The organism is Jhaorihella thermophila (assembly GCF_900108275.1).
Taxonomy (GTDB): domain Bacteria; phylum Pseudomonadota; class Alphaproteobacteria; order Rhodobacterales; family Rhodobacteraceae; genus Jhaorihella; species Jhaorihella thermophila.
The window spans coordinates 224518-271066 of sequence record NZ_FNVD01000003.1; the positions used below are offsets into that span (position 1 = coordinate 224518).

Below are 46549 nucleotides of genomic sequence, written 5' to 3' on the forward strand. Positions count from 1 at the left end.
GCGCCGGACTATTGGGACGCGACAGCTATTGCCGGGAACCGCCCCGGCGCGATGCTGGCCGTTCTGGCCAGCTTTGCCTTTGTCACGCTCGGGGTCGGCATGGCCGCGCGCGCGCTGCACGACCGATCCCTGCTCAGCCTGATCGGCCCCGTTCCCGAGGCGCTTTTGCAGTTCTGGCGGGTGTTTCGGCTGCTGCTGGCCTTGGGCGTTCTGGTCCTGCTTTTGCCACCCTATGACATGGGGGCGCCGATGCAGCCGAACCTGCCGTTGTCGCGCTGGCTGCTGCTTCTTCCCGCATCCCTGCTGGTGGTCCTGATCCAGACCAGCGCTGAGGAAATCCTTTTTCGCGGCTATCTCCAGCAGCAGCTGGCGGCGCGGTTCCGCTCGCCGCTGATCTGGGCCGTGGTGCCGTCGGTCCTGTTCGCCGCTGGCCACTATGTGCCGGCCGAGGCCGGCCCGAACGCGCCGCTGGTCGCCGCCTGGGCGGGACTATTCGGGCTGCTCATGGCGGATCTGACGGCGCGGGCCGGCACGCTTGGCCCCGCCATTGCGGTTCACATGTTCAACAACATCACCTCGCTGCTGCTGTTTTCGACGCCCGGCCAGTTGAACGGGCTGGCGCTGTATCTGCTGCCCTATGATCTGAGCGACAGCGAAGGTATTCTTCCCTGGCTGGCCGTGGACTTCGTGTCGATTATCCTGACATGGCTGGCCGCACGCGTGGCGATCCGGCGCTGATTGCATTTGCCGCCGCGCGGGCTTATCTGATGCGCACCACCACGCCAGAGGGCACAAGACAGCATGAACTGGATCACGAACTACGTCCGGCCCCGGATCAACTCGATCTTCTCGCGCCGCGAGACGCCCGAGAACCTTTGGCAGAAATGCGATGAATGCGGCACCATGCTGTTTCACCGCGAGCTGAAGGACAACCTCAACGTCTGCACCAGCTGCGGCCATCACATGCAGATCACGCCGCGTGCGCGGTTCAAGGCCCTGTTCGACGGTGGCGTGTTCAACGAGGTCGAAGTGCCCGAACCGATCGCCGATCCGCTGAACTTCAAGGACCAGAAGAAATATCCCGATCGCATGAAGGCCGCGCAGAAGGTCACGGGCGAGAAAGAGGCGATGCTGGTCGCCACCGGGGAAATCGGGCGCACGCCGATCGTCGCGGCGGCACAGGACTTTTCCTTCATGGGCGGGTCGATGGGCATGTATGTGGGCAATGCCATCATCGCGGCCGCCGAAAAGGCGGTGGAGCTGAAGCGCCCGCTGATCCTGTTTTCGGCGGCGGGCGGCGCGCGGATGCAGGAAGGCATCCTGTCGCTGATGCAGATGCCGCGCACCACCGTCGCCGTGCAGATGCTGAAGGAGGCGGGGCTGCCCTATATCGTCGTCCTGACCCACCCCACCACGGGCGGCGTGACCGCGTCCTATGCGATGCTGGGCGACGTGCAGATCGCCGAACCCAACGCCCTGATCTGCTTTGCCGGGCCGCGCGTGATCGAACAGACCATCCGCGAAACCCTGCCCGAAGGGTTCCAGCGCGCGGAATACCTGCTGGACCACGGGATGCTGGACCGCGTGGTGAAACGCACCGAGATGCGGGACGAGCTGATACGCATCACCCGCATGCTGCTGGGCCTGCCGCCTGCCGTGCAGGGCGATCTGCCCGCGCCCGCCGAGGGGGCGAAATCGCAGGAAGGCGAACCGCCGGCCAAGTCCGGCACCGCGAAATGAACCCGCGAAATTCGGACGTCATCCTGGGACGGATGATGGCGCTGCACCCGAAAGTCATCGACCTGACGCTGGATCGGGTCTGGCGGCTTCTGGACGCGCTGGACCACCCCGAACGCCGCCTGCCGCCGGTGATCCATGTTGCGGGCACCAATGGCAAGGGCTCCACGCTGGCCATGATCCGCGCCGGGATCGAGGGCGCGGGACAGGTGGTCCATGCCTACACGTCGCCGCACCTGGCGCGGTTTCACGAACGCATCCGGCTGGCGGGCGAGCTGATTTCCGAACCCGATCTGACGGCGGTTCTGGATGAATGCTACACCGCCAACGGCAGTGACCCGATCACCTATTTCGAAATCACCACCTGCGCTGCGCTTCTGGCCTTTTCCCGCGTGCGGGCGGACTACACGCTGCTCGAGGTGGGGCTGGGCGGACGGCTGGACGCGACCAATGTGGTCGAATCCCCGCGGCTGACCGTGATCACCCCGATCTCGATCGATCACACGCAGTTCCTGGGCGAAACCCTGGCGGAAATCGCCGCCGAAAAGGCCGGCATCCTGAAGCGCGGCGTGCCCTGCGTGGTCGGACCGCAGCCAGACGAGGCGCTTGAGGTCATCGAGGCCTGCGCCGAACGGCTGGGCGCGCCTCTGGCGGTCCACGGTCAGCACTGGCACGTCCGGGAAGAGCGCGGTCGGCTGGTCTATCAGGACGAGTTGGGACTGCTGGATCTGCCGCTGCCAGCTTTGCAGGGGCGCCATCAGATCGTCAACGCGGGGGCGGCGCTGGCAGCTCTGCGACAGCTCGGGTTCGACGAGACGGCCTGCGAGGCGGCGGTGACGTGCGCGGTCTGGCCGGCCCGCATGCAGCGGCTGCGGCGCGGCCCGCTGGTGGAGGCGGCGCCCCGCGCGGAACTGTGGCTGGACGGCGGGCACAATCCGGCGGCGGGCGAGGCGCTGGCCGGATTGCTGGCGGAGTTGCCGAAGCGGCCGACCCATCTGATCTGCGGGATGCTGAACACCAAGGACGTGGCCGGGTATCTGCGTCCCCTGGCCGGGGTGGCCGACAGTCTGACCGCGATTTCCATTCCGGGCGAGGCCAATACCCTGAGCGCGGCAGAAACGGCGGCTGCCGCGAAGGAGGTGGGATTGCCGGCGCGGACGGCCGCGAACCTGTCGGACGCGCTGGCCTCCATCGCGGGCGTCGAGCCGGAGGCTCGTGTCCTGATTTGCGGATCGCTCTATCTTGCCGGAAACGTCTTGCGCGAGAACGGCTGAGGTCGGGGGGCGCTGCCCCCGTCCGCCCGTGCCGGGCGGACTCCCCCGGGGTATTTGGCACCAGAAAGAAGCCCGAGCGATCCGGCCCCTGCCGCCTGCCGTAACGCTCAGGCCGGGGCCTGCTCGGCCTCGCGTTCGGCCAGCAGCCGGGTCAGCCAGTCCGGGTCCATCTCGGGCACCGAGGAGAGCAGAAGCCGGGTGTATTCGGGATAGGGCGGCGAGAGCACTTCGCTTTTCATGCCCTGTTCGACCACCCGGCCCTGATACATCACCACGATCTCGTCCGAGATCGCCTTGACCGTTGCAATGTCGTGGGTGATGAACATGTAGGTGATCCCGAATTCCTTTTGCAGGCGCAGGAGCAGCTTGAGGATGCCTTCCTGCACGATCTGGTCGAGCGCCGAGGTGACCTCGTCGCAGATGATGAATTCGGGCTCGGCGGCAAGCGCGCGGGCGATGCAGATTCGCTGTTTCTGGCCGCCCGACAGCTCGGACGGGAAGCGGTCGATGAAGCTTTCGTCGAGCTCGATCATCTCCAGCAGCTCGATCACGCGCTTTTCGCGCGCACGGCCCTTGAGGCCGAGGTAGAATTCCAGCGGCCGACCGATGATTTCCCCGACCGTCTGGCGCGGGTTCATCGCGGTATCGGCCATCTGGTAGATCATCTGGATGCGCTGGAGCTGTTCCTTGCTGCGGTCCTGCAGCCGGGGCGGAAGAACCTCGCCGTTGAAGCGCACGACCCCCTTGGTTTGCGGCAGCAGACCGGTGATGACGCGGGCCGTGGTGGACTTGCCCGAGCCGGATTCGCCCACGATGGCGACGGTCTTGCCGCGCGGAATCGAGATGGTCACGTCATGCAGCACCTTGGCCGAACCGTAGGCGGCATCCACACCTTCGATCGACAGGTGGACGTCGTCGCCTTTCTCCTCGCGCTTCTGCAGGGCGCGCACCGACCAGAGCGATCGGGTATAAGGCTTTTCGGGATGCGTCAGCATCTGCCGGGTTTCGGCCTCTTCGACCTCTTCGCCATAGCGCAGAACCTTGATGACATCGGCCATCTGAGCCACCACCGCAAGGTCATGCGTGATGTAGATCGCGGCCGTATGGTGCTCTTCGACGATCTTGCGCATGGCCGCCAGAACCTCGACCTGGGTGGTCACGTCCAGCGCCGTGGTGGGTTCGTCGAAGATGATGAGGTCGGGCCGCGGCGACATCGCCATCGCCGTCATCACCCGCTGGAGCTGGCCGCCCGAAACCTGGTGGGGGTAACGCTCGCCGATATGCTCGGGGTCGGGCAGTTGCAGGTCGCGGTAGAGTTCGATCGCGTCCCGGCGCGCCTCGGCCTCGGGCAAGATGTTCATGCGCGTGGTGGCCTCGATCGTCTGGTCGAGTAGCCGGTGGGCGGGATTGAACGAAGCCGCCGCCGACTGCGCGACATAGGCGATGCGCGTGCCCCAGAGCCGGCGCTTTTCCGCCTCGGACGCGGCGACGAGGTCGATTCCGTCGAACTCGATCGACCCGCCGGTGATGCGGACGCCGGGCTGGGTATAGCCCATCGCGGCCAGACCCAGCGTGGATTTTCCCGCGCCGGATTCGCCGATCAGGCCCATCACCTCGCCCCGGTGCAGGGTCAGGTCCACGCCCTTGATGATCCTGTGCCATTGCTCGTCCGAGAAGCCCTCGATCCGCACATCGCGCATCTTGAGGAGAACGTCGCCCTTTTCGGGCGTCTTTGTTTCAGTGGTCATCGCGCAAACCGCTCGTCTTGTGCAGGAACCAATCGACGATGAAATTCACCGCCACGGTCAGAAGGGCGATCGCCGCCGCGGGCAACAGCGGGGTCAGCCCGGCCTTGAGGTCATATTTGGCGAACTGGATCAGCGAGGCGTTGTCGCGCACCATCGACCCCCAGTCCGCCGTGGGCGGCTGGATGCCGACGCCAAGGAAGCTGAGCGCCGCGATCGTCAGGAACACGAAACAGAACCGCAGCCCGAATTCCGCCACCAGCGGCGGCATGATGTTGGGCAGGATCTCGCGCCGCATGATCCAAACCAGACCTTCGCCGCGCAGCCGGGCGGCTTCGACATAGTCCATCACCACCACGTTCACCGCAACCGACCTGGTCAGACGGAACACGCGGGTGCTGTCCAGCACGGCGATGATGAGAATGAGGCTCATGACGGTCGAGCCGAAGATCGACAGCAGCATGAGCGCGAAGATCAGGCTGGGGATCGCCATCAGCACATCCACCGCGCGCGACAGGAACTGGTCCAGCCAGGAGCGGTTGATCGCCGCGATCAGGCCCAGCCCGCCGCCGATCAGGAAGGCCAGGAACGTCGTCACAAGCGCGATGCCCATGGTGTTGCGCGCGCCGTAGATCATGCGCGACAGGATGTCCCGCCCGATCTGGTCGGTGCCAAAGACGTGCTCGGCGCTCCAGGGGGCGTAGGGTTCGAGAAAGATCTCGGCCTCGCCATAGGGAGCAAGCCAGGGCGCGAAAATCGCGGTAAAGCAATAGAGCGCCACGACGATCATGCCGAACCAGGCGGTGGGCGGTGCCTTCTTCAGCGCCAGCCGGATACGCTCCCACCGGGTGCGGCGCTTGCGGACGGCGCCGACCTCGGCCGCCGCCGAATAGGTCTCGGGGTTGTCTTGGGTGTCGGTCATCGCGGATGCAGAAGCCTCGGGTTGGTGACGATGCCGATGATGTCGGCGATCAGGTTCAGGATGACGTAGGTCGCGGCAAAGATCAGCGCACAGGCCTGCACCACGGGGATGTCGCGGGTGGTCACCGCGTCCACCATGAGCTGGCCGATGCCGGGATAGACGAACACCACTTCGACCACGACCACGCCGACCACCAGATAGGCCAGGTTGAAGGCGATCACCGTGGCGATCGGCGCCCAGGCGTTGGGCAGCGCGTGCTTGAGGATCACCTCGGTTTGCGAGGCGCCCTTGAGCCGGGCCATCTGGATATAGGGCGAGGCCAGAAGGTTGATGATCGCCGCCCGCGTCATCCGCATCATGTGCGCCATGATCACCAGCGTCAGCGTCATCGCCGGCAGAGAGACCTTGTAGAGCCGATCCCAGAACGGCGTGCTGGCATCGACATTGGCCAGCGACGGGAACACTGGCCAGAGCGACGCGAACAGCAGGATCAGGATATAGGCCACGAAGAATTCCGGCGTGGCGATGGTGGTCAACGTCACCGCGTTCACCACCCTGTCATAGAGGGTATTTCGGTAAAGCGCCGCCGTCAGACCGAGTATCAGCGCCAACGGCACGGCGATGATGGCCGTCACGCCGGCCAGAAACAGCGTGTTCCACAATCGCGGCGCCACCAGTTCGGCGACCGGACGCGATCGGTCCTGACCCGACGAGGCGCGGCCCGAAAAGGACGTGCCCAGATCGCCCTGGACCACGTTGCCGAGCCATTCGAAATACCGGACCACCGCCGGTTTATCGAGCCCCAGCTCCTTGCGAAAGGCGGCCACGGTTTCCTCGGTCGCGGCCTGACCCAGAACGGCCTGACCGAAATCACCCGGCAAGAGCGAGATCGAACTGAAGATGATCGCCGACACGATGACGAGCGTGACGACGCCCAGGCCCAATCGCTTGAGCACGGTCAATAGAACGGGATGCAACTGCGATTCCCCCCTGAACTTGTCTTACTTGGCCTCCGGTTTCTCAGCCCGGATGAAGGCGTAGTCGCATTATAGGGGACAAAGCGCCGCCTCTGTAAACCGTCGCGGGCCAGAAAATCCGCCAAGGCCCCGGAAAGGGCGGCATTCAGGTGTCAATTGGAAACCATTGTTCACAATTCCCTTTTCGCCAAGGAAATACTGGACAGTGCCGACAGAATATTATGCACTGACCGGGCACCGGAACCCAGAAGGCTCTGGCGGGATTGCGCAATCGCCGTTGCGCATTCGGCGGGCCGACCGAACATGAAAGAGAACCAAGGGAGGACTCCGTGAAGAAGAAACTATTTCTCAAGCAACAGGCTGACCGGCTGACCAACGGCCAGATCGACCGCCGCCAGTTCATCATGTCGGCGATGGCCGCGGGCGTCGTGCTGCCCACGGCGATGTCGATGGCCGACAAGGCCATGGCCGCCACCCCGAAGAAGGGCGGCACGTTGCGCATCGGCTCCGGCCACGGCTCGACCACCGACTCGATGGATCCGGGCACCTACGAAAACGGCTTCAGCCTCGGCATGGGCTTCATGTATGGCAACTGCCTGACCGAAGTGTCGAATACCGGCGAGTTGATCCCGGAACTGGCCGAAAGCTTTGAATCGGCCGATGCCAAGACCTGGGTGTTCAAGCTGCGCAAGGGCGTGGAGTTCCACAACGGCAAGACGCTGACCGCCGAAGACGTGATCGCCACCTATGCCCATCACCGTGGCGAGGAGTCCAAATCGGCCGCCAAGGGTCTGTTGACAGCGGTCACCGACATCCGCGCGGATGGCGACGACACCGTGGTGTTCGAACTGAGCGCCCCGAACGCCGATTTCCCCTATATCGTCAGCGACTATCACCTGATCATTCTGCCGTCGAAGGATGGCAAGGTCGATCCGCTGGCCGGCATCGGCACGGGCGGATATGTCATCCAAACCTTCGAGCCCGGCGTGAAAGTGATCGGCACGCGCAACCCGAACTACTGGAAGGAAGGCCGGGCGCATTTCGACGAGGTGCAGATCCTGTCCATCGTCGATGTCACCGCGCGCCAGAACGCTCTCATGGGCGGGGACGTGGACCTGATCGACCGGGTCGACCCGAAAACGGTGAACCTGTTGGGCCGCAACCCCGCGATCGACATTCTCGAGACCACCGGCACGCTGCACTACACCTTCCCGATGCGGCTCGACGTGCCGCCCTTTGACAACTACGACCTGCGGATGGCGCTGAAACTGGCGGTGAAGCGGCAGGAGCTGGTGGACAAGATCCTGCTGGGCCACGGTGCGCTGGGCAACGACCACCCGATCTCGCCCGCGACCAGCTTCTACGCCCCTGACATCCCGCAGCGCGAGTTCGACAGGGACAAGGCGATGCACCACTACAAGAAGTCGGGGCATTCCGGGAAGATCCAGCTTTCGACCTCCGACGCGGCCTTTGCGGGCGCGGTGGACGCGGCCCAGCTGATCGCCGCCTCGGCGGCCGAATGCGGCATCGAGATCGAAGTCGTGCGCGAACCCAAGGACGGCTACTGGTCCAACGTCTGGAACAAAAAGGGCTGGTGCGCCTGCTACTGGGGCGGCCGTCCGACCGCGGATTGGATGTTCTCGGCGGCCTATGTGGCTGATACCGAGTGGAACGACACCGCCTGGAAGGATACGCCGGCGGCCAAGGAGTTCAACGATCTGGTCGTCAAGGCCCGCGCCGAGCTGGACAACGCAAAGCGTGCGGCGATGTACAAGCGCTGCCAGGAGCTGATCCGCGACGACGGCGGCGCGCTGGTGCCGATGTTCGCCAACTACATCATGGGCGTCAGCAAGAAGCTCATGCATGACGACGCCGTGGCGGCCAACTGGGAACTGGACGGCGGCAAGGCGCACGAGCGCTGGTGGTTCGGCTGATCCGGCATTTCACCGGGAAATCGAATGGCGGCAGGATTTCCTGCCGCCATTTTTCGTTGTTCAGACTGTTGGCCGGGCGTCAGCCCCCGCGCAGGCGCTGCATCAGGTAGATCTCGCTGTCCGGCCGGACCGGTTCGTTCAGCGCGCTGGCGATGACGCGCCCGTCCACGGCGACGGACACGCCGGCCTCGATCGGCTCCTTCAGCGCCGGATAGGCCGCAACCAGCGCGTCCAGGAGCTCGCCCACGGTGCGGCCTTCGACCTCGACGACCTCGCGACCGCCAGCCAGCGCCCGCAGGCCGGACCACAGATGGACCTCAGGCATCGCCCTGCTGTTTCTCCAGTTCTTCCAGGATCCGCGAAGGCCGCATCGGCAGATCGCGCAGCCGCACGCCGGCCGCGTTCGACACCGCGTTGGCGATCGCCGCCAGCGGCGGGCAGATCGAGGTTTCGCCCACGCCGCGCACCCCGTAGGGGTGGCCCGGATTGGGCACTTCGACGATCACCGTGTCGATCATCGGCAGGTCCGAGGCGACGGGGATCCGGTAATCGAGGAAGCCGGGGTTCTGCAGCCGCCCGTCAGGGCCATAGATGTATTCCTCGTTCAGCGCCCAGCCGATGCCCTGCGCCGCACCGCCCTGGAACTGACCTTCGACATAGGTGGGGTGGATCGCCTTGCCCGCGTCCTGCACCACGGTATAGCGCACGACCCGCGTGCTGCCGGTTTCCCGGTCCACCTCGGCATCGACGATATGGGTGGCGAAGCTCACCCCGGCGCCTTCGGGCGTGGCCTCATAGTGGCCGCTGATCGGACCGCCGGTGGCGCCCATGTTCTTCGTGATCTCGGCCAGCGGCAGCGGATCGAAATCGCCCGCATTCGGCCCCGATGGCACGGCGCAGCCATCGACCCAATCGACCGCCTCGACGTCTATGCCCCATTTGTCGGCAGCCCGCTGGCGCAGCTTGCGCACCGCGTCCTGCGCCGCCTTGATGGTGGCCAGACCGCTGGCATAGGTCACGCGGCTGCCGTGGCTGATCTCGTTGTAGCCCAGCGAGCCGGTATCGGCGATGGTCACGCGGATCTTTTCAAAGGGGATGCCCAGCACCTCGGCCGCCATGAGCGCCATGGACGCGCGCGAGCCGCCGATATCCGGCGTGCCCACCATCACCTGCGCCGAGCCGTCCTCCGAAAGCGCCAGCGACACGCTGGTTTCGCCGCCATGGTTGAACCAGAAGCCGCAGGAGATCCCCCGCCCCTGCCCCGGTTTCAACGGCGCGGAGTAATGCGGATGGGCCTTGGCGGCCTCCAGCGTCTCGACCAGACCGATGCGCGGGAAGGTCGGACCATAGCTGGCCTTGGTGCCCTCGCGCGCGGCATTCTTCAGCCGCACCTCGATCGGATCCAGCCCCAGCCGGTTGCACAGCTCGTCGATCACCGATTCCACCGCGAACGCCGCCATGGGCGAGCCCGGCGCGCGATAGGCCGCCTGTTTGGGGCGGTTGGTCATCACGTCATAGCCCACCTGATGCACGTTTTTCAGGTTGTAGCAGGCAAAGGCGCACATGGCGGTGAATTCCATCGGCGCACCGGGAAAGGCCCCGCCCTGCAGGCGGAATTCGCCCTTTGCGGCGGTGATGGTGCCGTCCTTCTTCATGCCGATCTTGATGTCCATCGACGCCGAAGCCGTGGGGCCGGTGGCGCGGAACACCTCCGACCGGCTCATCACCAGCTTGACCGGGCGGTTCGCCTTGCGGCTCAGCGCCAGCGCCACGGGTTCGATGAACACCGTCGTCTTGCCGCCGAAGCCGCCGCCGATCTCTGAGGCTGTCACCCGCAGGTTCGCGGTCTCCAGATCCAGAAGCGCGGCGCAGACCTTCTGCACATACCAGTGCCCCTGGGTGCAGCACCAGAGTTCCCCCTTGCCGTCCGACCCCAGCGTGGCCAGACAGGCATGCGGCTCGATATATCCTTGATGGGTGGCCTCGGTGGTGAAATGGTCCTCGATCACCAGATCGGCCTCGGCAAAGCCGGCCTCGACATCGCCGTGGCCGCTTTCGTGGTAGCGCACCACGTTGGGGTGCATCCCCTCGGGCACCGACTTGTCGGCCGCGCCTTCGCGGATCACCGGGGCGTCGGGCTTCATCGCCTCGTCCACGTCCGTCACATGCGGCAGGATCTCGTATTCCACCTCGATCGCCTTGAGCGCGTCGCGCGCGATCAGCGGCGTCGTGGCGGCGACCGCGGCGACGGCGTGGCCGTCATAGAGCACCTTTTCGCCGGCCATGACGTTTTCGAGGATGTTCCAGAACTCGCCCGCCATGCCGGGGGCGAAGGGGACGTTCTTCGAAAAATCCGCCCGCGTGACCACGGCCTTGACTCCCTCCATCGCCTCGGCCTTCGACGTGTCGATCCTGACGATCCGGGCATGCGCATGGGGGCTGCGCAGGATCGCTGCGTGCAGCATCCCCGGCGCATACATGTCGGCGCCGAACCTGGCGCGACCCGTCACCTTGTCGAAGCCGTCGGGCCGGTCGGGCCGGGTGCCGACATATTTGAACTGGTGATCAGTTTCGAGTTCCGATCCGCCCTTTTGCGGTTTGTATTCGTCCAGAGCCATTATGATGCCTCCCGCATTTCCGCGGCCGTATCCAGAACGGCGCGGATAATCTTGTCATAGCCGGTGCAGCGGCACAGGTTGCCGGCCAGCCAATAGCGCACCTCTTCCTCGGTCGGGTCGGGGTTGCGCTCCAGCAGGTTCTTGGCCGCGACCAGGATGCCCGGCGTGCAGATGCCGCACTGAAGGGCGGCATATTCGATGAACTTCTTCTGCAGCGGGTGCAGCTCTTCGCCATCGGCGATGCCCTCGACGGTGCCGATCTCGTGGCCTTCGGCCTCCACCCCCAGCATCAGGCAGGAGCAGGTCAGCCGGCCATCGACGGTGACCGAACAGGCCCCACAGTCGCCGGTGCCGCAGCCTTCCTTGGCGCCGGTGAGCCCCAGCCGGTCGCGCAGCACGTCCAGCAGGGTTTCGCGCGGGTCGCAGAGAAATTCGACCGTGTCGCCGTTGATCTTGGTTGTGACATGGATCTTCTTCATTGGGCTGCCCTCGCGCGCTCATAGGCGATTTTCGCCACCCGGCGGGCATAGACCCCGGCCAGATGGGTGCGGAATTTCACGGTCCCGCGCTTGTCGTCGATCGGGTTGCAGGCGGCCTGCGCCAGATCGGCCAGCGCATCCAGCGCCGAATCTTCGAGCTTGGTGCCGACCAGCGCATCGGCCGCGCCGCGCACCCGTTCGACCGTCGGCGCGACCGCGCCCAGTGCCATGCGGGCCTCGGTGATGACCTGGCCCGACACGCGCAGGTTCACGCCGCAGCCGACCACGGCGATGTCCATCTCGGTGCGGGGAATGAAGCGCTGGTAGGCGTCGCCGCCGCCCTTGCCCCGCGGCGGCAGGTGCAGCGCGGTGATGATCTCGCCCTTTTGCAGGCTGGTCCTGCCGGGGCCGGTGGGGATGTCCTCGACGGCCACGCGACGGGGGCCGTTCGGGCCCTGCACGGTCACCTCGGCGCCGGCGGCGACCAGAGCGGGCACGCTGTCGGCGGCGGGCGAGGCGTTGCACAGGTTGCCCACGGGCGTTGCCCGCCCCTGCACCTGGGTCGAGCCGATCAGGCCGATCGCCTCGACCACGCCGGGCCATTCGCGCGGCAGGTCGGGATGTTCGCTGATTTCGGCGCCGCAGACGGCCACGCCGATGGTCCAGCCGCCATCTTCGGCGCGGGTGATGTCCTTAACGCCGTCGATCGCCTTGATGTCGATCAGCGTGTCCGGCGTCACGATGTCCGAACGCATCTGCACCAGCACGTCGGTGCCGCCGGCGAGAATACGGGTGATGCCTTCGGCCCCCGACGCGATGGCGATCGCCTCGTCGAAGGTGGCCGGTTTGTAATAGTTCATGCCTTCACCTCGAAAACGGATTTCCCTTGAATGGGGTATCGGGGAGAGTGGTAGAGCAAGCCCGCGCCCGCGTCCATCCATCCGCGACCTTTCCGTTTCGGTTTGAGACGCGGGCAGGAAATGGGGGCGCTGCCCCCGTCGCGGCAAGCCGCGACTCCCCCGGGGTATTTGCGACCAGAAAGAAGCAGGAGGGTCAGAGCGCTCCGCGCACCCGCCAGAGTTCGGGAAAGAGTTCGACTTCGAGCATCTTGCGCAGGTAGGGCACGCCGCTGGTGCCGCCGCTGCCGCGTTTGAAGCCGATCACGCGTTCCACCGTGGTGACGTGGTTGAAGCGCCAGCGGCGGAAATAGTCCTCGAGATCCACGAGTTTCTCGGCCAGTTCGTAGAGATCCCAGTGGGTGCGCGGGTCGCGGTAGACCTGTTCCCATGCCCGTTCGACCTCTGCAACGGGCTGGTGCGGCGCGCGCAGGCGGCGGGTTCGGGCAGGGAAAGCCGTGCCGGTGCGGCGTTCCAGAAGGTCGAGCGCGACGTGGTAGAGCGAGGGGCGGTCGAGTTCGGCCCGTAGCATCGAGTGCAGGTCCGGGCGGTGTTCGTGCACCTTCATCAGGTTGGTGTTGCGGTTGCCCAGCGCGTATTCGATCAGACGATACTGGTGCGACTGGAACCCCGAGGAATGGCCCAGCGATTCGCGGAAGGTGGTGTAGTCGCTGGGGGTCATGGTGCGCAGGACGTCCCAGGCGGAGTTGAGCTGATCGAAGATCCGCGCCACCCGCGTCAGCATCTTGAAGGCGGGGCGGAAATCGTCGTGGCACAGGAGTTCACGCGCCGCGGTGAGTTCGTGCAGGGCGAGTTTCATCCAGAGTTCGCTGGTCTGGTGCTGGATGATAAACAGCATCTCGTCATGGGCGTCGGTCAGCGGGTGCTGGGCGGTCAGCACGGCGTCGAGATGGAGGTAGTCGCCATAGCTCATGTCGCGAGCAAAGGACATCTGCGCCCCTTCGCGGCCGGGATCATAGGCGTCGGTCATGTCGTCACTCCAGAAGCTCTGCCACCAGCGGGCTAGCCGGGTCGGTCAGTCCCTCGACCACGCTGAAATGGTTCTTGCCCGGTTCGTATATGTCGCGGATGCCCGCGCCGGCCCACGCTTCGGCGATCAGGCGGGTCTGGCGCAGGAATTCGGGGCGTTCGGCGGCGCCGACCCAGAGGGTCACGGGCGTCGCGCCCTTGCGGGCGTGCAGCGCAGGGCTTTCGGTGCGGGCCTCGGTCTCGTCAAGGTGCAGCTGGTCGTTCATTTTCGTCTGCAGCAGCGGGCGCAAGTCGTGCACGCCGCTGATCGGCACCACGCGGGCAAGGCGGGAGAGAACGAGCGGCGGCAGCGGGCTGTCGTCGCAGACCATGCGGGCGACGAGATGTCCGCCGGCGGAGTGGCCGGTGAGCCGGATGGGGCCTTCGACCAGAGAGGCGGCGTGGGCGATGGCCTGCCCGATTTCCCGCGTGATCCGTGCGATGCGCGCCTCGGGCGCGAGCGTGTAGCTGGGCACCGCCACCGCCCAGCCATGCGCCAGAGGACCGCGCGCCAGATGCGACCAGAAGGATTTGTCGAACTTGTGCCAGTAGCCACCGTGGACGAAGACCACGAGGCCCCGCGACGTGCCCTCGGGCCGGAACAGGTCCAGCCGGTTGCGGGGGCCGGGCCCATAGGCGACGTCCAGCTCGGGCCTGGCCGAGGCGCGGAACGCCGCGGCCTCGCGCGCCCAGATGTCAGGTAGGTCCGCCGAGCCGGGCACATGGCCCGAATTGTCGAACGCGTCGTCCCAGTCGATCATCTCCGCCTCCTTTCCATTTTGCGTTTCGGCAGCGCCTGCCTGCGCAGATGTCCACGGACGGCGGTCGAGCGCAAGACGGAAAGGGTCCGCTCTTGGCCGCCGGGCGGAGGCGGGATAGATGAAGGCGATGACCGCGCTTCCGCAGATGTTTCACGACTGGTTCGCCGCGCAAGGTTGGCAGGTCCATCCGCATCAACAGGCAATGGCGGACCGCGCCGGCGCACCGGCCACGCTGCTGATCGCGCCAACGGGGGGCGGCAAGACCATGGCCGGGTTCCTGCCGACCCTGGCGGAACTGGCCACGGATCCCCGGCCGAGGTTGCACACGCTTTATGTCTCGCCGCTCAAGGCGCTGGCGGCGGACATAAGGCGCAACCTGACCCGGCCCGTGCAGGAGTTGGGCCTGCCGATCCGCATCGAGGATCGCACCGGCGACACGCCCGCCAGCCGCAAGAGGCGCCAGCGCGCCGACCCGCCGCATATCCTGCTGACCACGCCGGAAAGCCTTGCGCTGCTGCTGTCCTACGAGGACGCGCCGCGCGTCTTTGCCGGGCTGCAACGGGTGGTGGTGGACGAAATCCACGCGCTGGCCGAATCGAAACGCGGCGATCAGCTGATGCTTGCGCTGGCGCGGTTGCAGACCCTGGCGCCGGGACTGCGCCGGGTGGGTCTGTCGGCGACGGTGGAGGATCCGCAGGCCATCGCCCGGCTGCTGGCCCGCCACCCCGACCCCTGCGAGATCCTGCAGGCCGATCCCGGCCCCGCGCCCGACATCGCGATGCTGGAGACCGAGGAACTGCCGCCCTGGTCGGGCGGCGGCGCGGGCCATGCCATCCCCGCAGTTCTGCGCGAAATCCGACGGCACCGGACCACGTTGATCTTTCACAACACCCGCGCGCAGGCCGAGATCTTCTTTCACAAGCTCTGGCAGGCCAATGACGACGGGCTGCCCATCGCCATCCACCACGGCAGTCTGGACCGCGAGCGCCGCGAGCGGGTCGAGGCGGCGATGCTGCGCGGCGAATTGCGCGCGATCGTGTGCACCGGAACGCTGGATCTGGGGCTGGACTGGGGCGACGTGGACCTGATCATTCAGGTGGGCGCGCCGAAGAACGTGAAACGGCTGGTGCAGCGGATCGGGCGGGCGAACCATCGCTACAATGCACCGTCCAAGGCGCTCCTGGTGCCGGCGAACCGGTTCGAGGTGGTGGAATGCGTGGCCGCGCTCGAGGCCGTGCGGGCCAACGCGCTGGACGGAGAGCCGCGCGGGCCCGGGCCGCTGGACGTGCTGTGCCAGCACATCCTGATCGCCGCCTGTTCCGGGCCGTTCGATGCCGATGCGCTCTACCGCGAAGTCATAACCGCCGGCCCCTATGCCGACCTGCCCCGCACCGATTTCGACGCGTGCCTCGATTTCTGCGCAACCGGCGGCTATGCGCTGCGTGCCTATGACCGCTGGCAGCGCCTTCAGCGACGCGCGGACGGGCGCTGGCAGCTGCGCGACCCGCGCGCGGTGCAACGTATCCGCATGAATATCGGCACGATCCAGGACAGCGACCGGCTCAAGGTCCGGATGCGGCGCAACCGGGGCGGCAAGCCGCTGGGCGAGGTCGAGGAATACTTCGCCGCCTCGCTGACCCCCGGCGACACCTTCCTGATCGGCGGGCAGGTGGTCCGATACGAGAGCCTGCGCGAGATGACGGTCGAAGTCACTCGCGATCCGGGGCGCAAACCCCGCATCGCCACCTTCATGGGCACCAAATTCGCCACCTCGACACAATTGTCAGAGCGGATCCTCGACCTGCTAGCGCAACCCGACTGGCCGCAACTGCCGCGCCACACGGCCGAGTGGCTGGCGCTCCAGCGCGAGATGTCGCGCCTGCCCGAACGCGGCCGGCTGCTGATCGAAAGTTTCCCGCATGAGAGGCGCGAACACCTTTGCGTCTATGGTTTCGCCGGGCGCAACGCGCAACAGACGCTGGGGCTGTTGCTGACAAAGCGGCTCGAGGAAATCGGCGCCGCGCCGCTGGGTTTTGTCGCGACCGACTATGCCACGCTGATCTGGGGGCTCGAGGCGGTGACCGATCCCGCGCCGCTCTTCGAACTGACCGCCCTGCGCGCGGGGCTGGACGGCTGGCTGGCTGGCAACGCCGTGATGAAGCGCACGTTCCGCAGTGCTGCAACCATCGCCGGGCTGATCGAACGCAACCTGCCGGGCAACCGCAAGACCGGGCGGCAGGCGACGTTCTCGTCCGACATCCTTTACGACACGCTGCAGAAATACGACCCCGGCCACCTGATGCTGCGCATCACGCGGGAGGAGGCGATGCGGGGCCTCGTGGATTTCGGCCGGATCGAGGACATGCTGGCCCGGGTGGGCGGTCGGATCGATCTGGTGCGCACCGGGCGCGTCACGCCCTTCGCCGCGCCGCTGTTTCTCGAGGTCGGAAAGGTGCCGGTGGCGGGTGCGGCCGAAGAACGCCTGCTGGCGGAAGAAGCCAGCCGCCTGATGGCGGCAGCGGGGCTGCATGACGCTCCTTAAGCCCTCGCCCGGCCTCTTGCACATGCCGGCGCGATGGGCGACCAACGGGCTGACATGAAGGGGCATGATTTCACATTGGCGGGGGCGCGGCTGACGGCGCTGGGATCCGGCGCGCTGTGGTGGTCAGAACATCGCCTGCTCTGCGTGTCCGACCTGCACCTGGGCAAGTCCGAGCGCATCGCCCGGCGCGGCGGAGCCACCCTGCCCCCCTATGACACGCGCGACACGTTGAACCGGCTGGCGGTGGATCTCGCCCGGACCGAGGCGCGCATCGTCGTCTGCCTGGGCGACAGTTTCGACGACCTCGACGCCGCGGAGGCTCTGCCCGAAGAAGAGCGGCTCTGGATCGCGCGCCTTCAGGCGGGTCGGCGCTGGGTCTGGATCGAAGGCAACCACGACCCCGGCCCGCTCGACCTTGGCGGAACGCACCTTGCCGAACTGCCGCTGGCACCGCTCACCTTCCGCCACATCGCCCGGCCGGGTGCGGCCGGCGAGATCTCCGGCCACTATCATCCCAAGGCAACGATCCGCGCGCGCGGCCGCGCCATCACCCGCCCCGCCTTTCTGGTTGACCGCGACCGGGTGATCCTGCCCGCCTACGGCACCTATACCGGCGGCCTGCACAGCCATGACGCGGCGCTGGCGGAACTGATGCGCCCCGAGGCGGTGGCGATCCTGACCGGTCCGCGCCCCCAGCCGGTCCCCATGCCGCGCTGACGCGCCGCCGCGTCACGCTTGCCGCTCGGTCTCCTCATGCGGATAGTTTGGACAGGGAGGACGCAATGACCGACGACCGGTGGATCAGGGACAGTTTCGCCAAACAGGCGATGATGCAGACCATGGGCGCGCAGATCGACAGGATCGAGCCCGGCCGTGTGGTGCTCTCCGCTCCGATCCTGCCCGGCAGCCGCCAGCAGCAGGGCTTTGCCCATGCCGCGCTCAGCTTTGCGCTGGGAGACACGGCTGCGGGCTACGCGGCGCTCTCGGTCATGCCCGAAAACAGCGAAGTGCTGACCGCCGAGATCAAGATCAACCTGCTCGCCCCCGGCATCGGCGACAGGCTGCGCGCCACGGGGCGCGTCATCAAGCCCGGCCGGCGGCTGGTCGTCGTCTCGGCCGACGTGCACGCCATCGACAGCGGCCGGGAAACCCTGATCGCCGTTCTTCAGGGCACGATGGTGCCTGTCCAGAGCAGATAACCCCTCTCTTCATCTTGCCGGAAATACTCCGGGGGTGCGGGGGCGGAGCCCCCGCATCGGTCGGATTGGCGCAGCCAATCCGAAACACCTGCGTCAGGCCGTCAGCCCTTCGGGTTCGGGCAACCCATGCGCCCGGCAGCAGGCAGTCAGCGTGTTGGCCAGCAGGCAGGCAATCGTCATCGGCCCGACCCCGCCCGGAACCGGCGTGATCGCCCCGGCGACCTCTTTGGCGCTGTCGAAATGCACGTCCCCCACCAGCCGCGTCTTTCCTTCGCCCCGTTCCGGCGCGTCGATGCGGTTGATGCCCACGTCGATCACCGTGGCGCCCGGCTTGATCCAGTCTCCCTGCACCATCTCGGGCCGGCCCACGGCGGCCACCACGATGTCGGCGCGCCGCACCACCCCCGGCAGATCGCGGGTCCGCGAATGCGCAATGGTCACCGTGCAACTGTCGCGCAGCAAAAGCTGCGCCATCGGCTTGCCCACGATGTTCGACCGCCCGATCACCACGGCCTCCATCCCCGACAGATCCCCGTGATGATCCCGCAGCATCATCAGACAGCCCAGCGGCGTGCAGGGCACCATCGCCTTCTGCCCCGTCGCCAGCAGCCCCACATTCGAGATGTGGAACCCGTCCACGTCCTTGGCCGGGTCGATCGCATTGATGACCAGATCCTCGTTCAGATGCCCCGGCAGAGGCAGCTGCACCAGGATCCCGTGCACGTCCGGATCCGCATTCAGCCGCTCGATCAGCGCCAGCAGCTCGTTCTCGGACGTCTCGGCCGGCAGCCTGTGCTCGTAGGAGTTCATGCCCACCTCGACCGTCTGCTTGCCCTTGGAGCGGACATAGACCTGGCTTGCCGGATCCTCGCCCACCAGAACCACGGCCAGGCCGGGCGTGATGCCGTTTTCCTCTTTCAGGCGCGCCACATGGGTCGCCACCTTCTCGCGCACCGTCGCCGCGAATGCCTTGCCGTCGATGATCCTGGCGGTCATGTCCCTCTTCCTCCTACACATCCGTCCGGGCAAACATCTCCCGGTATTGTTCCTTCTGCATCCGGGTGGCCAGCACCGCGTTCTTCATCAGCGTCGCCACCGTCACCGGTCCGACCCCGCCCGGCACGGGCGTGATCCAGCCCGCCACCTCGGCGCAACTGTCGAAATCGGCATCCCCCACCGTCCTGGGGCCGTCCGGGGTCTCCACCCGGTTGATCCCGATGTCGATCAGCGCCGCGCCCGGCTTGATGATGTCGCCGGTCACCAGCCCCGGCTTGCCCACCGCCACGAACACCGCATCCGCGGCGCGGCTGTGCATCGCCACATGGCGCGTCATGTGGTGACACACCGTCACCGTCGCCCCCAGCCCCATCAGCAGAAAGGCGATCGGCTTGCCCACGATCTCGGAATGACCGATCACGCAGACCTCCAGCCCCTCGATCTTCAGCGGCAGGGTCTTGAGGATCTCGACAGCCGCCACGGCGGTGCACGGACCAAGAGCCAAATCGTTGTAGACGATGTTGCCGATGGATGCGGGATGCATGCCCTCGACATCCTTCAGCGGATGCACCGCCTTTTGCAGCACCTTCACGGGAATATGATCGGGAAGCGGGCGCTGGATGATGATGCCGTTGACGCGCGGGTCGGCGTTCAGGCCCTGCACGATGCCGATCAGCTGTTCCAGCGAGGTCTCCGCCGGGTAGGTTCGGGCCTCGAACTCCACGCCCGCGGATTCCGCGCTGCGGCGCTGGTTGCGCACATAAAGCTCGGCCGCCGCCGGTTCGCCCACCATCAGCGACACCAGCCGGGGCTGCCAGCCCTCTTCGGCCAGCGCCCTGGCCTCTTGCGCCACCTCGGCGCGCATCTTCGCGCCGATCTCCTTGCCGTCGATTACTGCGGCTCGCATGAAAACTCCTCGTCCGCGGTGCCGAGCACGCGTTCTTCCCGCGCGATCGACCACTCGATCAAGATTTGCCACAGGCGCGCGGCCAGGTCGGGATCCAGCCCAACGGCGCGCGCCTCGGAACGGACGTTGTCCAGCACCGCCTGCACCCGTTCGGGGATGCGTGCCGGCAGCCCTTCGGCGGGTTTCAGTTCGACCGCCCGGTCGATCAGGGCGGCGCGATGGGCCAACAGCCGCACGATCCGTCCATCCAGTGCATCTATCGCGCGGCGCAGTTCGGCCATCGAATGGCAGGTTCCGGGGTCGATCGGCTGTGTCATGGTCTGGCTCCTGCGGGCCGGGAACGTCCGGCCCGCAAAAACCCCATTTTACAGGTCAGAACAACCCTTCGATATAGCCCAGATCGTTCAGCCCGATGGTTTCCGCCGCCGGATGGCGCGGCAGGCCGGGCATGGTCATGATCTCGCCGCAGATCACCACGACGAAGCCCGCCCCTGCCGACAGGCGCACCTCGCGGATCGGAACCGAATGGCCCGTCGGCGCACCGCGCAGGTTCGGGTCGGTCGAGAAGGAATACTGCGTCTTGGCCATGCAGATCGGCAGGTGGCCATAGCCGGCGGCCTCCCAGGCGCGCAGCTGGTCGCGGATCTTCTTGTCGGCCAGCACCTCGTCGGCATGATAGATCCGCTTGGCGATGGTTTCGATCTTCTCGAAGAGCCCCATGTCGTCACCATAAAGCGGCGCGAACTGGGCCACCTTGGCATCGGCAAGCTCGGCCACACGTGTCGCAAGCTCGACCGTGCCTTCCGAGCCGAGTTCCCAGTGGCGACAGACGATCGCCTCGGCCCCCTGCGCGGCGGCGCTGTCCTTGATCACTTGGATCTCGGCGTCGGTGTCGGTTACGAAATGGTTTATCGCCACCACGACCGGCACGCCGAACAGTTTCAGGTTGGCGATGTGCCGGGTCAGGTTCGGACAGCCATCGGCCACCGCGGCGACGTTTTCCTTATCCAGATCGGCCTTTGCCACGCCGCCGTTCATCTTCATCGCCCGCACCGTGGCCACCAGCACCACCACGTCGGGCGCGAGCCCCGCCTTGCGGCACTTGATGTCCATGAACTTCTCGGCGCCCAGGTCGGCGCCGAACCCGGCCTCGGTCACGACATAATCGGCCAGTTTCAGCGCGGTCTTGGTCGCGGTAACCGAGTTGCAGCCATGCGCGATATTGGCGAACGGCCCGCCGTGAACGAAGGCGGGGTTGTTTTCCAGCGTCTGCACCAGGTTCGGCTGCATCGCGTCCTTCAGCAGCACGGTCATCGCGCCGTCGGCCTTGAGATCACGGCAATAGATCGGGCTGCGGTCGCGGCGATAGGCGACGATGATGTCGCCCAGCCGTTTCTGCAGATCCTTCAGGTCGGTGGCGAGGCAGAGGATCGCCATCACCTCGGACGCCACGGTGATGTCGAACCCGGTCTGACGTGGGAAACCGTTCGCCACGCCGCCCAGGCTGGTCACGATGTCGCGCAGGGCGCGGTCGTTCATGTCCACCACGCGCCGCCAGGTCACGCGGCGTTCGTCGATGCCCAGTTCGTTGCCCCAGTAGATGTGGTTGTCGATCATCGCCGCCAGCAGGTTGTGGGCGCTGGTGATCGCGTGGAAATCGCCGGTAAAGTGGAGGTTCATGTCCTCCATCGGCACCACCTGCGCATAGCCGCCGCCGGCAGCGCCGCCCTTCATGCCGAAACACGGACCCAGGCTGGCCTCGCGCAGGCAGATCGCCGCTTTCTTGCCGATCCGGTTCAGCCCGTCGCCAAGACCCACTGTGGTCGTCGTCTTGCCCTCACCCGCCGGAGTGGGGTTGATCGCGGTCACGAGGATCAGCTTGCCGTCCTCGCGGTCCTTGAGGGATTCGATGAATTCCTGGCTGACCTTGGCCTTGTCGCGACCATAGGGCAGCAGGTGCTCGGCGTCGATGCCCAGCTTGGCGCCGATCTCCTGAATGGGTTTCTTTTTCGCCTCGCGGGCGATTTCGATGTCGCTCTTGTAGCTCATGGGCCGATCCCTGAAAAAATGTCCCTGTCTGCCGGCGCGGCCGCCGGCGCTGCGCCACCCATAGCGCGGCGATGCCCCCGCGCGGCGATGGATTCCGACATTTTCGCGACACGATGCGTCGCGCGGGCCGCGCGGGGTTTCAGATCGGAAACGGCTGGAGGCGATCGCCCCCCTTGCGCCGATACAAGACGAAAGACGCCGGAGCCTTGCGACCCCGGCGTCCCACATTCCGTCCGTCCCGATCAAACGGTCGGTTCGGGCTCTATCCCGCCCTCGGGCGGAGACTTCTTCGGCTTCGTCTTGGGAATTGCGGCCACGCTGACCGCCGCGCCCTCGTCGGGCTTGTCGCCTTCGTCGTCCGAATGCGGCGGCTGGCCCTTCATCACGCGCTCGATTTCCTCGCCGGTGAGGGTTTCGTATTCCAGCAAGCCCTGGGCCAGACGCTCCCAGTCTTCCTTGCGCTCGGTCAGGATCTTGTAGGCGCGTTCATAGCCTTCCTGAATGAACCGCTTGACCTCTTCCTCGATCAACTCCTTGGTGTGCGCCGAGACCGAAAAGCCGGCGGTGTTGCCCTGATAGCCTTCGTGCGCCTCGGCATAGTCGATATTGCCGACCTTGTCGGACATGCCCCAGCGCATCACCATCGCGCGCGCCAGCTGGCTGGCCTGCTGGATGTCCCCGGCCGGGCCGTTCGAGACGTGATCGGGGCCATACTTGATGATCTCGGCCGCCTTGCCTGCCATGGTCATCGCCAGCTTCTGCTCGCATTCGTCCTTGTGCCAGTTCAGCCGGTCCATTTCGGGCAAGGACACCACCATACCCAGCGCGCCACCGCGCGGGATGATCGTGGCCTTGTAGACCGGATCGCACAGGGGCAGGGTCAACCCCACCACCGCATGGCCGGCCTCGTGATAGGCGGTCTTTTCCTTCTGGTCCTTGGTCAGAACCATCGACCGCCGCTCGGCCCCCATCATCACCTTGTCCTTGGCGTTCTCGAAATCCTCCATGGTGACGAAGCGCCGGCCCACGCGGGCAGCCATAAGCGCGGCCTCGTTCACGAGGTTGGCCAGATCCGCGCCCGAAAAGCCCGGCGTGCCGCGGGCGATGATGCGCAGGTCCACATCCGGGCCCAGCGGCGTCTTGCGCGCATGCACGGCCAGGATCTTTTCCCGGCCCTTGATGTCGGGGTTGCCCACGGTCACCTGCCGGTCGAACCGCCCGGGGCGCAGCAGTGCCGGGTCCAGCACGTCCTTGCGGTTGGTGGCGGCGAGGATGATGACGCCCTCGTTCGATTCGAAGCCGTCCATTTCCACCAGCAGCTGGTTCAGCGTCTGTTCGCGTTCGTCGTTGCCGCCGCCATAGCCGGCGCCCCGGTGCCGGCCCACGGCGTCGATTTCGTCGATGAAGACGATGCAGGGCGCGTTCTTCTTGGCCTGTTCGAACATGTCGCGCACGCGGCTGGCGCCGACGCCCACGAACATTTCCACGAAATCGGAACCCGAGATGGTGAAGAACGGCACGCCGGCCTCGCCGGCGATGGCGCGCGCGAGCAGCGTCTTGCCGGTGCCCGGAGGCCCGACCAGCAGCGCGCCCTTGGGAATCTTGCCGCCCAAGCGCGAGAATTTCTGCGGGTTGCGCAGGAATTCGACGATCTCTTCCAGTTCTTCCTTGGCCTCGTCGATGCCGGCCACGTCATCAAAGGTCACCCGGCCATGCTTTTCCGTCAGCAGCTTGGCCCGGCTCTTGCCGAACCCCATCGCGCCGCCGCGGCCGCCACCTTGCATCCGGTTCATGAAATAGACCCAGACACCGATCAGCAGCAGGAACGGCAACAGCGTGATGATGAACGACTGGAACCCCGATTGCTCCTGCTTTTCGGCGCGGACGGGGACGTTCTTTTCCAGCAGCAACTGGGTCACCGACGTGTCTTCGGGCTTGATGGTGACATAATCCTGCCCGTCCTTGGTGCGGAACCGGATCTGTTCGCCGTCCAGCGTCACCTGCGCGACGGCGCCGTCATTCACCTCTTTGACGAATTCGGAATAGGTGATCTCGCGGCTCTGCATGGTGCCGCCCGATCCGCTGAACAGGTTGAACAGCGCCAGAATCAGCAGAAAAAGAACGACCCAGAAGGCGATATTTCGTGCGTTGCCCAAGGAAAGTCTCCCAGTTTCGCGGCCATCGGGGACGAACGGCCTGCCAGACCCTTAAAATAGAGATGATCGCGCCGGGTTCAATGCGATAAAAACGAGGCAAAGAACTCCTCGTCGCCCTGCATGGTCTCCGCCCGCCATTGCCCGGACCAGCCGGCGACCGGCGCGGCGATCAGCTCGTCGCCCCGCCAGACGGAGGGCGTGGCGATCAGACACTCGGCCGGGCGCCCCGTCTCGCGCCAGGACGGACATGCGTCCAGCCCGCCGCGGCCCAGCGCACGGATCTCGCACCCTTGCGGGTCCGGACCGTTCAGCCGCCAGCGTCCGTCCCAGATCCCCCCCGCGGCACAGCGCGTGTCGCGGACCGCCGCATATTCCCGGCACACCCGCGCGCTGACCGCGTCACCGCCCACCACGCAGCCGGCCAGCGTAACCCGGCGCCCGTGCCGAACCGCGTCGATCGCGGCGGCCAGCGGCGCGCGCCTGGGCGGATACTCGCCCCCGGCGACCCAGCGCACGACCCGGGCCAGCAGACGGCGCGCGACCTCTTCGGGCAGAATCCGAAAACCGCGCCTGTCGAGCAACACGTCGCCCGCGTCCAGCCGCGCCACGTCGCGCGCAGCCAAAAAGCTGTACCAGTCCAGAGCGGCCCGCGCCTGCGCCATGTGCCGGGCCACGTCCGCCAGCGCGGTGACCGTGATCCCCAGCGGTTGCAGCGCCTCCAGTGCCCGGCGAGCCCTGATCCGGTCAAAGCGGTCATCCCGGTTGGAAGGATCCTCGACCCATTCGATCGCATTCCGGACAAGGTAGGCCCTCAGCGCCTGCCGGGTCACGCCCAGGAGCGGCCTGACAAAGGTCACGCCGCCTTCGATGCGCCGTTCGGGAATGCCCGACAACCCGTCCACCCCGGCCGCGCGGCCCAGCCGCATGAGCACGGTCTCGGCCTGATCATCGGCCGTATGCGCAAGGGCCAGCATCTCGATCCCGCTCGATCGCGCCCAGCGGGACAAAAGCCTGTATCGCGCGCGCCGCGCCTGATCCTGCAGGTTGCCCGCGCCGTCCCATCCCTCCCAGCAGAGCGTGTCGTGGGGCACCGAAAGGGCTCCGGCCATTCGCGCCACCATGGCGGCCTCGTCCGCGGATTCGGCACGCAACCCGTGATCCACCGTCACGGCATGGATCTCTGGCCCGTTTTCGCCGAAACAGCGGGTCAGAATGTGCAGAAGCGCAACCGAATCACCCCCGCCGGACACCGCCACGCCCAACCTTTCGGGCAAGGCATCCCCGAACCAGTCCCGCACCTGGGCAAGGATGCTGCTATCGACATCGGTCACGGGCACCCCAGCGACTGCATCTCCTGTCGTGAAAGCGCAACATCGGGGGACTCGGGGAACCTCACCCCGACCTCGGCCAGCGTCACGCAGGCCTGGCTGATCTGTCCCAGCCGCCCCAGCGCCGCGCCAAGGCGATAGAGCGCCTCGGCCGCCGTATCGCCGGTGGGATCGTTCTTGAAACTTTCCAGATAGGCCCGCGCCGCTTCGCGGGTGTCGCCCAGCCCCTCCAGAGCCTTGCCGCGTTCGAGATGAGCGCGCGGACCAAGGGGGCTGCCGGGATAAGTTTCGTCGAATTGCGCCAGAAGATCCACCGCGCGCTGATAATCGCCATCGGTCAGGGCCTGTTCGGCCGCCTCGAAATCGGCCCGTTCGCCGATGGCCAGCTCCGTGTCGTCCTTCGGCTGCGGATCGGGGCTGGGGACCGGTGCGGTCAGCGGATCGCCGCCCAGCGTGGTCGTCTCGCCCAGCTGGCTGACATCGCCGCCTTCCAGTTCGACCAACCGGAACTCAAGATCGCCGATCCGGTTGGTGCCGTCCTTCACGATCCGGTCGATGCGGTGGGTCAGGGCCTCGGTCTCGGCAGTCAGACGCTGCAGCTCCGCCTCGATCGCTGCAATGCGGTCAAGGATCTCCGTGCCGGCCAGATTGGTCACCGGCGCGCCGGTGGTGGACAGCTCGCGCTTGAGCCGCTGGATTTCGACGTTGAGGACGGTCAACTCCTGCCGGATGTCGGCCAGCGTCTGCTGACGTTCCTGCGCCGACACCGGGCCCGAGGCCAACAGCACCCCCACAAGGGCCAGAACCGCGAACCTCATGCCCGCCTACCCCGTCAGACCGCTTTGCAGAACGGTCACCGCGCGGCGGTTCTTGGCATAGCAGCTTTCATCGCTGCAGATCTCGACCGGGCGTTCCTTGCCGTAGCTGATCGTGGTGATCCGGTTGCCGGCGACCCCGCGCGAGATCAGGAATTCGCGCACCGCGTTCGCCCGCCGCGCCCCCAGCGCGAGGTTGTATTCGCGCGTGCCCTGTTCATCGGCGTGACCCTCGATAAGGGCATTGTAGTCGGGGTTGTTCATCAGCCACTCGGCCTGGGCCCGCAGCACGGCGCGCGCCTCGTCGCTCAGAGAGGACTGGTCCACGGCAAAGAACACGCGGTCGCCGATCGCCTGCTGGAAATAGGCCGGCGAAGTGGGATCTTCCACCGACCCCGGCGCAACCGCGCCGCCCGCACCCATGCCGCCGCTGCCGTCGTATCTGGTCGCGTTGGAACACGCCGCCAGCGCCAGGACGGCGCCCATCAAGATCATCTTGCCCGGAATAGTCATGTCGAACGCCATGCCTCCTGCCTTTTCCCTGTTCGATTTCTAGCACATCCGCCCACGCAGGGAAACGCAGGCCGCGGCCGGTATCTCATCACTTCTGCAAGGGGGACCACGACGGATCGCTGGCCCCGTCGGGGGTGCGCACCTGCCGCAGATTCCGCCCGGTTATGTCCACGGTATAAAGCGACGACCGCCCGGCCGCGCCCCGGGTCGCCCGGGTGAACATGATCACGCGGCCGTTGGGGGCCCAGGTGGGGCCTTCGTCCAGAAAGGACGCGGTCAGCAGACGTTCCTCGCTGCCATCGGTGCGCATCACGCCGATATGGAACCGGCCCTTGTTCTGCTTGGTGAAAGCGATCAGATCGCCGCGCGGCGACCAGACCGGCGTGCCATAGCGCCCCTGGCCGAAGCTGATCCGCCGCGCCTCTCCGCCCCCCGCGGGCATGATATAGAGTTGCTGGGTGCCCGACCGGTCGCTTTCAAAGACGATCTGCCGTCCATCGGGCGAAAAGCTGGGCGCGGTTTCGATCGAGGGTGAATTGGTCAAGCGGCGGCTCTTGCCGCTGCGAATGTCCATCTCATAGAGATCGGTATTGCCGCCTCGGGTCAGCGAATAGACCACCTTGCGCCCGTCGGGCGAAAAGCGGGGGGAAAAGCTCATCGTGCCTTCGGGCGTGGGCAACTGCTTGCGCCGCACCTTGCCCACATCCATCAGGAAGATGCGCGGAAAGCCGGTTTCGTAGCTGGTATAGAGGATCCGGTCGCCGGTGGGCGAAAACCGAGGCGCCAGCACGATGGCCGAACTGTCGGTCAGATACTGCACGTTGGCCCCGTCGTAATCCATGATCGCCAGCCGCTTGCGTCGATCGTTCTTGGGCCCGCTTTCCGATACGAACACCACGCGGCTGTCGAAATAGCCGCCTTCGCCGGTGATGCGGGAATAGACCGTATCGGCCACCTTGTGCGCCATGCGCCGCCAGCCGTCGACGGCGCCGGCAAATTGCAGACCCGTGCCCAGCTCGGTGCCCGCGAACACGTCCCAGACGCGAAACTTGACGGTCAGGCGATTGCCGGACTGGCTGACCGAGCCGGTGATCAGCGCCTGGGCGTTCACCGCCTTCCAGTCGGCGAACTGGATCGGCGCGTCGAAGTCTGTGACCTTGCCGATATGGGCCGAGGCCGGAATCTCGCGAAACAGGCCGGTGCCCGACAGATCCGCGGCGATCACCCGCGAGATGTCGCGCGCCGCCTGCGCCGCCGCCGGGCTGGTGGCGACGAAATCCGGCACCGCAAAGGGCATGGGCTCGATCACGCCTTCGGTGATCTCGATCCGCAAGGGGCCGTTCTGGGCCGCAGCCGGGCCAACCGCCATCACCACACCCAGAAGGAAACCTGCCAGCAATCTTTTCATTTGATTCGCATCCTCTCGGGATTGAACGTCATTTCGATATCACGCCATCGATCGTATTTGTCAGGGGGAAGCTTGTAACCATTCGCCCCGCACCGGATGATGGCGCGGCGGGCGGCGCCGAACGCCTGCTGCGCCGCCGCCTGCGACCCGCCCGTGCTGGACAGCATCCGGATCGAACCGGCATCCGGGCGGCCGTCACGGTTCATTCTGACAGAAACCACAACGGTGGTCCTGAGCGCCTCGGTCGAAAGCGAGCCCACGTTCCAGCAGTTCGACACGGCAACCCGCAACGCGTCCTTTTCCCCGGCGGTCAGCGGCGGGCCGCTTGGCGCGGGGTCCGGGGACGCCGCGCCCCCACCCAGCGCCTCGGCCAGTGCTGCCTTGACGGCAGACTGCGCGTCAGGTGCCTTTTCGGCCGGCTTCGGTTCCCGTCTTGCCACCCTGGCGGGGCGGGCGCGCGGACGGAGCGAGGCGCTCGGCGCCACCTCGTCGCCCTTGTCCGCCTCGGTGATGATGCGGTCGGTCGCGGCCTCGGGGGCGGTCTGCTCCTTCGGCGCCTGCCGCGTCTCGCCCCCCTCGTCGGGCGTAACGGCGGGCGAGGTCACCTCGTCGGGCCGGGCCTCGGGCGGCGGCGGCGCGACCGGCTGCGGCGCGACACGGTCCACCGCACGCGATTCGGGCCTTGACGGCACCGGAAGCGGCGTCAGCACCGCCACATCCTGTTCGGGCTGAACCGGGACGGGCGGCGTGTCATCCGGCGCGACGTCCGGCACCGGGATCTCGGGCGCAGGCTCGGGGGCCGCTTCTATTTCGGGGGGCGTCGAGAGATCCGGCGCATCCTGTGCCGGCACCGCCTCGGTCGCCGCGGCCAGATCCGGGGACTCGACCGGCGCCTCGGGCGGTGCCGGCGCTTCGGGCTCGGCCGCAACATCTGGCGTTGCCGGCCGCGCAGTCATGGCCGCGAACTCTTCGGCAGAGATCACCGACACGTCATGCACCTCGAACGGCAGCGGTTCGGTATCGAAAGACCCGCCGAACACCGCCCAGCCGATCAGCAGCAGATGCGCAATGCCCGAAATCTTGGTGCCGGTCTGCACCGCCCGCCCTCACTCTTGGCCCGCGCCGAGCCTTGGCCCGCCGGTATCCGTCACGAGGCTGACATTGGAAAACCCGCCCGCGTTCAGCGCCCCCATCACCTGCATCACCTCAGCATAGGGGATCGCCCCGTCCGCCCGCAGATAGATCCGGTCGCCGGAGCGTTCGGACGCGATCGCCCGCAATTTCGCCACCAGTTCCTCACGCGGCACGGGGGTCATCTGGATCTGCACCTCGCCCCCGGCGGTCAGCGTCACGGTCAGCGGCTCTTCCCTGTCGGCGGGCAGGGCATGCGCGGCGGTCTTGGGCAGGTTCACCGGCACGCCCACGGTCATCAGCGGCGCCGCGACCATGAAAATTATGAGCAGCACCAGCACCACGTCCACGAACGGCGTGATGTTGATGTCCGACATCGGGCGCACCCGCGCGTGGCGATCCCGTCTGCGCCGCCGCGCGCCCCCCGATCCCTGCTGCAGCCCCGCGCCCATGGCTCAGCCGTCCAGCTGCCGCGACAGGATGGTCGCGAATTCGTCGGCGAAAGCCTCATAACCGGCCACGATCCGGTCGGCGTCGGCGGAAAGCTTGTTGTAGAACACCACCGCCGGGATCGCCGCCAGCAGGCCCAGCGCCGTGGCCATCAGGGCCTCGGCAATGCCCGGGGCCACCACGGCCAGGTTGGTGTTCTGCTGCTGCGCGATCTCGACAAACGCGTTCATGATGCCCCAGACCGTGCCGAAGAGCCCCACGAAGGGTGCCGTCGAGCCGACCGTGGCCAGCACTGTCAGCCCGCGCTGAAGGAAATCGGCCTCCTTGGCGATCGCCACGTCCATCGACCGGTCGATCCGCGCCTGCGCTCCGGCGATCAACCCGCCGTCGTTGCGGTGCGACCGCAGCCATTCCTGCATGCCGGCGGCAAAGATCCGCTCGGAACTGCCGTCAGGATCCGGGCCGATCTCGCCATAGAGCTCGTCCAGCGGCTGGCCCGACCAGAAGGCCTGATCGAAGGCCTCGGCCTCGGCGCGGGCGGCGCGATAGGTGATGAGCTTCTGGATGATGATCGCCCAGGACCAGAAGGACGCAAGGATCAGGACGACGACGACCAGTTTCACGGTCAGCGTGGCGCGCGCGAACAGCGCCCACAGGGACATGTCGATCCCTTGCGCCAAAGCCAGAGTTTCTGCTTCCATATGCCTGCTCTGTTCGGTTCAGCGGCCGTATTCCTTCGGCCTTGACTGCGGCAAACCTATCGCAGTTCGAATGCGATTGCCACCTGAACCGCCATGCGGTCACGCTATTGCGACTGCAATGCGCGAATCTCTGCCGGCAAGCGCACCGGCTTGCCCGCGCTGTTCATGCAGACCGCCGTGACCCGGGCGCGAAAGATCGGCGCGCCGTCGCGCTTGACCACCTGATCCATCACCAGCCGAGCGTTGGTCATGGAGTTGATCGTGGTCTCCACCAACAGCTCGTCCTCGAATTTCGCGGTCGCGATGTAGTCGGCCTCGATCCGCCGAACCACCCAGACGATCCCCGCCTCGCGCATGGCGTTCTGGTCGTTGCCCAGCCGACGCACCCAGTCCGATCGGGCGCGTTCGATATAACGCAGGTAGTTGGCGTGATAGACTATCCCGCCCATGTCGGTGTCTTCGTAGTAAACCCGGATCGGAAAGGTGTGAATCATCGCGCTCGCCCGGCTGCCTGCAGCGGCACTCAACCAGCTTGCGCCTCGCCGGGCAAGGGGGCGCCCGCCTCCGACGTCACGACCCGCCCATCCGCAGCCGCGCGAACAGCCGCAGCGCATGGCCCGGATCCCGCGCCACGTCGGGCAGAACCGGATCATAGGCCGCCCGGATCACGCCTGCGATGTCGGGGCGCAGAATCACCTGCTCGCCCGCCAGCGCCAGAGGTGACCGGTCCCGAAACGCGCCCTCGGCCCAAAGCAGCATCACCTGGGCCACCTGCGCCAGCGCCAGCGTCTCGGCCGGCTGATCGGCCATCGCCCGATCCATCCGCAGAAAAACGAAGACAGCCCGGATCGCCCCCGCCTCATCGAACCGGAACACGCGATACTGGTTCGCCCCCGCCTCTCGCAGCCGGGCCACCAGCGCCGGCAGATCCGGCAACAACCGGCCCAGATCCGGCACCTCCAGCAATTCTTCCCAGTCGCGGAAAAAGAACATCTGGCAGTTGCTGCCCAATTCGGGATCGGTGCCAGCCATCCTGTGCCCGGCAAGCGCCACGACCGCCTCGAACGCGCCCTTGACCACCGCAAGGGTTTCGTCGGTCACGCCGAACACCACCGGCGCAATGGGCCGCCCCCAGCGCGCGAACAGGAACCCGCCGTCATCGCGGGTGAACAAGGCTTCGACCGCCTGCGGTGTCACATCGCCACCTTCATCTTGCTCCAAATACTCCCGCCGGAGGCAACGGCGAAGCCGTTTCCCACCCTACGCCTCAACCGAACAGATCGTCCTGCCGTCGGGGCGCGGCCATCCCCAGATGATCCCACGCCTTCTGCGCCAGCATCCGACCGCGCGGCGTGCGCTGAATCAATCCCTGCTGCAGCAGATAGGGCTCGATCACCTCCTCCAGCGCATCGCGGCTCTCGCTCAGCGCGGCCGAAAGCGTCTCGATCCCCACCGGCCCGCCGCCATAATTCTCGGCAATCAGCCGCAGGTAACGCCGGTCGCCGCCATCCAGCCCCAGATGATCCACCCCCAACCGCGTGAGCGCGTTGTCGGCGAGCTCGCGCGTGATCCGCCCGTCGCCCTCGACCACGGCGAAATCCACCACCCGGCGCAGCAGCCGCCCCGCGATCCGGGGCGTGCCGCGCGACCGCCGCGCGATCTCGCGCGCGCCATCCTCGTCCGCCGGCGCGCCCAGCTTGCGGGCATTGCGGCTGACGATCTCGTGCAGTTCATCGACCGTGTAGAACTGCAGCCGCGTCGGAATCCCGAACCGGTCGCGCAGCGGCGTGGTGAGCAAACCCATCCGCGTGGTCGCCCCCACAAGCGTAAAGGGCTGCAACTCGATCCGCACGGTGCGCGCCGCCGGCCCCTCGCCGATCACCAGATCCAGCTCGAAATCCTCCAGCGCCGGATACAGCACCTCCTCGACCGCCGGATTCAGCCGATGAATCTCGTCGATGAACAGAACGTCCCGCGCCTCGAGATTGGTCAGGATCGCCGCAAGATCGCCGGCCCGTGCCAGCACCGGGCCGGACGTCATGCGGAAGTTCACCCCCAGCTCGCGCGCCATGATCTGCGCCAGCGTGGTCTTGCCCAGACCTGGGGGGCCGTGGAACAGCGTGTGATCCATCGCCTCGCCGCGCCGCCGGGCGCTTTCGATGAATATCTTCAGATTCGCCCGCGCCTCGGCCTGGCCGATGAATTCGTCCAGAGCCTGCGGGCGCAGCGCGCGGTCGTTGTCCTCGGGCAAGGGCTCGGGCCGCAGGGTCGGGTCGCTTTCGTTCATGGCCTACCCTACCCTTTCGGCGCCAGTTTCTTCAACGCGGCCCGGATCAGGTCCGAAGTTTCGGCCTCGGGGTTCTCGCCGGCCGCCTCGGCCACGGCCGCCGCCGCTTCGCTGGGGCCGTAACCCAGATTGCCCAAGGCCGACAGCGCATCCGCCTGCGCGCTGGCCCGCGGCGCGGCGGGGGGCGGCGTGGCCGCGGCCGGCACGGGCGGCTCCGGCTCTTCGATCACCTGCCCCGACGGACCGTCCATCGCATCGGCCACCGTGCCGCCCATCGCCATCACCGACGGCGCCTTGTCCTTGAGGTCCAGAACGATCCGCTGCGCCGTCTTCGGCCCCACGCCCTTGGCCGCCTTGACCGCCGCCCAGTCCCCCAGCGCGATCGCCCGGCTCACCCCGTCCGGCCCCAGCGCGCCCAGGATCGCCAGCGATACCTTGGCGCCGACGCCCTGCACGCTCATCAGCAGCCGGTGCCATTCCTTTTCCACCAGGCTGGTAAAGCCGAAAAGCTGCATCAGATCCTCGCGCACCACGAGGTCGGTATAGAGCGACACCATCTGCCCCGCCCCCGGCAGCGCCGCCAGAGTCCGGTCCGAGCAATAGACGATATATCCCACCCCGCGCACGTCGATCAGCACGTGGTCGGCGGCGCGGTAATCCATACGCCCGGTCAGCTTGCCGATCATGATGTCCGAACCTCCCGCAACGGCCGTTCCTTCACACCCCCGTAATAGGCATGACAGATCGCGATGGCGAGCGCATCCGCCGCGTCGGCGCCCGCCGGTTCACAGCCCGGCAGTTGCAGCCGGACCATGTGCTGGACCTGCACCTTGTCGGCGTGCCCCACGCCGACTACCGTCTTCTTCACCTTGTTGGGGGCGTATTCCCCGACCGACAGCCCCGCCTCGGCCAGCGCCAGCAACGCCACGCCGCGCGCCTGGCCCAGCTTCAGCGTGCCGGCGCCGTCCTTGTTGACGAAGGTCTGTTCGATCGCCGCCGTGTCCGGGGCATGGCGCGCCACGACGTCCCGGAGTTGTTCATAAAGGGACAGCAGCCGCGCCGCGAGGTCGGTCCCCTGCGGGTGCAGGTGCCCGTTGGCGACGTGCGACAACCGGCTGCCCCGTGATTCGATCACCCCCCAGCCAAGGGTGCGAAGCCCCGGATCGATGCCAAGAATGCGCATGAAACTGCCCGGCCCCTGCCCGAATTGTTGCTTTTTCACAGCACTAGCACGAAAGGCGAACATTTTCCAACCGCTTTGACCCCCGGCCAGCCGGGTCCGGACTGCGGCCAACCAAGGAGAAATGGGCCAAAAGCGACATGCCGCGATGCAGAAAGCGACATTTTCGATTTCGAATTTCTGCTTTTGTTTTAAACCTGTTACCGCAGGATCGACCTATGCGGCAAACGCATAGGAACCATGCAGTTTCTGCTGCTTGTGCGAGTCGATTTCGCCTCTTACATGGCGCGGCGCAACGCAGGACGACCTGCACATCGAACCGAAGGATCAAGGATATGGCTGCGATCGACACCACCCGCTCTGCTCATGGCTCTCACGGCCTCGTCGGCCGTATCGGGTCCGTCATCAATCACCTCGTGGCGGCGTTCACCGCTTGGAACGACGCCCGCGTCACCCGCAAGGCGCTGTCGGCTCTGACCGACCGCGAACTGGAAGACATCGGTCTGACCCGCGCCGATATTGACCGGATCGCCGGCGGGAACTGAGACAACCGAACTCTTCCCGGTTTCGCCTCCCCTCCTCCCGAGGCGAAACGGAAAAGACGCCGCGCGGCCTGGCCACGCGGCGTCTTTCTTGGTTTGGAGGAACCAATCTTATCTGGGCAGGTAGGGCGCAACCCGGTCGGCGATCCATTTCGATGCGGGATCAACCTGCATGACCCATGCCCCCGCCTGCTCGACCGCCGTGCCCGTCTTCAGTCTGTCGACTCGTTCAACATAAACACTCGTTCCCAACTGGGCCAACAGCAGCCCCTTGAACAGCAGAAGACCCGCGATGCAATAGACCAGCGGTCGGAGAGAGAAAGACGACCGCGCGCGAACCGGCTTGGCCACGATCAGGCCATCGGGTCCGACTTCCGTCACATAGCCCCGTTCCATTTTGCGCTGCCGGCGGTTCAGACGCCGGACGCGTTGTTGAAAGTTGAGCTGACCCCTATCCATCTTGGCAGCCTTCCGTTGCTGGCCCCCACCAGCGACGAAAACAAGGTGCCCACGAAATGTGGCAAAATCGTGGCGACCGCCTTGAAACCGCCAGAATCCCGGCCGAATTACGCCGATTTCGTCAAAGTCAGAGTCGTCCAGGCACCAATCTGTTCACGTTCGACTTCATTGATGCCGGATCGTGCATAAACCTCGGCAATTTCCTGCGCCTGTTCGTTGAGAATCCCCGACAGAATCGCGAATCCACCCGGCCGCAGATGTGCCGCCACGTCGGGCGCAAGCGCCACCAGCGGCCCCTTGAGGATGTTGGCGAAGATCAGGTCATAAGGGGCAGCAGCTTTCAGATCGGGGTGGTCGAAGCCCGCGGCCTCCAGACAGGCGACGCGACCGGCCATCCCGTTCGCCGCGAGGTTGGCCTCGGCCACCTCCACCGCCACGGGGTCGATGTCGCTGGCGAGGATCTCGCCCTGCCACACGCGCGCGGCCGCCAACGCCAGAACGGCAGTGCCGCAGCCGATATCGGCGATCCTGCGCGCCTCGAACCCGCCCTCGATCAGACGGTCCAGCGCCCGCAGGCAACCCAGCGTGGTGCCGTGATGCCCGGTGCCGAAGGCCATCGCCGCGTCGATCAACAGAGGGATCCGGTCGGCGGGCACCTTGGCGGCATCGTGGCTGCCGTAGACAAAGAACCTACCGGCCTCGACCGGCGCCAATTCCCGCCGCACATGCGCCACCCAGTCGGTTTCCGGCAGTTCCGACACCGCAAAGGGTTTCGCGCCGAACGCCGCCGCCAGCAGCGCCAGCGCAGCCGCGTCCGGTTCTTCAGTGAAGTAGCCGCCCACTTCCCACAGGCCCGAGCCGTCCTCGACCTCGAACACGCCGACTCCGGTCGGCTGCGGGTCGAGGCGCTCCATCGCTTCGCCAAGGGCTTCGGCGGCCGTCTTGCCTTGGAGTGTGGTCAGCGCGGTGTATGTGGGCATGTCGGCATCTCCGGTATCTGTGCTCTTGCGCCTAGGACCGCGCGAGCGCGAGGTCAAGCATCCGCCCGCTGCCCTTGCAGCAGCACGCCTACGCGGCCGGCGCGGCGGCGAGACGCGACAGGCGCGTTTCGTTGCCCGGTTCGGGGTGGCGCGGCACCAGCAGCGACAACGACAGCGACCCCAGCGCCATGCCCGCGGCCAGCGCGAACACCGCCGCCGGCGACACGACCCACAACAGTCCCAACACCACCGGCAGGAACACCGCCGCGATGTGGTTGATGGTGAATGCCACGGCCGCGGTCGGCGCGATGTCTCCGGGATCGGCAATCTTCTGGAAGTATGTCTTGAGCGCCAGCGCGAGTCCGAACAGGATATGGTCGATCACATAGAGGATCGCGGCCAGCATCACCCCCCAGTCGAACCAGTAGATGCCCCCATAGGCGGCAAAGACCAGTGCGAGCCCGGCATATTCGAAGATCAGCGCCCGCCGCTCTCCGAACCGGGCCACGGCACGACCCAGAAACGGCGCGGCCACCATGTTGACGATCAGGTTGACGAGATAGAGTCCGGTCAGTTCGTGCACCTCGAAGCCGAACTTCTCGACCATCATGAACCCGGCGAACACCATGAAGATCTGCCGCCGCGCGCCCGACATGAACTGCAGCGCGTAATACAGCCAATAGCGCCGCCGCAGCACCATCTCCTTGACTTGGGGATGCGGGGCCTCGAACTGGGGCCAGGCCACCAGACAGAACAGCGCGATCGCCGCCGTGGTCAGGCCGGCGGTCATGAACACCGCGTTGTAGGTCAGCCCCAGGGGTTCCCACATCAGCACGATCAGGACGAATACGACCAGCGTCATCGCCGATCCCGTCCCCATCAGCCAGCCCATGACATGCGGCGCGCGCGCCTTGCTGAGCCATTGCAGTTGCAGCGACTGGTTCACCGTTTCGTAATAGTGAAAGCCGAGCGAGCTGAGAAAGGTCAGGATCAACAGCCCGCCGAGACTGGGAAACCACGCGGTAAAGGCGGTGGCAACGCCCAGCAGCGCCAGCGACACCAGTCCCAGCACCTGTTCGCGGACGAAGACGATGATGGCGATCACGCCGACCGCCAGAAAGCCCGGGATCTCGCGCACAGTGTGCAGCAGACCGATATCGGCCCCGTCAAAGCCTGCCGCCTCGATCACGAAATTGTTGAGCAGCGCATACCAGGCGTAAAAGGCGATCGGCATCGCCGCCGCCATCACGAACAACAGCGTCACCGGCCTGCGCCAGAACGGCAGCGTCTCGGATTCAGCAAGGGTGACGAAACGGGTCATTCCCCGCTCTTACGCCTCATTCCGCGACTTGGCGAGTGTAAATGGGCGCACCCCTCCTGCGTCAGCGCACAGTCCAGCTCAGGCCCGGCCGTCCTTGGGAGAGCCGATCACGACATAGGTCGTCAGCGAGGCGACATGCGGCGTGGTGCCCAGAACCTCGGTATGAAAGGTCTTGTAAGCGGCCAGATCGGCGCATTCCACCCGCAGCAGGTATTCGATCGTGCCGGTCACGTTGTGACATTCGGTGACTTCGGGGGCGCGGGCCACGGCGCGCTCGAAGGTTTCCTGCGCCGCTTTGCTGTGATCGTTCAGCCCGACACCCAGATAGGCGACGAACCCAACGCCCATCGCGGCCGGATCCAGCCGCGCGCGATAACCGAGGATCACCCCGTCGCGTTCCAGTTCCTGCACCCGGCGCAGGCAGGCCGACGGCGAAAGCCCCACCCGTTCGGCCAGATCAAGATTGCTGATCCGACCGTCGCGCGACATCTCTCGCAATATCTTTCGGTTTATCGCATCCATTTTCACCATACATTGCGCAGATTTTCACACTGAGCAACAAAACGCAATTTCATTCCCCCGAGACGCCGGCAAATTCGCACCCATGACTGCTGACCTTATCATCGCGCTGGCGCTCTTCGCCTTCGTTTCGTCGATCACGCCGGGGCCGAACAACCTGATGCTGATGGCCTCGGGTGCCAATTTCGGCTTTCGCCGCACGGTGCCGCACATGCTGGGCGTGGCCCTTGGCTTTGTCTTCCTGCTGCTGGTCGCCGGCGCGGGGCTGATCCGGGTGTTCGAGATCTGGCCGGCGGTTCATGCGGCCATGAAGGCCGCTTCGGTGGCCTATCTTCTGTGGCTTGCATGGAAGATCGCCACTGCGGCGCCGGTCGGCGAAGGCCGGAGCAGGGGCAGGCCGCTGACCTTTCTGCAAGCGGCGGCGTTCCAGTGGGTCAACCCCAAGGCCTGGGCGATGGCGCTGACCGCGATCACCGTCTATGCGCCCGACCGGTCGGCGCAGGCCCTGCTGACCGTGGCGGCGCTGTTCGGGCTGGTCAACCTGCCCTCGGTCGGCACATGGGCGCTGATCGGGCAGGGGCTGGCAGCCTGGCTGGCCGAACCACGCCGGTTGCGGACATTCAACCGTGTCATGGCGCTGCTGATGGTGGCGACCCTCTGGCCGTTTCTGTCGCCGTCCTGATTCCGCTTGTTGCATCCGGCGCGATGCGGGGCCATATAGCGCGCAGTCCACGGACCGGAGTGCCCACGATGACCCACTACCTTGACTTCGAAAAACCGCTGGCCGAGATCGAAGGCAAGGCGGCCGAGCTGCGCGCGCTGGCGCGAGCCAACGAAGAAATGGATGTCGAGGCCGAGGCCGCCGCGCTGGACGCCAAGGCCGAGGCGCTGCTGGACGAACTTTACAGAAAGCTGACGCCGTGGCGGAAATGCCAGGTGGCCCGCCACCCCGAGCGGCCGCATTGCAAGGACTACATCGAGGCGCTGTTCACCGAATACACGCCCTTGGCCGGCGACCGGAACTTTGCCGACGACCACGCCGTGATGGGCGGGCTGGCGCGATTCCACGATCAGCCGGTGGTGGTGATCGGGCACGAAAAGGGATCCGACACCAAGAGCAGGATCGAGCACAATTTCGGCATGGCCCGCCCCGAAGGCTATCGCAAGGCGATCCGCCTTATGCGGCTGGCCGACAAGTTCGGCCTGCCGGTGGTGACGCTGGTGGACACGCCCGGTGCCTATCCCGGCAAGGGCGCCGAGGAACGCGGCCAGTCCGAAGCAATCGCGCGCTCGACCGAGGCCTGCCTGCAGATCGGGGTGCCGCTGGTGAGCGTCATCATCGGCGAAGGCGGCTCGGGCGGGGCGGTGGCCTTTGCCACGGCCGACCGGGTGGCGATGCTGGAACATTCGATCTATTCGGTGATCAGCCCCGAGGGCTGTGCCTCGATCCTGTGGAAGGATGCCGAGAAGATGCGCGAGGCTGCCGAGGCGCTGAAGCTGACCGCGCAGAACCTGAAGAAGCTGGGCGTGATCGACCGGATCATCGACGAACCCCGCGGCGGGGCGCATCGCGACCGACCGGCCGCCATCGCCGCCGTGGGCAAGGCGATCGAAGAGATGCTGGACGAGCTGAAGGGCAAGAAGCCCGCGCGGCTGGTGAAGGAGCGGCGCCGGAAATACCTCGACATGGGTTCCAAGGGGCTGGCCGCCTGAGCCATCACGAGCGGCGCAGGCGCTCCAGCAGATCCCGCGACGGCCGTCCAGTGACCGGCAGACCGGCGCTGCGCTGATAGGCACGAATCGCGGCTTCGGTCTTGCCCCCGATCACCCCGTCGGCGCCGTCCGTATCGAAGCCGCGGGCGGTGAGCAGCCGCTGCAATTCCTTGCGGTCGTCCAGCGTCAGGCCGTTTTCGTCGGGGCCAAAGGAGGTTTTCAACGGCCCGCCCCCCGCGATGCGGTCGGCGAGGTGCCCCACCCCCAGCGCGTAGGCATCCGAATTGTTGTAGCGCTTGAGGACGCGGAAATTGCCGAACACGGCGAATTTCGGACCCGGCGCCTGCGGCTGAATCACCGCCTCGGGCGTGCCCCAGCGAGCGGCGGGAGAACCGAGTTCTCCGCCCCACGGCTGGCCGCGGGTCCAGCCGGAGCGGCCGAGATAGGCGGCCGCCGAGGCCAGCGCGTCGGCGGGATCGTCCGACCAGATGTCGCGGCGGCCATCGCCGGTGAAGTCCACGGCGTAGGATTCATAGGTCGTGGGGATGAACTGGGTGTGCCCCATCGCGCCGGCCCAGCTGCCGGTCATGCGCGCGGGCGTGATGTCGCCATTTTGCAGGATGCGCAGCGCGGCCATGAGCTGCCGCTCGTAGAAAGCGCCGCGACGGCCGTCGAAGGCCAGCGTCGAGGTGGCCGAGATCACCGGCACATCGCCCCGCCGGGCGCCGTAGCGGCTTTCGAGTCCCCAGATCGCGGTAACGATCTGGGGCTCCACGCCAAAGCGTGCCTCGATCCGGCGCAGAAGCGCCCCGTGGCGCTGCAGCATCGCGCGGCCCTGGGCCACGCGTTCATCCGAGGCGGCGATGGCAAGGTAGTCCTCGAGCGAGCGCTTGAATTCGGTCTGATTGCGATCGCGGTCGATCACGGTCGGAATGTAACCGGCACCGCGAAAGGCCGCGTTCAGGGTGGCGCGGGAGATGCCGTTTCGTTCGGCGCGGGCGCGGAAGGCGGCGACCCAGCGGTCATAGGCGGGGTTCGGCGCGCTGCGCCAAGGGTTGCCGGTTTGCCGGGGCGGGACGGCAGACCCGCAGCCCGCCACTGCCAGCGCCGCCGCGCCGGCCAGGAAATGTCGCCTGTGGATCATCGTCATGACTGCTATGCTGCTCTGTTCTGGGGTTGTTGCGGGCATGGTAGCGCGGTCGGTCGTCCGGTCCAAGCGGATCGGCGGAGTCCCGCGTGGGGGGCGGAGAAGGGGGCGCCGCCCCGTCCGCCCGTGCCGGGCGGACTCCCCCGGGGTATTTGGGACCAGAAAGAAGGCTCAGCTGCGCCAGCGCAGGAGGCGGCGCTCCAGCACGCCGATGCCCCAGCTGGTGGCCACGCCGAGGCAGGAAAGGATGACGACGCCGGCGAAAAGGCGTTCGAGATCGTAGAGCGAGCCGGCTTCGAGGATGTAGGCGCCGATGCCGTGCTCGGCGCCCAGCATTTCCGCGGCGACCAGCAGGATGATGCCGATGGCCAGCGATACCCGCAGGCCCGAGAGGATCCCCGGAAGGGCGCCGGGCAGAACGATCTTGGCGACAATGCTGGACCAGCGCAGGCCAAAGCTTTGTCCCATGCGGATCAGGGTGCGGTCCACGTTGTCCACCGCCCCGTAGGTGGCGACCACGGTGGGCGTGAAGGTGCCCAGCGCGATCAGCGCGTATTTCGAACCCTCGTCGATGCCGAACCAGATCACGAAAAGCGGCAGCAGCGCGATCTTGGGGATCGGAAACAGCGCCGCCACCAGCGGCACCAGACCGGCGCGGATGAGGGAAAAGAGCCCGATGGCAATGCCGATCCCGATGCCGGCGATCACCCCCATGGCGCTGCCCACCGCGAGCCGGGTCAGGGACGGCGCAAGATGGGTCCAGAGCATCCCCGAACGGGCAAGATCGGCCAGCGTCGCGGCCACGTCCGAGGGGCGCGGCAGGGTGAGGTTCGAGATCCAGCCCGACCGGGTGCCCCATTCGACCAGCGCCAGCAGCAGAGCGAAAACGGCCGGTCCGGCCCAGCGGATCCGCACCGGGCTGAAGCCGCCGCCGCGAAACGGAACCGGGCGCGGATCAGGCATTCAGAAGCTCCTGATCGGCGGCGACGGCCTCTTCGCGCATCATGTCCCACAGCCGCGCCTGCAGGGTTTCCAGTTCCGCATCGCCGGGGCGGCGGTCGGCAAGCGGCGTGTCGATCCCGATCACCTCGCGCAGCCGGCCGGGGCGGCGCGACAGGACAGCGACGCGGTGGCCCAGCCGGACGGCTTCGGCCAGGTTGTGGGTAACGTAGACGCCGGTGAAGGGCTGGCGGGTCCAGAGCGCCACGAGATCTTCCATCAACAGCTCGCGGGTCTGCGCGTCCAGCGCCGAGAGCGGTTCATCCAGCAACAGCACCGCCGGGTTCACCGCCAGTGCCCGCGCGATCGCCACGCGCTGTTTCATGCCCCCCGACAGCTGCCGGGGAAAGGCGTCGGCAAAACCCGACAGCCGCGTGCGGCCCAGCACGTCATCGATGATCGCCCGCGCCGCGCGGCCGCGGATCCCGTGATCCTCGAGCACCAGCGAGATGTTGCCCGCCACGGTCCGCCATGGCAGCAGGGCGAAGTCCTGGAATACATAGGTCAGCGGGTTCAGGCAGCCCTGGGGCGGGTCGCCCAGCTGCAGCACCTGCCCCGCATCGGGCCTTTCCAACCCGCCCAGCAGGCGCAGCAGGGTGGATTTGCCGCAGCCGGAGGGGCCGATGATGCACAGGATCTCGCCCGCCGGAATGCGCAGCGAGATGTCCTGCAGCACCGCCATGCCCCCATAGCGATGCGTGATCCGGTCGAGCGTGAGTTCCATGCATCATCGGGCCGGGCGCGACCGCCCTGCCCGCCCCCCGGGCTCAGATCATCTCGGCATAGGACGGATCGACCAGCGTGTCGAAGGTGATGCTGTCCTTGATGAGGCCCTCGGACTTGAACCAGTTCAACTGGTCCTTCACCGACGCCGTGTTCAGCGCCGCGTTCTTCGATATCCGCATCGCGCCGTTTCGGATGGATTTTGCCGCCTTTTCATAGGGTTTGTCGGCATAGACATATTTGTGGATCAGCTTCACCATCTCCTCGGCTGCGTCCTCGCCCGCGGTCTTGTCCACCAGGGCGGCGTTGAAATCGTCCGCCCCGCGCGAGAAGGCGCGCAGGAAGGCCTGCGTTTGCGCGCGCTCGTTGGCGGCGTTGCTGGCCGAGGTGAACACGGTGGTCACCTGATAGTCGGGCAGATAATCGGCCACGTTGCCGATGATCTTGACCGCCCCCGCGCCGGCCAGAGCCTTGGCGATGTGCGGCACGATCGACCAGGCGTCGATCTGGCCGGATTTCAGCGCGCCGATGATGGCGCCGACCTTCTGCAGCGGCTTGAAGGTCACTTCGACCCCTTCGGCCGCGGCGATCTTGGACCCCATGTAGTGAAACGACGACCCGGCCTGTGTCATGCCGTAGGTTCTGCCGCCCAGCGCCGCCGGACTGGTCAGGCCCGCCGCGTGGGCCGCGTTCGAGGCCAGAATCTTCTGCCCGTCGATTCCCTTTTCCTCGCGCAGGGCGCCGCCAATCACCTTGGCCGCGCCCTTTTCGGCCAGGCTGACAAGTCCGCCGGAGATCGCCGTCACGGCATAGTCGGCATCCCCGCTGGCAATCGCCACGGCCATCGGTTGCGCGGCCTGGAAGAACTTGAACTCGACATCCAGTCCTTCGTCGGCGAAATACCCGCGCTCATAGGCGACGAAGCTGGCCGCATGGCTGGTGAAACGCAGCGCACCGACCGTGAGTTTCGTGTTCGCCAGCGCCGGCCGCCCCAGCATCGGCAGCGCCGCCGCGCCCCCCATCAGACCCAACGCGGCGCGACGTGTGAAATCGGTTTTCATCTTCCCCTCCGGCTTGTTCTGCGCCTCACGATAGGTCGCAATGCGGAACCTGCGCAACGCGAATGCGCGAGGGGGGACGAGAAAATCCGAATGGCACAGGTTCAGCCGGTGAGCATCCGCAGCCCCTGCGTCACGTCGGAGCGGACCGCCAGACGCAGGCCCGGCTCGTCGCCCGCGCGGAGGGCTGCGATGATCAGCTTGTGATAGTGCGGCGGTTCGGACCGGCGCAGGCGACCGTAGAGACTGCGCATGGTGGGGCCGAGCTGCAGCCAGACGGTTTCCGCCATGGCCAGCATCGCAGGGGCCTGCGCGCGCAGATAAAGCGTGCGGTGAAATTCGAGATTGGCGCGGATGTAGCCGACCGGATCGCGCTTGCTGACCATCTCGGCCACGCCGGCGTTGATGGATTGCAGCCGGTCGATCAGCGCCATGTGCGCCCGCGGCAGGGCGCGGCTGGCCAGCTCGACCTCGAGCAGCGCGCGCAAGGCGGCCAGTTCCTCGATCCGTTCGTTGGTGAGCTCCGGCGTCGCCACCCGCCCCGAGGCCGACAAGGTCAACGCCCCTTCGGCCACCAGCCGCCGCACCGCCTCGCGCGCGGGGGTCATTGAGACGTCGTAGTCCTTGCCGATCCCGCGCAGGGTCAGTGCCTGGCCGGGTTCGATTTCGCCATACATGATTCGCGACCGCAGCGCGCGATAGACCCGGTCATGGGCCGAAGCGGTTTGTTCCAGGGGGCGTGCCGGTGTGCTCATGCCCATCATGTGATCACAAACGCGGCACAGGTCAAGTCCGGCATCGGCTCATCCCTGAAACCGATAGCGGTGCAGGGCCGGGCCGTTTTCGCGCAACCAGCGGCGGGCCTGCTTGTGGGGACCATAGAGCCGCTCGACATGCGCCCAGAAAGCGGGCGAGTGGTTCATCTCCGCCAGATGCGCGACCTCATGCGCGGCGACGTAGTCCAGGATCTCGGGCGGGGCCAGGATCAGCCGCCAGGAAAAGCTGAGCGCCCCGCGCGAGGAACACGACCCCCAGCGCGACCGCGTGTCGCGCAGGGTAATCCGGCTGTAGGTCCGGTTCAGCGCGCGCGCGTGCCGGTCGGCCGCGGCGGTCAGCCGGTCGCGCGCCAGTTCCCGCAGCCAGGCCTGAAGGCGCGGGCCGGTTTCCGCCCCCGGCACGACGACGGTGCCGCCGTTCAGCCGCACGCCGCGCCCGGTTCCGCGCTCGACCCGCAGCAGCGCCCCCTCGACCGGCAGCGTCACGCCCGGCGCCACGATCACCTCGTCGGGGCGCGCTGCCAAGTGACGGCGGATCCACTCCGCCTTGGACCGCGCAAAGTTCAGCGCTTCGGCCTCCGGCACGCCGCGCGGGACGGTCAGCGTCACCCGCCCGTCCAGCCCCGACACCCGCAGGCTGATTCGCCGCGCCCTGCCCGACCGGCGCAGCACGAGCGGCACCGGCGGCGTCCCTGGAAGGCGATGTTCAGCCATGCGCGGCCCCTTTTCTGCAAAGGCTTTGACAGTCCCGCCCGGTTGTGGCAGGTGGCCGGAATCGTCGATATGACTCACACGTTATCAAGGGGAATCTCATGCCCAAGGAAGAATGGGGTGTAAAGCGCGTCTGCCCGACCACGGGCAAGCGATTCTATGACCTGAACAGAGATCCGGTGGTCAGCCCCTACACGGGCGAGATCGTCGAGGTGGAAAACACCAAGACCCGGATGATTGCCGCCGATGCCGAGGACGCCGCCACGGTCAAGGCCAAGAAGGCCGCGCTGGACGAGGACGACGTGGTTCTGGAGGATGATGTCGATGTCGATATCGATGACGACATCCTCGAGGATGACGATGACGACAGCGTTTCGCTGGACGAAATAGCCGACGTCAGCACCGAAGACGAGGAATAGGTGCGCCTTTCCTGGCGCGTGGCGTCCTGGCGGAAAAAACCTCGGGCGCGGCGTGAATTTTTGGGTTGCACTCGCCGCGTCCCTTAACTAAACGACCCTCGTCGCCGGAAACGGCGATGCACATGACGGGGCCTTAGCTCAGCTGGGAGAGCGCTTGCATGGCATGCAAGAGGTCAGGGGTTCGATCCCCCTAGGCTCCACCACCCCCCAAGCACAGAAAATTGACTGAAGACGCCAGTCTTCGATCCGGGGGAAAAACATACCCATTATTTTACCTTTCTCGCACCTGCGAATCGATCAATCAAGCGGGATTGGAGCGCCCTCCCGTCTTGAGAGTGTCGGTACGTGGGAAAGCGGGATTGATCTGCTGTCTCCGTTCGACATGCCCCACCGAGCCCCCCAACGTCTGCGCGGCGGGACTTTCAGATCCAGGCCCAAGTGACTTCAACGAGCGTGATCGGCCCAGAGCCGACATCCGGTGAGGCTCGCTGCCGCTCTTCCACCCCCTTTTCGCACGCCGTGCGCGGGAGGGGTGGGAGAGGTTCACGCTCCGTGCGCTCACGATCCAGAGGACCATCAGGCAGAGCGTTTCAAGGCGGCTCTTGTTCAATTCGATTTCGGGGTGCGGAATTTCCCTGAAGGCGGCAATGGCGCGGTCCGGCACCGGATGTTTCCTCGGTCGGAGGCATCCGGTTGAAGCCATTCAGTCGCTGTCGCCCGGCCCGGTGCCGTGCAGTGGCGCCTCTCCAATTCAAAACGAGGAAAGTCCGCCCTACTGGCCCACGGCACCCTTCAGTTGCGCAGGCGCGCACTGTCGGGGTTGGCGGCAAGGAGTTCGTCCAGAACGGCCCTAGTGGCCTCGGCCCCCTTGTTCGCGGCGGTGATCCGGGCGAGCATGACCCAGGTTTCCTCGCGCTGCGGATCCGTGCGGAACGCCCCAGCCCCGCCGGGGCATTGCGCATCGTCAGCGCGCCGCCCCCGATCACCATGTGGGTTTCGGGAAAATCCGCCCGCGCCACCAGCGAAGCCACGCCTTCCTGGATGCGGGCGCCACCGGAGTCGTTGATGCCGATCACAGGGGCGCCGTTCTGCATGGCCATATCCATGATCTTGCAGATCTTTTCGGCATGCGTTTCGGACAGGGAGCC

General features: G+C 66.5%; 47 protein-coding genes, 1 tRNA gene and 1 pseudogene (1 of these 49 cut by a window edge). 12 read left to right on the forward strand and 37 right to left on the reverse strand.

The window, feature by feature from the left end:
• The 3 genes from C4S70_RS05910 to C4S70_RS05920 form a co-directional block, all read left to right on the forward strand.
• Positions 1-738, forward strand: the 3' portion of a protein-coding gene (locus C4S70_RS05910; RefSeq protein WP_235003728.1) for a CPBP family intramembrane glutamic endopeptidase. It extends 165 nt beyond the left edge of the window; 738 of the gene's 903 nt are visible here — the last part of the coding sequence; its start codon lies off the left edge, out of view; the stop codon is at positions 736-738.
• Between the two features lie 63 nt (positions 739-801).
• The gene (gene accD / locus C4S70_RS05915; RefSeq protein WP_104007176.1) at positions 802-1740 is read left to right on the forward strand and encodes an acetyl-CoA carboxylase, carboxyltransferase subunit beta; all 939 of its coding nucleotides are present in this window, start codon (positions 802-804) and stop codon (positions 1738-1740) included.
• The gene (locus tag C4S70_RS05920; RefSeq protein ID WP_104007177.1) at positions 1737-3011 is read left to right on the forward strand and encodes a bifunctional folylpolyglutamate synthase/dihydrofolate synthase; all 1275 of its coding nucleotides are present in this window, start codon (positions 1737-1739) and stop codon (positions 3009-3011) included. The genes accD and C4S70_RS05920 overlap by 4 nt, the downstream gene beginning before the upstream one ends.
• A 107-nt stretch (positions 3012-3118) precedes the next feature.
• Here the strand turns inward: C4S70_RS05920 and C4S70_RS05925 are convergent, their stop codons facing one another.
• The 3 genes from C4S70_RS05925 to C4S70_RS05935 are packed head-to-tail and all read right to left on the reverse strand — an operon-like array spanning position 3119 to position 6655.
• Positions 3119-4759 (reverse strand): ABC transporter ATP-binding protein, encoded by a 1641-nt coding sequence (locus C4S70_RS05925; RefSeq protein WP_104007178.1) that lies wholly within the window; start codon positions 4757-4759, stop codon positions 3119-3121.
• Positions 4749-5678 (reverse strand): ABC transporter permease, encoded by a 930-nt coding sequence (locus tag C4S70_RS05930; protein WP_104007179.1) that lies wholly within the window; start codon positions 5676-5678, stop codon positions 4749-4751. Before C4S70_RS05930 ends, C4S70_RS05925 begins: the two co-directional genes overlap by 11 nt.
• On the reverse strand, positions 5675-6655 hold the full coding sequence (locus tag C4S70_RS05935) for an ABC transporter permease (protein WP_104007180.1): 981 nt from the start codon (positions 6653-6655) through the stop codon (positions 5675-5677). Before C4S70_RS05935 ends, C4S70_RS05930 begins: the two co-directional genes overlap by 4 nt.
• A gap of 404 nt (positions 6656-7059) precedes the next feature.
• On the opposite strand from C4S70_RS05935, the gene C4S70_RS05940 reads away from it, so the two are divergent.
• Positions 7060-8589: an ABC transporter substrate-binding protein gene (locus C4S70_RS05940; RefSeq protein WP_104007244.1), complete on the forward strand. Its 1530-nt coding sequence runs from the start codon at positions 7060-7062 to the stop codon at positions 8587-8589.
• Between the two features lie 79 nt (positions 8590-8668).
• On the opposite strand, the gene C4S70_RS05945 is transcribed toward C4S70_RS05940, so the two are convergent.
• The 6 genes from C4S70_RS05945 to C4S70_RS05970 all read right to left on the reverse strand — a co-directional run bounded on the left by C4S70_RS05945 (position 8669) and on the right by C4S70_RS05970 (position 14372).
• Positions 8669-8914 carry a MoaD/ThiS family protein gene (locus C4S70_RS05945; protein ID WP_104007181.1) on the reverse strand — a complete coding sequence of 82 codons (246 nt, stop codon included), beginning with the start codon at positions 8912-8914 and terminating at the stop codon, positions 8669-8671.
• Entirely contained in the window at positions 8907-11207 is a 2301-nt protein-coding gene (locus tag C4S70_RS05950) for a xanthine dehydrogenase family protein molybdopterin-binding subunit (protein WP_104007182.1), read from the reverse strand. Before C4S70_RS05950 ends, C4S70_RS05945 begins: the two co-directional genes overlap by 8 nt.
• A complete protein-coding gene (locus tag C4S70_RS05955) occupies positions 11207-11686 on the reverse strand; it encodes a (2Fe-2S)-binding protein (protein WP_104007183.1) in 480 nt (159 codons plus the stop codon). Before C4S70_RS05955 ends, C4S70_RS05950 begins: the two co-directional genes overlap by 1 nt.
• Positions 11683-12546 (reverse strand): FAD binding domain-containing protein, encoded by an 864-nt coding sequence (locus C4S70_RS05960; RefSeq protein WP_104007184.1) that lies wholly within the window; start codon positions 12544-12546, stop codon positions 11683-11685. The genes C4S70_RS05955 and C4S70_RS05960 overlap by 4 nt, the downstream gene beginning before the upstream one ends.
• A gap of 193 nt (positions 12547-12739) precedes the next feature.
• Positions 12740-13573, reverse strand: a complete 834-nt coding sequence (kynA, locus tag C4S70_RS05965) for a tryptophan 2,3-dioxygenase (protein ID WP_104007185.1) — start codon at positions 13571-13573, stop codon at positions 12740-12742.
• Between the two features lie 4 nt (positions 13574-13577).
• Positions 13578-14372 (reverse strand): alpha/beta hydrolase, encoded by a 795-nt coding sequence (locus C4S70_RS05970; protein WP_104007186.1) that lies wholly within the window; start codon positions 14370-14372, stop codon positions 13578-13580.
• Positions 14373-14499: 127 nt separating this feature from the next.
• Between C4S70_RS05970 and C4S70_RS05975 the strand changes: the two genes are divergently transcribed.
• The 3 genes from C4S70_RS05975 (at position 14500) to C4S70_RS05985 (ending at position 18113) form a co-directional block, all read left to right on the forward strand.
• Positions 14500-16914, forward strand: a complete 2415-nt coding sequence (locus tag C4S70_RS05975; RefSeq protein WP_104007245.1) for a ligase-associated DNA damage response DEXH box helicase — start codon at positions 14500-14502, stop codon at positions 16912-16914.
• A gap of 54 nt (positions 16915-16968) precedes the next feature.
• A complete protein-coding gene (pdeM, locus tag C4S70_RS05980) occupies positions 16969-17631 on the forward strand; it encodes a ligase-associated DNA damage response endonuclease PdeM (protein ID WP_104007187.1) in 663 nt (220 codons plus the stop codon).
• A gap of 65 nt (positions 17632-17696) precedes the next feature.
• On the forward strand, positions 17697-18113 hold the full coding sequence (locus tag C4S70_RS05985; RefSeq protein ID WP_104007188.1) for a PaaI family thioesterase: 417 nt from the start codon (positions 17697-17699) through the stop codon (positions 18111-18113).
• Between the two features lie 93 nt (positions 18114-18206).
• Here C4S70_RS05985 and folD read toward each other — a convergent pair whose 3' ends face one another.
• From folD to ruvC, 17 genes are all read right to left on the reverse strand, one after another.
• A complete protein-coding gene (folD, locus tag C4S70_RS05990) occupies positions 18207-19109 on the reverse strand; it encodes a bifunctional methylenetetrahydrofolate dehydrogenase/methenyltetrahydrofolate cyclohydrolase FolD (RefSeq protein ID WP_104007189.1) in 903 nt (300 codons plus the stop codon).
• A gap of 13 nt (positions 19110-19122) precedes the next feature.
• Positions 19123-20016, reverse strand: coding sequence for a bifunctional 5,10-methylenetetrahydrofolate dehydrogenase/5,10-methenyltetrahydrofolate cyclohydrolase (locus tag C4S70_RS05995; RefSeq protein WP_104007190.1), 894 nt, complete (start codon positions 20014-20016; stop codon positions 19123-19125).
• Positions 20001-20333, reverse strand: a complete 333-nt coding sequence (locus tag C4S70_RS06000; RefSeq protein ID WP_104007191.1) for a chorismate mutase — start codon at positions 20331-20333, stop codon at positions 20001-20003. Before C4S70_RS06000 ends, C4S70_RS05995 begins: the two co-directional genes overlap by 16 nt.
• A 55-nt stretch (positions 20334-20388) precedes the next feature.
• Positions 20389-22065 (reverse strand): formate--tetrahydrofolate ligase, encoded by a 1677-nt coding sequence (locus C4S70_RS06005; protein WP_104007192.1) that lies wholly within the window; start codon positions 22063-22065, stop codon positions 20389-20391.
• Positions 22066-22307: 242 nt separating this feature from the next.
• The gene (gene ftsH / locus C4S70_RS06010; RefSeq protein ID WP_104007193.1) at positions 22308-24221 is read right to left on the reverse strand and encodes an ATP-dependent zinc metalloprotease FtsH; all 1914 of its coding nucleotides are present in this window, start codon (positions 24219-24221) and stop codon (positions 22308-22310) included.
• 77 nt (positions 24222-24298) lie between these two features.
• Positions 24299-25552 carry a tRNA lysidine(34) synthetase TilS gene (gene tilS, locus C4S70_RS06015; protein ID WP_104007246.1) on the reverse strand — a complete coding sequence of 418 codons (1254 nt, stop codon included), beginning with the start codon at positions 25550-25552 and terminating at the stop codon, positions 24299-24301.
• Entirely contained in the window at positions 25549-26367 is an 819-nt protein-coding gene (ybgF, locus tag C4S70_RS06020) for a tol-pal system protein YbgF (protein ID WP_104007194.1), read from the reverse strand. Before ybgF ends, tilS begins: the two co-directional genes overlap by 4 nt.
• Before the next feature lie 6 nt (positions 26368-26373).
• Positions 26374-26877, reverse strand: a complete 504-nt coding sequence (gene pal / locus C4S70_RS06025; RefSeq protein WP_104007247.1) for a peptidoglycan-associated lipoprotein Pal — start codon at positions 26875-26877, stop codon at positions 26374-26376.
• 88 nt (positions 26878-26965) lie between these two features.
• On the reverse strand, positions 26966-28285 hold the full coding sequence (tolB, locus tag C4S70_RS06030; protein ID WP_104007195.1) for a Tol-Pal system beta propeller repeat protein TolB: 1320 nt from the start codon (positions 28283-28285) through the stop codon (positions 26966-26968).
• Entirely contained in the window at positions 28282-29382 is a 1101-nt protein-coding gene (locus C4S70_RS06035) for an energy transducer TonB (RefSeq protein ID WP_104007196.1), read from the reverse strand. The genes tolB and C4S70_RS06035 overlap by 4 nt, the downstream gene beginning before the upstream one ends.
• 9 nt (positions 29383-29391) lie before the next feature.
• Positions 29392-29868 (reverse strand): ExbD/TolR family protein, encoded by a 477-nt coding sequence (locus C4S70_RS06040; protein ID WP_104007197.1) that lies wholly within the window; start codon positions 29866-29868, stop codon positions 29392-29394.
• A gap of 3 nt (positions 29869-29871) precedes the next feature.
• Positions 29872-30567: a protein TolQ gene (gene tolQ, locus C4S70_RS06045; RefSeq protein WP_104007198.1), complete on the reverse strand. Its 696-nt coding sequence runs from the start codon at positions 30565-30567 to the stop codon at positions 29872-29874.
• A gap of 104 nt (positions 30568-30671) precedes the next feature.
• The gene (gene ybgC / locus C4S70_RS06050) at positions 30672-31061 is read right to left on the reverse strand and encodes a tol-pal system-associated acyl-CoA thioesterase (protein ID WP_104007199.1); all 390 of its coding nucleotides are present in this window, start codon (positions 31059-31061) and stop codon (positions 30672-30674) included.
• Between the two features lie 76 nt (positions 31062-31137).
• Entirely contained in the window at positions 31138-31764 is a 627-nt protein-coding gene (locus C4S70_RS06055; protein WP_104007200.1) for a hypothetical protein, read from the reverse strand.
• 70 nt (positions 31765-31834) lie between these two features.
• Complete coding sequence (ruvB, locus tag C4S70_RS06060) at positions 31835-32854, reverse strand: Holliday junction branch migration DNA helicase RuvB (protein WP_104007201.1); 1020 nt, start codon at positions 32852-32854, stop codon at positions 31835-31837.
• A gap of 8 nt (positions 32855-32862) precedes the next feature.
• Positions 32863-33540: a Holliday junction branch migration protein RuvA gene (gene ruvA, locus C4S70_RS06065; protein WP_104007202.1), complete on the reverse strand. Its 678-nt coding sequence runs from the start codon at positions 33538-33540 to the stop codon at positions 32863-32865.
• Positions 33537-34037: a crossover junction endodeoxyribonuclease RuvC gene (ruvC, locus tag C4S70_RS06070; protein ID WP_104007203.1), complete on the reverse strand. Its 501-nt coding sequence runs from the start codon at positions 34035-34037 to the stop codon at positions 33537-33539. The genes ruvA and ruvC overlap by 4 nt, the downstream gene beginning before the upstream one ends.
• A gap of 332 nt (positions 34038-34369) precedes the next feature.
• Here ruvC and C4S70_RS06075 point away from each other — a divergent pair, with 332 nt between their 5' ends.
• On the forward strand, positions 34370-34579 hold the full coding sequence (locus C4S70_RS06075; RefSeq protein ID WP_104007204.1) for a DUF1127 domain-containing protein: 210 nt from the start codon (positions 34370-34372) through the stop codon (positions 34577-34579).
• 108 nt (positions 34580-34687) lie between these two features.
• On the opposite strand, the gene C4S70_RS06080 is transcribed toward C4S70_RS06075, so the two are convergent.
• The 4 genes from C4S70_RS06080 to C4S70_RS06095 all read right to left on the reverse strand — a co-directional run bounded on the left by C4S70_RS06080 (position 34688) and on the right by C4S70_RS06095 (position 37867).
• Positions 34688-34972, reverse strand: coding sequence for a hypothetical protein (locus tag C4S70_RS06080; protein WP_104007205.1), 285 nt, complete (start codon positions 34970-34972; stop codon positions 34688-34690).
• 170 nt (positions 34973-35142) lie between these two features.
• Positions 35143-36015: a 50S ribosomal protein L11 methyltransferase gene (locus C4S70_RS06085; protein WP_104007206.1), complete on the reverse strand. Its 873-nt coding sequence runs from the start codon at positions 36013-36015 to the stop codon at positions 35143-35145.
• Positions 36016-36103: 88 nt separating this feature from the next.
• Positions 36104-37336, reverse strand: coding sequence for an MFS transporter (locus tag C4S70_RS06090; RefSeq protein ID WP_104007207.1), 1233 nt, complete (start codon positions 37334-37336; stop codon positions 36104-36106).
• A 78-nt stretch (positions 37337-37414) separates the two neighbouring features.
• The gene (locus C4S70_RS06095) at positions 37415-37867 is read right to left on the reverse strand and encodes an Lrp/AsnC family transcriptional regulator (RefSeq protein WP_104007208.1); all 453 of its coding nucleotides are present in this window, start codon (positions 37865-37867) and stop codon (positions 37415-37417) included.
• A 73-nt stretch (positions 37868-37940) separates the two neighbouring features.
• Here C4S70_RS06095 and C4S70_RS06100 point away from each other — a divergent pair, with 73 nt between their 5' ends.
• Together C4S70_RS06100 and C4S70_RS06105 are read left to right on the forward strand one after the other, a co-directional pair.
• Positions 37941-38537 (forward strand): LysE family translocator, encoded by a 597-nt coding sequence (locus C4S70_RS06100; protein WP_104007209.1) that lies wholly within the window; start codon positions 37941-37943, stop codon positions 38535-38537.
• A gap of 68 nt (positions 38538-38605) precedes the next feature.
• Entirely contained in the window at positions 38606-39568 is a 963-nt protein-coding gene (locus C4S70_RS06105; protein WP_104007248.1) for an acetyl-CoA carboxylase carboxyltransferase subunit alpha, read from the forward strand.
• 4 nt (positions 39569-39572) lie between these two features.
• Here the strand turns inward: C4S70_RS06105 and C4S70_RS06110 are convergent, their stop codons facing one another.
• The 6 genes from C4S70_RS06110 to C4S70_RS06135 form a co-directional block, all read right to left on the reverse strand.
• Positions 39573-40718 carry a lytic murein transglycosylase gene (locus C4S70_RS06110; protein ID WP_380218833.1) on the reverse strand — a complete coding sequence of 382 codons (1146 nt, stop codon included), beginning with the start codon at positions 40716-40718 and terminating at the stop codon, positions 39573-39575.
• Between the two features lie 168 nt (positions 40719-40886).
• Positions 40887-41678 carry an ABC transporter permease gene (locus C4S70_RS06115; RefSeq protein ID WP_104007210.1) on the reverse strand — a complete coding sequence of 264 codons (792 nt, stop codon included), beginning with the start codon at positions 41676-41678 and terminating at the stop codon, positions 40887-40889.
• Entirely contained in the window at positions 41671-42438 is a 768-nt protein-coding gene (locus C4S70_RS06120; RefSeq protein WP_104007211.1) for an ABC transporter ATP-binding protein, read from the reverse strand. Before C4S70_RS06120 ends, C4S70_RS06115 begins: the two co-directional genes overlap by 8 nt.
• 43 nt (positions 42439-42481) lie before the next feature.
• The gene (locus tag C4S70_RS06125) at positions 42482-43498 is read right to left on the reverse strand and encodes an ABC transporter substrate-binding protein (protein ID WP_104007250.1); all 1017 of its coding nucleotides are present in this window, start codon (positions 43496-43498) and stop codon (positions 42482-42484) included.
• A gap of 101 nt (positions 43499-43599) precedes the next feature.
• Complete coding sequence (locus C4S70_RS06130; RefSeq protein WP_200822729.1) at positions 43600-44250, reverse strand: GntR family transcriptional regulator; 651 nt, start codon at positions 44248-44250, stop codon at positions 43600-43602.
• Positions 44251-44298: 48 nt separating this feature from the next.
• Positions 44299-44985, reverse strand: coding sequence for a M48 family metallopeptidase (locus C4S70_RS06135; RefSeq protein WP_104007251.1), 687 nt, complete (start codon positions 44983-44985; stop codon positions 44299-44301).
• 98 nt (positions 44986-45083) lie between these two features.
• Between C4S70_RS06135 and C4S70_RS06140 the strand changes: the two genes are divergently transcribed.
• Together C4S70_RS06140 and C4S70_RS06145 are read left to right on the forward strand one after the other, a co-directional pair.
• The gene (locus C4S70_RS06140) at positions 45084-45401 is read left to right on the forward strand and encodes a TIGR02300 family protein (RefSeq protein WP_104007213.1); all 318 of its coding nucleotides are present in this window, start codon (positions 45084-45086) and stop codon (positions 45399-45401) included.
• A 127-nt stretch (positions 45402-45528) separates the two neighbouring features.
• Positions 45529-45604 (forward strand) — tRNA-Ala (locus C4S70_RS06145).
• A gap of 771 nt (positions 45605-46375) precedes the next feature.
• Here C4S70_RS06145 and C4S70_RS18465 read toward each other — a convergent pair.
• Positions 46376-46549, reverse strand: a pseudogene (locus tag C4S70_RS18465) (carboxyl transferase domain-containing protein); the annotation flags it as partial.

Coding starts and splice junctions, on each gene's coding strand:
- C4S70_RS06130 (WP_200822729.1), bottom strand. CDS start 44,250: ATGAGCACACCGGCACGCCCCCTGGAACAAACCGCTTCGGCCCATGAC.
- C4S70_RS06090 (WP_104007207.1), bottom strand. CDS start 37,336: ATGACCCGTTTCGTCACCCTTGCTGAATCCGAGACGCTGCCGTTCTGG.
- kynA (WP_104007185.1), bottom strand. CDS start 13,573: ATGACCGACGCCTATGATCCCGGCCGCGAAGGGGCGCAGATGTCCTTT.
- tolQ (WP_104007198.1), bottom strand. CDS start 30,567: ATGGAAGCAGAAACTCTGGCTTTGGCGCAAGGGATCGACATGTCCCTG.
- C4S70_RS06000 (WP_104007191.1), bottom strand. CDS start 20,333: ATGACACAGCCGATCGACCCCGGAACCTGCCATTCGATGGCCGAACTG.
- accD (WP_104007176.1), top strand. CDS start 802: ATGAACTGGATCACGAACTACGTCCGGCCCCGGATCAACTCGATCTTC.
- ruvA (WP_104007202.1), bottom strand. CDS start 33,540: ATGATCGGCAAGCTGACCGGGCGTATGGATTACCGCGCCGCCGACCAC.
- C4S70_RS06085 (WP_104007206.1), bottom strand. CDS start 36,015: ATGCCCACATACACCGCGCTGACCACACTCCAAGGCAAGACGGCCGCC.
- C4S70_RS06040 (WP_104007197.1), bottom strand. CDS start 29,868: ATGGGCGCGGGGCTGCAGCAGGGATCGGGGGGCGCGCGGCGGCGCAGA.
- C4S70_RS05970 (WP_104007186.1), bottom strand. CDS start 14,372: ATGATCGACTGGGACGACGCGTTCGACAATTCGGGCCATGTGCCCGGC.
- pdeM (WP_104007187.1), top strand. CDS start 16,969: ATGAAGGGGCATGATTTCACATTGGCGGGGGCGCGGCTGACGGCGCTG.
- C4S70_RS06125 (WP_104007250.1), bottom strand. CDS start 43,498: ATGAAAACCGATTTCACACGTCGCGCCGCGTTGGGTCTGATGGGGGGC.
- C4S70_RS06100 (WP_104007209.1), top strand. CDS start 37,941: ATGACTGCTGACCTTATCATCGCGCTGGCGCTCTTCGCCTTCGTTTCG.
- C4S70_RS05995 (WP_104007190.1), bottom strand. CDS start 20,016: ATGCGAGCCGCAGTAATCGACGGCAAGGAGATCGGCGCGAAGATGCGC.
- C4S70_RS05960 (WP_104007184.1), bottom strand. CDS start 12,546: ATGAACTATTACAAACCGGCCACCTTCGACGAGGCGATCGCCATCGCG.
- C4S70_RS05920 (WP_104007177.1), top strand. CDS start 1,737: ATGAACCCGCGAAATTCGGACGTCATCCTGGGACGGATGATGGCGCTG.
- pal (WP_104007247.1), bottom strand. CDS start 26,877: ATGACTATTCCGGGCAAGATGATCTTGATGGGCGCCGTCCTGGCGCTG.
- C4S70_RS06005 (WP_104007192.1), bottom strand. CDS start 22,065: ATGAGCTACAAGAGCGACATCGAAATCGCCCGCGAGGCGAAAAAGAAA.
- C4S70_RS06120 (WP_104007211.1), bottom strand. CDS start 42,438: ATGGAACTCACGCTCGACCGGATCACGCATCGCTATGGGGGCATGGCG.
- C4S70_RS06075 (WP_104007204.1), top strand. CDS start 34,370: ATGGCTGCGATCGACACCACCCGCTCTGCTCATGGCTCTCACGGCCTC.
- C4S70_RS05985 (WP_104007188.1), top strand. CDS start 17,697: ATGACCGACGACCGGTGGATCAGGGACAGTTTCGCCAAACAGGCGATG.
- ybgF (WP_104007194.1), bottom strand. CDS start 26,367: ATGAGGTTCGCGGTTCTGGCCCTTGTGGGGGTGCTGTTGGCCTCGGGC.
- C4S70_RS05955 (WP_104007183.1), bottom strand. CDS start 11,686: ATGAAGAAGATCCATGTCACAACCAAGATCAACGGCGACACGGTCGAA.
- ruvB (WP_104007201.1), bottom strand. CDS start 32,854: ATGAACGAAAGCGACCCGACCCTGCGGCCCGAGCCCTTGCCCGAGGAC.
- ybgC (WP_104007199.1), bottom strand. CDS start 31,061: ATGATTCACACCTTTCCGATCCGGGTTTACTACGAAGACACCGACATG.
- C4S70_RS05945 (WP_104007181.1), bottom strand. CDS start 8,914: ATGCCTGAGGTCCATCTGTGGTCCGGCCTGCGGGCGCTGGCTGGCGGT.
- C4S70_RS05975 (WP_104007245.1), top strand. CDS start 14,500: ATGACCGCGCTTCCGCAGATGTTTCACGACTGGTTCGCCGCGCAAGGT.
- C4S70_RS06095 (WP_104007208.1), bottom strand. CDS start 37,867: ATGGTGAAAATGGATGCGATAAACCGAAAGATATTGCGAGAGATGTCG.
- C4S70_RS06135 (WP_104007251.1), bottom strand. CDS start 44,985: ATGGCTGAACATCGCCTTCCAGGGACGCCGCCGGTGCCGCTCGTGCTG.
- C4S70_RS06080 (WP_104007205.1), bottom strand. CDS start 34,972: ATGGAACGGGGCTATGTGACGGAAGTCGGACCCGATGGCCTGATCGTG.
- C4S70_RS05940 (WP_104007244.1), top strand. CDS start 7,060: ATGTCGGCGATGGCCGCGGGCGTCGTGCTGCCCACGGCGATGTCGATG.
- C4S70_RS06140 (WP_104007213.1), top strand. CDS start 45,084: ATGCCCAAGGAAGAATGGGGTGTAAAGCGCGTCTGCCCGACCACGGGC.
- ruvC (WP_104007203.1), bottom strand. CDS start 34,037: ATGCGCATTCTTGGCATCGATCCGGGGCTTCGCACCCTTGGCTGGGGG.
- C4S70_RS05930 (WP_104007179.1), bottom strand. CDS start 5,678: ATGACCGACACCCAAGACAACCCCGAGACCTATTCGGCGGCGGCCGAG.
- tolB (WP_104007195.1), bottom strand. CDS start 28,285: ATGAAAAGATTGCTGGCAGGTTTCCTTCTGGGTGTGGTGATGGCGGTT.
- C4S70_RS06115 (WP_104007210.1), bottom strand. CDS start 41,678: ATGCCTGATCCGCGCCCGGTTCCGTTTCGCGGCGGCGGCTTCAGCCCG.
- C4S70_RS05925 (WP_104007178.1), bottom strand. CDS start 4,759: ATGACCACTGAAACAAAGACGCCCGAAAAGGGCGACGTTCTCCTCAAG.
- C4S70_RS06110 (WP_380218833.1), bottom strand. CDS start 40,718: ATGACGATGATCCACAGGCGACATTTCCTGGCCGGCGCGGCGGCGCTG.
- C4S70_RS05950 (WP_104007182.1), bottom strand. CDS start 11,207: ATGGCTCTGGACGAATACAAACCGCAAAAGGGCGGATCGGAACTCGAA.
- folD (WP_104007189.1), bottom strand. CDS start 19,109: ATGACCGCCAGGATCATCGACGGCAAGGCATTCGCGGCGACGGTGCGC.
- C4S70_RS06105 (WP_104007248.1), top strand. CDS start 38,606: ATGACCCACTACCTTGACTTCGAAAAACCGCTGGCCGAGATCGAAGGC.